The sequence below is a fragment of the Sinorhizobium psoraleae genome (genome assembly GCF_013283645.1).
Lineage (GTDB): Bacteria > Pseudomonadota > Alphaproteobacteria > Rhizobiales > Rhizobiaceae > Sinorhizobium > Sinorhizobium psoraleae.
On sequence record NZ_JABEKV010000003.1, the window covers coordinates 221,015 to 276,851 of the forward strand.

At 62.0% G+C, this 55,837-nt stretch carries 54 protein-coding genes (2 of these 54 cut by a window edge); 28 read left to right on the forward strand and 26 right to left on the reverse strand.

What is annotated here, in order from left to right; all coding sequences use genetic code 11:
- A protein-coding gene (locus ILFOPFJJ_RS16925) for an aldehyde dehydrogenase family protein (protein ID WP_173511733.1) crosses the window boundary here: on the reverse strand, positions 1-101 show its 5' end (the start). 1,336 nt of this gene lie to the left of the window's left edge; only the first 101 of its 1,437 coding nucleotides appear in the window; it begins with the start codon at positions 99-101; its stop codon lies off the left edge, out of view.
- Entirely contained in the window at positions 85-1,320 is a 1,236-nt protein-coding gene (gene lhgD, locus ILFOPFJJ_RS16930) for an L-2-hydroxyglutarate dehydrogenase (RefSeq protein WP_173511734.1), read from the reverse strand. The genes ILFOPFJJ_RS16925 and lhgD overlap by 17 nt, the downstream gene beginning before the upstream one ends.
- Positions 1,321-1,960: 640 nt before the next feature.
- Here lhgD and pcaQ point away from each other — a divergent pair.
- Positions 1,961-2,887 carry a pca operon transcription factor PcaQ gene (pcaQ, locus tag ILFOPFJJ_RS16935; protein ID WP_173511735.1) on the forward strand — a complete coding sequence of 309 codons (927 nt, stop codon included), beginning with the start codon at positions 1,961-1,963 and terminating at the stop codon, positions 2,885-2,887.
- A gap of 85 nt (positions 2,888-2,972) precedes the next feature.
- A complete protein-coding gene (locus ILFOPFJJ_RS16940) occupies positions 2,973-3,503 on the forward strand; it encodes a GNAT family N-acetyltransferase (RefSeq protein WP_173511736.1) in 531 nt (176 codons plus the stop codon).
- A 116-nt stretch (positions 3,504-3,619) separates the two neighbouring features.
- Here the strand turns inward: ILFOPFJJ_RS16940 and ggt are convergent, their stop codons facing one another.
- Positions 3,620-5,365 carry a gamma-glutamyltransferase gene (gene ggt, locus ILFOPFJJ_RS16945; RefSeq protein WP_173511737.1) on the reverse strand — a complete coding sequence of 582 codons (1,746 nt, stop codon included), beginning with the start codon at positions 5,363-5,365 and terminating at the stop codon, positions 3,620-3,622.
- Positions 5,366-5,566: 201 nt separating this feature from the next.
- The gene (locus tag ILFOPFJJ_RS16950; protein ID WP_173511738.1) at positions 5,567-6,229 is read right to left on the reverse strand and encodes a sulfite oxidase-like oxidoreductase; all 663 of its coding nucleotides are present in this window, start codon (positions 6,227-6,229) and stop codon (positions 5,567-5,569) included.
- Positions 6,230-6,665: 436 nt separating this feature from the next.
- Between ILFOPFJJ_RS16950 and ILFOPFJJ_RS16955 the strand changes: the two genes are divergently transcribed.
- The 3 genes from ILFOPFJJ_RS16955 to ILFOPFJJ_RS16965 are packed head-to-tail and all read left to right on the forward strand — an operon-like array spanning position 6,666 to position 10,403.
- On the forward strand, positions 6,666-7,751 hold the full coding sequence (locus tag ILFOPFJJ_RS16955; RefSeq protein ID WP_173511739.1) for a glycosyltransferase: 1,086 nt from the start codon (positions 6,666-6,668) through the stop codon (positions 7,749-7,751).
- 10 nt (positions 7,752-7,761) lie between these two features.
- The gene (locus tag ILFOPFJJ_RS16960) at positions 7,762-8,943 is read left to right on the forward strand and encodes a glycosyltransferase (RefSeq protein ID WP_173511740.1); all 1,182 of its coding nucleotides are present in this window, start codon (positions 7,762-7,764) and stop codon (positions 8,941-8,943) included.
- A complete protein-coding gene (locus ILFOPFJJ_RS16965; RefSeq protein ID WP_173511741.1) occupies positions 8,940-10,403 on the forward strand; it encodes a lipopolysaccharide biosynthesis protein in 1,464 nt (487 codons plus the stop codon). Before ILFOPFJJ_RS16960 ends, ILFOPFJJ_RS16965 begins: the two co-directional genes overlap by 4 nt.
- On the opposite strand, the gene ILFOPFJJ_RS16970 is transcribed toward ILFOPFJJ_RS16965, so the two are convergent.
- Complete coding sequence (locus ILFOPFJJ_RS16970; protein WP_173511742.1) at positions 10,338-11,681, reverse strand: polysaccharide pyruvyl transferase family protein; 1,344 nt, start codon at positions 11,679-11,681, stop codon at positions 10,338-10,340. The genes ILFOPFJJ_RS16965 and ILFOPFJJ_RS16970 overlap by 66 nt on opposite strands.
- Before the next feature lie 202 nt (positions 11,682-11,883).
- Here ILFOPFJJ_RS16970 and ILFOPFJJ_RS16975 point away from each other — a divergent pair, with 202 nt between their 5' ends.
- The 6 genes from ILFOPFJJ_RS16975 (at position 11,884) to ILFOPFJJ_RS17000 (ending at position 17,744) form a co-directional block, all read left to right on the forward strand.
- Entirely contained in the window at positions 11,884-12,885 is a 1,002-nt protein-coding gene (locus tag ILFOPFJJ_RS16975) for a LacI family DNA-binding transcriptional regulator (protein ID WP_173511743.1), read from the forward strand.
- Between the two features lie 179 nt (positions 12,886-13,064).
- The gene (locus ILFOPFJJ_RS16980) at positions 13,065-14,099 is read left to right on the forward strand and encodes a sterol desaturase family protein (RefSeq protein ID WP_173511744.1); all 1,035 of its coding nucleotides are present in this window, start codon (positions 13,065-13,067) and stop codon (positions 14,097-14,099) included.
- Complete coding sequence (locus ILFOPFJJ_RS16985; protein ID WP_173511745.1) at positions 14,096-14,407, forward strand: Rieske (2Fe-2S) protein; 312 nt, start codon at positions 14,096-14,098, stop codon at positions 14,405-14,407. Before ILFOPFJJ_RS16980 ends, ILFOPFJJ_RS16985 begins: the two co-directional genes overlap by 4 nt.
- Before the next feature lie 181 nt (positions 14,408-14,588).
- Positions 14,589-15,533, forward strand: a complete 945-nt coding sequence (locus tag ILFOPFJJ_RS16990) for a substrate-binding domain-containing protein (RefSeq protein WP_173511746.1) — start codon at positions 14,589-14,591, stop codon at positions 15,531-15,533.
- 160 nt (positions 15,534-15,693) lie between these two features.
- Positions 15,694-16,899, forward strand: a complete 1,206-nt coding sequence (locus ILFOPFJJ_RS16995) for an NAD(P)/FAD-dependent oxidoreductase (protein WP_173511747.1) — start codon at positions 15,694-15,696, stop codon at positions 16,897-16,899.
- Entirely contained in the window at positions 16,899-17,744 is an 846-nt protein-coding gene (locus ILFOPFJJ_RS17000; protein ID WP_173511748.1) for a sugar phosphate isomerase/epimerase family protein, read from the forward strand. Before ILFOPFJJ_RS16995 ends, ILFOPFJJ_RS17000 begins: the two co-directional genes overlap by 1 nt.
- A gap of 117 nt (positions 17,745-17,861) precedes the next feature.
- Here the strand turns inward: ILFOPFJJ_RS17000 and ILFOPFJJ_RS17005 are convergent, their stop codons facing one another.
- On the reverse strand, positions 17,862-18,617 hold the full coding sequence (locus tag ILFOPFJJ_RS17005; RefSeq protein ID WP_173511749.1) for an IclR family transcriptional regulator: 756 nt from the start codon (positions 18,615-18,617) through the stop codon (positions 17,862-17,864).
- 186 nt (positions 18,618-18,803) lie between these two features.
- Between ILFOPFJJ_RS17005 and ILFOPFJJ_RS17010 the strand changes: the two genes are divergently transcribed.
- Genes ILFOPFJJ_RS17010 through pcaF form a run of 3 tightly spaced genes read left to right on the forward strand, consistent with a single transcriptional unit; the run spans position 18,804 to position 21,665 of the window.
- Positions 18,804-19,661 (forward strand): CoA transferase subunit A, encoded by an 858-nt coding sequence (locus ILFOPFJJ_RS17010; protein ID WP_173511750.1) that lies wholly within the window; start codon positions 18,804-18,806, stop codon positions 19,659-19,661.
- 10 nt (positions 19,662-19,671) lie between these two features.
- Entirely contained in the window at positions 19,672-20,463 is a 792-nt protein-coding gene (locus ILFOPFJJ_RS17015; protein ID WP_173511751.1) for a CoA-transferase subunit beta, read from the forward strand.
- Positions 20,463-21,665 (forward strand): 3-oxoadipyl-CoA thiolase, encoded by a 1,203-nt coding sequence (pcaF, locus tag ILFOPFJJ_RS17020; RefSeq protein ID WP_173511752.1) that lies wholly within the window; start codon positions 20,463-20,465, stop codon positions 21,663-21,665. The genes ILFOPFJJ_RS17015 and pcaF overlap by 1 nt, the downstream gene beginning before the upstream one ends.
- Positions 21,666-21,705: 40 nt before the next feature.
- On the opposite strand, the gene ILFOPFJJ_RS17025 is transcribed toward pcaF, so the two are convergent.
- Positions 21,706-21,990 (reverse strand): acylphosphatase, encoded by a 285-nt coding sequence (locus ILFOPFJJ_RS17025; RefSeq protein ID WP_173511753.1) that lies wholly within the window; start codon positions 21,988-21,990, stop codon positions 21,706-21,708.
- A gap of 517 nt (positions 21,991-22,507) precedes the next feature.
- Between ILFOPFJJ_RS17025 and ILFOPFJJ_RS17030 the strand changes: the two genes are divergently transcribed.
- The 3 genes from ILFOPFJJ_RS17030 to ILFOPFJJ_RS17040 all read left to right on the forward strand — a co-directional run bounded on the left by ILFOPFJJ_RS17030 (position 22,508) and on the right by ILFOPFJJ_RS17040 (position 24,170).
- On the forward strand, positions 22,508-23,191 hold the full coding sequence (locus ILFOPFJJ_RS17030) for an RNA polymerase sigma factor (protein WP_173511754.1): 684 nt from the start codon (positions 22,508-22,510) through the stop codon (positions 23,189-23,191).
- A gap of 134 nt (positions 23,192-23,325) precedes the next feature.
- A complete protein-coding gene (locus tag ILFOPFJJ_RS17035) occupies positions 23,326-23,850 on the forward strand; it encodes a DUF4142 domain-containing protein (protein WP_173511755.1) in 525 nt (174 codons plus the stop codon).
- Positions 23,847-24,170, forward strand: coding sequence for a cupredoxin domain-containing protein (locus ILFOPFJJ_RS17040; RefSeq protein WP_173511756.1), 324 nt, complete (start codon positions 23,847-23,849; stop codon positions 24,168-24,170). Before ILFOPFJJ_RS17035 ends, ILFOPFJJ_RS17040 begins: the two co-directional genes overlap by 4 nt.
- A gap of 51 nt (positions 24,171-24,221) precedes the next feature.
- Here the strand turns inward: ILFOPFJJ_RS17040 and ILFOPFJJ_RS17045 are convergent, their stop codons facing one another.
- The 12 genes from ILFOPFJJ_RS17045 to ILFOPFJJ_RS17100 form a co-directional block, all read right to left on the reverse strand.
- Positions 24,222-24,947 carry an amino acid ABC transporter ATP-binding protein gene (locus ILFOPFJJ_RS17045; protein WP_173511757.1) on the reverse strand — a complete coding sequence of 242 codons (726 nt, stop codon included), beginning with the start codon at positions 24,945-24,947 and terminating at the stop codon, positions 24,222-24,224.
- Positions 24,925-25,584, reverse strand: coding sequence for an amino acid ABC transporter permease (locus ILFOPFJJ_RS17050; protein WP_173511758.1), 660 nt, complete (start codon positions 25,582-25,584; stop codon positions 24,925-24,927). The genes ILFOPFJJ_RS17045 and ILFOPFJJ_RS17050 overlap by 23 nt, the downstream gene beginning before the upstream one ends.
- A complete protein-coding gene (locus ILFOPFJJ_RS17055; protein WP_173511759.1) occupies positions 25,581-26,252 on the reverse strand; it encodes an amino acid ABC transporter permease in 672 nt (223 codons plus the stop codon). The genes ILFOPFJJ_RS17050 and ILFOPFJJ_RS17055 overlap by 4 nt, the downstream gene beginning before the upstream one ends.
- Positions 26,253-26,330: 78 nt before the next feature.
- Entirely contained in the window at positions 26,331-27,116 is a 786-nt protein-coding gene (locus ILFOPFJJ_RS17060; RefSeq protein WP_173511760.1) for a transporter substrate-binding domain-containing protein, read from the reverse strand.
- A 19-nt stretch (positions 27,117-27,135) separates the two neighbouring features.
- Positions 27,136-27,870 carry a GntR family transcriptional regulator gene (locus ILFOPFJJ_RS17065; RefSeq protein ID WP_173511761.1) on the reverse strand — a complete coding sequence of 245 codons (735 nt, stop codon included), beginning with the start codon at positions 27,868-27,870 and terminating at the stop codon, positions 27,136-27,138.
- Positions 27,871-28,068: 198 nt separating this feature from the next.
- Entirely contained in the window at positions 28,069-30,081 is a 2,013-nt protein-coding gene (locus tag ILFOPFJJ_RS17070; protein ID WP_173511762.1) for a beta-galactosidase, read from the reverse strand.
- Between the two features lie 204 nt (positions 30,082-30,285).
- Positions 30,286-31,320, reverse strand: a complete 1,035-nt coding sequence (locus tag ILFOPFJJ_RS17075) for a LacI family DNA-binding transcriptional regulator (protein ID WP_173511763.1) — start codon at positions 31,318-31,320, stop codon at positions 30,286-30,288.
- Between the two features lie 15 nt (positions 31,321-31,335).
- Entirely contained in the window at positions 31,336-33,039 is a 1,704-nt protein-coding gene (locus ILFOPFJJ_RS17080; RefSeq protein WP_173511764.1) for an amylo-alpha-1,6-glucosidase, read from the reverse strand.
- A 3-nt stretch (positions 33,040-33,042) separates the two neighbouring features.
- Positions 33,043-33,855, reverse strand: coding sequence for a carbohydrate ABC transporter permease (locus ILFOPFJJ_RS17085; protein ID WP_173511765.1), 813 nt, complete (start codon positions 33,853-33,855; stop codon positions 33,043-33,045).
- A complete protein-coding gene (locus tag ILFOPFJJ_RS17090; protein WP_173511766.1) occupies positions 33,848-34,804 on the reverse strand; it encodes a carbohydrate ABC transporter permease in 957 nt (318 codons plus the stop codon). The genes ILFOPFJJ_RS17085 and ILFOPFJJ_RS17090 overlap by 8 nt, the downstream gene beginning before the upstream one ends.
- 15 nt (positions 34,805-34,819) lie before the next feature.
- Positions 34,820-36,049: an ABC transporter substrate-binding protein gene (locus ILFOPFJJ_RS17095; RefSeq protein ID WP_210267475.1), complete on the reverse strand. Its 1,230-nt coding sequence runs from the start codon at positions 36,047-36,049 to the stop codon at positions 34,820-34,822.
- The gene (locus ILFOPFJJ_RS17100; protein ID WP_173511767.1) at positions 36,042-37,217 is read right to left on the reverse strand and encodes an ABC transporter ATP-binding protein; all 1,176 of its coding nucleotides are present in this window, start codon (positions 37,215-37,217) and stop codon (positions 36,042-36,044) included. The genes ILFOPFJJ_RS17095 and ILFOPFJJ_RS17100 overlap by 8 nt, the downstream gene beginning before the upstream one ends.
- Before the next feature lie 284 nt (positions 37,218-37,501).
- Between ILFOPFJJ_RS17100 and ILFOPFJJ_RS17105 the strand changes: the two genes are divergently transcribed.
- On the forward strand, positions 37,502-37,939 hold the full coding sequence (locus tag ILFOPFJJ_RS17105) for a VOC family protein (protein WP_173511768.1): 438 nt from the start codon (positions 37,502-37,504) through the stop codon (positions 37,937-37,939).
- Positions 37,940-38,103: 164 nt separating this feature from the next.
- Here ILFOPFJJ_RS17105 and ILFOPFJJ_RS17110 read toward each other — a convergent pair whose 3' ends face one another.
- The 6 genes from ILFOPFJJ_RS17110 to ILFOPFJJ_RS17135 form a co-directional block, all read right to left on the reverse strand.
- A complete protein-coding gene (locus ILFOPFJJ_RS17110; RefSeq protein WP_173511769.1) occupies positions 38,104-41,136 on the reverse strand; it encodes an aminotransferase class III-fold pyridoxal phosphate-dependent enzyme in 3,033 nt (1,010 codons plus the stop codon).
- A 16-nt stretch (positions 41,137-41,152) separates the two neighbouring features.
- On the reverse strand, positions 41,153-41,833 hold the full coding sequence (locus tag ILFOPFJJ_RS17115; protein ID WP_246299675.1) for an SDR family oxidoreductase: 681 nt from the start codon (positions 41,831-41,833) through the stop codon (positions 41,153-41,155).
- Between the two features lie 10 nt (positions 41,834-41,843).
- Positions 41,844-43,496 (reverse strand): amino acid ABC transporter permease, encoded by a 1,653-nt coding sequence (locus ILFOPFJJ_RS17120; protein WP_173511771.1) that lies wholly within the window; start codon positions 43,494-43,496, stop codon positions 41,844-41,846.
- Positions 43,497-43,585: 89 nt separating this feature from the next.
- Entirely contained in the window at positions 43,586-44,332 is a 747-nt protein-coding gene (locus tag ILFOPFJJ_RS17125) for a transporter substrate-binding domain-containing protein (RefSeq protein WP_173511772.1), read from the reverse strand.
- 32 nt (positions 44,333-44,364) lie between these two features.
- Positions 44,365-45,435: a LacI family DNA-binding transcriptional regulator gene (locus tag ILFOPFJJ_RS17130; RefSeq protein WP_173511773.1), complete on the reverse strand. Its 1,071-nt coding sequence runs from the start codon at positions 45,433-45,435 to the stop codon at positions 44,365-44,367.
- A gap of 309 nt (positions 45,436-45,744) precedes the next feature.
- Positions 45,745-46,500: an SDR family NAD(P)-dependent oxidoreductase gene (locus ILFOPFJJ_RS17135; protein WP_173511774.1), complete on the reverse strand. Its 756-nt coding sequence runs from the start codon at positions 46,498-46,500 to the stop codon at positions 45,745-45,747.
- 343 nt (positions 46,501-46,843) lie between these two features.
- On the opposite strand from ILFOPFJJ_RS17135, the gene ILFOPFJJ_RS17140 reads away from it, so the two are divergent.
- From ILFOPFJJ_RS17140 to ILFOPFJJ_RS17175, 8 genes are all read left to right on the forward strand, one after another.
- Positions 46,844-47,434: a L,D-transpeptidase gene (locus ILFOPFJJ_RS17140; RefSeq protein WP_173511775.1), complete on the forward strand. Its 591-nt coding sequence runs from the start codon at positions 46,844-46,846 to the stop codon at positions 47,432-47,434.
- A gap of 189 nt (positions 47,435-47,623) precedes the next feature.
- Positions 47,624-47,761, forward strand: a complete 138-nt coding sequence (locus tag ILFOPFJJ_RS17145; RefSeq protein ID WP_173511776.1) for a lipoprotein — start codon at positions 47,624-47,626, stop codon at positions 47,759-47,761.
- A gap of 154 nt (positions 47,762-47,915) precedes the next feature.
- Positions 47,916-48,506, forward strand: coding sequence for a hypothetical protein (locus ILFOPFJJ_RS17150; RefSeq protein WP_173511777.1), 591 nt, complete (start codon positions 47,916-47,918; stop codon positions 48,504-48,506).
- 149 nt (positions 48,507-48,655) lie between these two features.
- Positions 48,656-49,243, forward strand: coding sequence for a protein-S-isoprenylcysteine O-methyltransferase (locus ILFOPFJJ_RS17155; protein WP_173512477.1), 588 nt, complete (start codon positions 48,656-48,658; stop codon positions 49,241-49,243).
- A gap of 10 nt (positions 49,244-49,253) precedes the next feature.
- Positions 49,254-50,039 carry a hypothetical protein gene (locus ILFOPFJJ_RS17160; RefSeq protein ID WP_173512478.1) on the forward strand — a complete coding sequence of 262 codons (786 nt, stop codon included), beginning with the start codon at positions 49,254-49,256 and terminating at the stop codon, positions 50,037-50,039.
- A complete protein-coding gene (locus ILFOPFJJ_RS17165) occupies positions 50,036-50,938 on the forward strand; it encodes an SDR family NAD(P)-dependent oxidoreductase (protein ID WP_173511778.1) in 903 nt (300 codons plus the stop codon). Before ILFOPFJJ_RS17160 ends, ILFOPFJJ_RS17165 begins: the two co-directional genes overlap by 4 nt.
- A 226-nt stretch (positions 50,939-51,164) precedes the next feature.
- On the forward strand, positions 51,165-51,425 hold the full coding sequence (locus ILFOPFJJ_RS17170) for a CopG family ribbon-helix-helix protein (protein ID WP_173511779.1): 261 nt from the start codon (positions 51,165-51,167) through the stop codon (positions 51,423-51,425).
- The gene (locus tag ILFOPFJJ_RS17175; protein WP_173511780.1) at positions 51,425-51,700 is read left to right on the forward strand and encodes a type II toxin-antitoxin system RelE/ParE family toxin; all 276 of its coding nucleotides are present in this window, start codon (positions 51,425-51,427) and stop codon (positions 51,698-51,700) included. Before ILFOPFJJ_RS17170 ends, ILFOPFJJ_RS17175 begins: the two co-directional genes overlap by 1 nt.
- Before the next feature lie 157 nt (positions 51,701-51,857).
- Here ILFOPFJJ_RS17175 and ILFOPFJJ_RS17180 read toward each other — a convergent pair whose 3' ends face one another.
- Positions 51,858-54,632: a DNA translocase FtsK gene (locus ILFOPFJJ_RS17180; RefSeq protein ID WP_173511781.1), complete on the reverse strand. Its 2,775-nt coding sequence runs from the start codon at positions 54,630-54,632 to the stop codon at positions 51,858-51,860.
- 377 nt (positions 54,633-55,009) lie between these two features.
- Here ILFOPFJJ_RS17180 and ILFOPFJJ_RS17185 point away from each other — a divergent pair, with 377 nt between their 5' ends.
- Both ILFOPFJJ_RS17185 and ILFOPFJJ_RS17190 read left to right on the forward strand, forming a co-directional pair.
- The gene (locus ILFOPFJJ_RS17185) at positions 55,010-55,414 is read left to right on the forward strand and encodes a DoxX family protein (protein WP_173511782.1); all 405 of its coding nucleotides are present in this window, start codon (positions 55,010-55,012) and stop codon (positions 55,412-55,414) included.
- A 184-nt stretch (positions 55,415-55,598) separates the two neighbouring features.
- A protein-coding gene (locus tag ILFOPFJJ_RS17190; protein ID WP_173511783.1) for an acyltransferase family protein crosses the window boundary here: on the forward strand, positions 55,599-55,837 show its 5' portion. Its footprint extends 916 nt past the window's final position; only the first 239 of its 1,155 coding nucleotides appear in the window; it begins with the start codon at positions 55,599-55,601; the stop codon falls past the right edge of the window.

A 55,837-nucleotide genomic window follows, 5' to 3' on the forward strand; every position in this document is an offset into this window, starting at 1 on the left:
TAGAGCCCGATAACGTCGTTCGTGTCGCTCGGGTTGATGTTGCGGATCCTCGACGATCCTTCGGTCCATTCGTTGCCGATGAAGTTACGCATGAGTTCCATGAAATGTCTCCGATGGTTTCGTTGGGGAAGGGCCACCTTGCAGCAGGCGGTCCACGATCATTCGACCGATCGGAATTGCGGACGTCGCGGCCGGCGATGGCGCGTTGCAGACGTGGAGCATCCGTTCGGTCTGTTTGAAGAGAAAGTCATGGACAAGGCTGCCGTCGGCCATGACCGCCTGCGCACGAATGCCGACTTGCAGGGCAGTGAGGTCGTCGAGCGTCAACGACGGGCAGTATTTCCGGCACTCCTTGAGATAGCGAGACCGCGACGCCGAATTGGCAAATTCGCTGATGGCCGAACGCCAGTTCCGCGCCGCCATTTTCCAGAAGCCGGGAAATGCCGCCATAGTCCAGACATCGGTCAGGGCGAAGCTCCCTTTGGGATAGCCCTCGCGCGCAAAGCCCAGCACGGCATTGGGACCGACGGTCATGCCTCCATCGATTGTCCGCGTCAGATGAATTCCCAGGAACGGCAGGTCAGGGTCGGGAATCGGGTAAATGAGGCGCTGCGTTACGCCAGCCTTCGATGCCGGGAGCAGGTAATACTCCCCGCGGAACGGAACGATCCGGTGATCGATCCTGAGCCCGGCCATGAGGGCGACACGGTCCGACTGCAGGCCGGCGCAGACGATCAGCTTGCGGGCTTCGATGCGATGGGATGCGCTCTCGATCCGCACGCTCTGGTCCCGCTCGCGGATGGCGGTGACCTCGACCCCGCACCGAATTTCGCCGCTGCGGGCCTCGATGCGCCCTGCCATCGCCCGGCACACGGCCGAATAGTCGACGATCCCGGTCGCGTGGACGAGCAGGGCGCCCAGGCCGGCGATATTCGGCTCGTCCGATCGCAATTGCGATGTTGATAGACGAGTGTATTCGATGCGGTTCTGGCGCGCCCTTTCTTCCAGGGCGTCCATTCGCTGCATCTCGGCCTCGTTCGTCGCGACCAGCAATTTGCCGCAGGTTTCAAAGGGGATGCCGTTCTCGGTGCAGAATTGCTTGGTCGCCTCCGCTCCCTCGCGGCAGAGCTTCGCTTTCAGGGAGCCCGGCGCATAGTAAATCCCGGCGTGGATCACACCGCTGTTGTGACCCGTCTGGTGGCGCGCGAGTTCGCGTTCCTTTTCGAGGAGCACGATGCTGACGCCGGGCATCCCCTCCTGCAGCGCCATGGCGACCGCCAGGCCAACGATGCCGCCCCCGATGATGCAATAATCGTACATTCCGCAAACCCACCCGACCCTGCTGAACCGAAGGCGGCCAGCCCTGCCTCTGCTCATCGTCTTTCCGGCATTGAACACGTATGATGCATCATACGTCAAGATGAAAACCTGCCGGATGTGTCAAGCGGTTTGGATCAGTCCGTCTCGATTTTTTGTGCTGGATCCGGCCGTCTTCGGCACAGTGGAGGTCCACAATTCTCGCTGGAATGCTGTGCCAAAATTGTGATCCGCGCATGGTCGATGCCTCCGCGACCAACATCTCGCTCGCAGCCGCCGTACAACATTTCGTGCAAACTCCGTCCTTGTAAGTATGGCATCCCGATCTGGTTCTTCTACCGGCCCGCCAAGATTACCCCGGATTGCAATCGATGCGCTTAGCGGCCGCATAGCCGGCCTAGCCGTCGGTTGACCTGGAAAAAACCTGGATGCCACAAAGCCCCGATGAAAAACGACCGGTCTTTGTTGCCGATACAGAGGCGACCCAACCCACTTCGCGCATCTAGTCTTTGCCAAGTGAGCTATCGGGAACTAGATTGTCTGCAATAGTGCCAAAAATGAGAGAGCAAGCGACTCCGCCAATGTACGAACAGCCTATACACCTCGTTGAATTTATTGATCATTTCACGAGATCGCGTCATCGTTGAAAAACCATGCCATCAAGTTTCGCCATCTGCAGACATTTGTCGAGGTCGCGCGCCAGAAGAGCGTGATGAAAGCGGCCGGAATCTTGCATGTCAGTCAGCCGGCGGTTACCAAGACGATCCGCGAACTGGAGGAGGTGCTGGGCGTCGCCGTGTTCGAGCGCGAGGGGCGCGGCATCAGGATCACCCGCTATGGCGAGGTCTTTCTCCGCCATGCCGGTGCCGCGCTGACAGCGCTCAGGCAGGGGCTCGACTCGGTCTCGCAGGAACGGTCCGGCGAAGGTCCGCCGATCCGGATCGGGGCGCTGCCGACCGTTTCCACCCGCATCATGCCCCGCGCCATGGCGCTCTTTCTGAAGGAGGAAACCGGCACCCGCACCAAGATCGTCACCGGAGAAAACGCGGTGCTGCTTGAACAGTTGCGCGTCGGCGACCTGGACCTTGTCGTCGGCAGGCTCGCCGCACCCGAAAAGATGACCGGCTTTTCCTTCGAGCACCTCTATTCCGAACAGGTGGTCTTGGCTGTACGCCCAGGCCATCCGCTCATCGCTGGCAAGCAATCGATCTTCGCTCATCTCGGGGACTATCCCGTTCTGATGCCCACCCGTGCTTCGATCATTCGTCCCTTCGTCGAGCGGCTCCTGATTGCGAACGGCATTGCCAGCCTGCCGAACCAGATCGAGACCGTCTCCGATTCCTTCGGCCGCGCCTTCGTGCGCTCGAGCGACGCGATCTGGATCATCTCGGCCGGCGTCGTTGCGACGGATATCGACGACGGCCTGCTGGCGACTTTGCCGATCGACACCAGCGAGACCAAGGGGCCGGTCGGGCTCACCATGCGCACCGACGCGATCCCGTCCTTGCCGCTCGCCATCCTGATACAGACCATCCGCGAGGCGGCCGAAGAGGCGATGCCGACTGGCTGAACGCTGTGCCAGGAAGCGGCGCTTTACTTTCACCGACCGATCGCGAGAATTCCCGGCACCGGCGTTTTCATCCCTGTCGTCCGTCATGTCCGAAACAGAACTGCAGCTCGAAGATTTCGCGGAAGACCATGCCCGGGACCTGCCGAGCTGGTTCCCGACACTGCAATCGCTCATCCAGTGGGGCGGACCGGATGTCCGCTTTCCGCTCGACAAGCGACAGATCGAGGCGATGGTCGCCGAAACTGCCGGCTCGGAGCCGAAGCGCTGGATCTTTTCCTGCGTCGCGCGAGGCGCCGTTGCGGGCCATGCACAGGTCGCCCTCGACTGGCGGAACGGCGTCGCGCGCCTCGCCCGGATCGCGGTCAATCCGCTCTTTCGCGGCCAGGGGCTCGCCCGTCCCTTCCTGCGGCTCGTCGTTCAGCGTGTCTTTGCAGCTCCCGCATTCGAGCGGCTGGAACTCAACGTCTATACCTTCAACAGCGCGGCGATCCGCACCTATCTCAGCCTCGGTTTCATCGAGGAAGGCGTACGCCGCTCGTCGGTGAAGGTCGGCGACGAACGCTGGGACACCGCAATGTATGGCCTGCTGCGCAGCGATCTGGCCGACATTCAGTAGGACGACTCGACGGAGCAGTGATGCCGCCTGCAGCCTGTCGCGCACCTGGAGTATTTCCACCAGAGGGTAACTAGGGGGTGGCACCCCGGCAATGGCGGCATTGCGCCGCGTCTTTGCTAATACCCTCTCGCCGCGCCCGCCCCGATGCGGCTGTCGACGGCCCCGTTATAGCGGGCGCCGCCGCCGGCCTCGATCTCCGTCAGGTTTTCGCCGCCGACGAGGATGCCGGTCGCCTGTCCCCAGATCATCCAGTTTTCGTCGATCTCAACGTCATGGCCCATGGCGGCGAGAAGCTTGCGGGTATCCGGCGAGAGCGCATAGGGCTCCATGAACACCTTGTCCGGCAGCCATTGATGGTGGAGGCGCGGCGCGTCGACTGCTTCCTGAATGTTCATGCCGTGGTCGATAACGTTGATGATCGCCTCGAGCGTGATGGTGATGATACGCGCGCCGCCGGGGCTGCCGATCACCATGAAGGGCTTGCCGTCCTTGGAGATGATCGTCGGGCTCATCGACGAGAGCGGCGTCTTGCCCGGCGCGATCGCGTTCGCCTCGCCCTGGACGAGACCATAGAGATTGGGCGCGCCGGGCTTGGCGGTAAAATCGTCCATTTCGTTGTTGAGCAGGATCCCGGTTCCGGGTGCCACCACACCCGCACCGAAGGAGCCGTTCAGCGTATAGGTGACGGCGACCGCATTGCCCTCGTCGTCGATGATCGAATAGTGGGTCGTTTCCTTGCTTTCGGTGAAACCTGCCGGCATCAGCGCCTGTGAGACGCCGGCCCTGAAGGGTTCGATCTTCTCGCGGATCTCCTTGGCATAGGCCTTGTCGACGAGCTTGCTCACAGGGTTTTCGACAAAGTCCGGATCGCCGAGCGCCGTGTTGCGGTCCACATAGGCGTGCCGCATGGCCTCGATCATGGCATGGACCGTCTCCGCCGAACCGTAGCCGAGATAGGAGAGCGGATAGCCCTCGAGGATGTTGAGGATCTCGCAGATGATGACGCCGCCCGACGACGGCGGCGGCGAGGAAACGATGTCATAGCCGCGGTAGTTGCATTTCACCGGTTCCAGCTCGCGAACGGCATATTGCTCGAAGTCCTTCTTGGCGAGGATGCCGCCTTTTTCCACGCTCGCCTTGACGATCGCGTCGGCGATCGCACCCTTGTAGAAGGCGTCCGGCCCCTTCTCGGAAATGCTCAGAAGCGAGGCGGCGAGATCGGCCTGGATCAGCTTTTCGCCGACCGCGAAGGGCTTGCCGTCCGGTTTCAGAAAGATCGCCGCTGCCGCCGGGTCCTTTGCCAACCTCTCGGTTTTACCGTCGAAAGAGTCGACGTCGCCCTGCTCCAGAACGAAGCCTTCCTTGGCGAGCTTGATCGCCGGCGCAATCAGTTCCTCGAGCGGGCGCGTGCCATAGCGGCTGCGCGCGTACTCGAAACCCATCACCGGGCCGGGCACCCCGACGGCCAGATAGCCATTGGTGCTCAAGCCTTTGACGAGATTGCCCTTGTCGTCGAGATACATGGATTTGGTGGCGGCGAGTGGCGCACGTTCGCGAAAGTCGAGAAAGGTGGTCTTGCCGTCCTTGAAACGGATGGTCATGAAGCCGCCGCCGCCGATATTGCCGGCGGTCGGATAGACGACGGCGAGCGCATAGCCGACGGCAACCGCCGCGTCGACCGCGTTGCCGCCCCTTTTCAGGACTTCCACGCCGATGTCGGAGGCGAGATGCTGGGCGGTAACGACCATGCCGTGCTCGGCTTTGATCGGCTCCGGCGACGCCGCCCGGGCCCTCCACGGTGAAACCGCGATAAGCGCGAATATCAAAGCAAGGGACAGGCTCTTCAAGCTCAGATAGCGCATGCTTTCCTCCGGCGACTGGAATGATTGCCCGCTCTTGCATGATTCCTTAAATCCGAATCGATTTAAGGACAAAATCATGCAGCAATTCAAAGCGCTACAGCAACCTTTGCGCGTGATTGGACGCGCGGCGCTGTAGATGATGCCTTCAACCGATGACTGTAGCAGCAAAATTCACCGGTTGCACTCAGGAAGGGGCCCGCATCAATCGCCGGAATAGCGCTCCTCGCGCCAAGGATCCCCGCGCATGTGATAACCGTTCCGCTCCCAGAAGCCGGCCATGTCGGCAGCGCGAAAATCGATCCGCCTCAGCCACTTGGCACTTTTCCAGAGGTAGAGGTGCGGTACGATGAGGCGCAGCGGACCGCCATGGGCGCGGCTGATCGGAGCGCCTTCCCAACTTGTCGCGAGGATCGCGTCTTCTGCGGCAAAATCGACGAGCGGAAGATTGGTAGTATAGCCGTCATAGCTCGTCAGTACGACGTATTCTGCCTCGGCCTTTGGCATCACACGGTCGAGCAGGTCGCGGGTCAGCACGCCCTGCCAGCGATTGTCGTAACGCGACCAGGTCGTGACGCAATGTATGTCGGAGAGACTGTCGCTCCGCGGCAACGACTGAAACGCCGCCCAGTCGAGCGACAGCGGGTTCTCGATGAGGCCCGTCAGGTCAAGCCGCCACGTCTCCAGCACGATGTGCGGCTGCTGCCCGAGATCCAGAACCGGCCAGTCCTTGACGAGGTGCTGGCCGGGGGGCAGACGGTCGGTCTCCGGACGTGCGACGCGCCCGGTCAGGAACTTGCCATCCGCCGCCCAGCGCCGTTTGGTGGAGGTCAGTTTCGTCTCCAGTACCGGTTCGTCCTCGGCCATGATGCACCCGCCCGTCGATTTTTTTATTTCTGAGGCCGATTTGAGGCTCGAAAGGCCGCGGCGTCAAGCAAGCGGTTCGGGTGTCTGCCATACCCGTTCGAGCTAACTCGGCCGGGTGAGTTCATTGACTATCCACTTCCGCCATGACACTCTCTGCTGCAGTGCAGCAATGCTGCACACCTGTCTCGTACGGTCACCCTGCTCGGTGGAGGACTGTTTTCTTGCGGCCGGATGAACACCTCTTCGGAAACGCGCGCGCACTCGCGCCAGCCCGGTGGCCTTCGCCCACGCGCGGCCTGATATCGCAGGTTGCGCCCACCCAGGAGCGACCGACCCAACAATTGCCGTCATTCTGGGGTTGATGCCTTTCGCCTCGCCCGTTCGGGTGAGACGCCAGCGGTCACGGTGAAACGTCTCTATGAAGGAGAACAGTGGTATGAAAGTTCTGTTTGCCGGCGGAAACGGTTATTATCCGGAGTTCAGCGGCGGCGTTCAGTCGAGCACGCACCACCTCGTCCAGCAATTGCGCGACCGTGGTCACGAGGCCGGCGTATTGGCCGCATTATTCGGCGACGGCATGTTCGGCTTCAAGGCGCGCGTCAGGCTCAAGTTGTCCGGGGAGCGCGGCGTCATGGACAGCTTTCCGGGCTATCCCGTCGTTCGCGCCTGGCATCCCTGGGAGGCAGCAAGTTTCGCCGTCAACAAGCTCCGCCCCGACGTTGCGGTTGTGCAGTGCCACAAATCGGTCCCGATCGGAAAGGCGCTGCAGGTGCACAATGTGCCGCTGGTCATCTATCTTAGAAACGTCGAGTTTCACGAACTCGCGGGCGATCTCAGGGAACTGACCGGCGCCTACTACATCGCCAATTCGGAATTCACCGCCCGCACCTACAAGCAGAAATACGGCATCGATTCGGTGGTCATCCCGCCGACGATCAATCCCGAAACCTACAAAACGCCGACGACGCGAAACTACGTGACCTTCATCAACCCCTACAAGGAAAAGGGATTCGAGCTGGCGGTCCGCATCGCCGAACAATGCCCCGACATTCCTTTCCTGTTCGTCGAAAGCTGGAAGCTCGCCGACGACCATCGGGCAGAGATCGAGAAGATCATCGCGCCGTTGAAGAACGTGCGGCTCGAAAACCGCACCAGCGATATGAAGACCGTTTATGGGCGAACGAAGATCCTGCTTGCGCCGAGCAAATGGGAAGAGGCTTGGGGACGCGTGGCGTCCGAAGCCCATTGCAGCGGTATTCCGGTCGTCGGATCGACGCGCGGCGGATTGCCGGAGGCAATCGGCGAAGGCGGCATCCTTCTCGACCACGATGGACCGCTCGAAGAATGGACCGGAGCGATCCGCCGCCTCTGGAGCGACGATGCCGAATACGAACGGCTGTCGGCGGCCGCCTCGAAATTCGCCGCGCGCCCGCTCATGCAGCCTGAACGCCAGTTTGCGGCCTTTCTCGAGGTCCTGGATCGCGCTGCCGCGAGCCGCCTCTCTGCACTCAAGGCTTCTTGAGACCGGCAAAATGCGCGTCGGTTTCATAGTCGGTCAGTTTCCGTCGCTTTCGGAAACCTTCGTCGTCGGCCAGATGGCCGGCCTCTTGCGACGCGGCTTCACGGTCGATGTCGTCTGTAACGGGATCTCGGACTATAATTTCGCGGATCGCAAGCAGGAGCCGCTTGCGACGCTTCTCGCACGAACCCGCGACTGGTGGGGTGCGGCGGCGCGCACGCGTCCGACCGTCGGGCGCCTGCCGGCGAGACTTCGCGACAAGGTCTCCACCGCACTCGACCTGTCGTCGGTCGCTCGCCTGAACGAATGCGACGTCGTCGTCGCTCATTTCGGACATAACGGCGCCCGCGCCGCGCGGCTAAAGAAATGGAAGAGGCTGAAACCTCCGATCGTCACGATCTTCCACGGCTACGACGTCGGCGTCCCGCTGCGCGAGCGTGGCCTCAGCCGATACAATGACCTCTTCGAACACGGCACTCTCAACCTGACCGTGAACGACTATTTCCGCCGCGTTCTCGTGGACGCCGGGGCGCCGCAAGCCAAGGTCGCCGTGCACCATATGGGGATCGATCTGCGAAACATTTCCTATGGATGGAGATCCTGGCGCGGCGTGCCGCTGCAATTGATTTCCGTATGTCGCTTGGCCGAGAAAAAGGGTGTGGAATACGCGCTGCGCGCGCTCGCACGAGTTCGTGCCGACGCGCCGGAACTCGACTGGCACTACACGATCATCGGAGACGGCCCTTTGCGGCAAAAACTCGAGGCGCTGGCTTCCGAACTCGACATCGCCGGTCGCGTTTCCTTCCTCGGCAGCCTTGCCCACAAGGACGTCAAGCAATGGCTCCGGCGCTCCCACGCCTTCGTGCTGCCGAGCGTCACCGCCAAGAACGGCGATGTCGAAGGCATTCCCGTGGCGCTGATGGAGGCCATGGCAGCCGGTTTGACGGTGGTGAGTTCCAATCACTCCGGCATTCCGGAACTGGTCGAGGATCAGGTGACGGGCTTCCTCGCTGACGAAAAGGACGTCGGGACGCTCGCGCACCGGCTGCGCTTCGTCGCGGAGCATCCCGAGCAATGCGAGCGCATAGCGCTGCAAGCAAGAAAGAAGGTCGAGGCCGAATTCGACATGGAGGCACTCGACAACGATTTCGCCGAAATCGTCAGTCGGTTCGCCGGAGCGAGGCAAGTCGCTTGAACGCAGAAAACATCCAATTCGGTCGCCTCGCGCTTCGCGGCGGGCTGGTGACAGGTGGCGCCCAGGCCATTCGTATGGTCGTTCAGTTCGTCTCCGTCATCGTGCTCGCGCGTTTGCTCGCGCCGGAAGACTTCGGCCTCGTCGCATCGGTCAGCCCGATCGTCGCCTTCGTCGGGCTTTTTCAGAATCTTGGGCTTCAACAGGCGGTTATCCAGCGCAAGGAGATCGGAGAGAGAGAGCTCAATCAGGTCTTCTGGATAAGTACCCTCGTCGGCCTCGTCTGCACCCTGGTTGTCGTCGCCCTCTCGCCCGCGATCGCCTTTTTCTACGGCGACCAGCGCATGACGGCCATTGCGATTGCCGCCGCGCTGCCGCTGTTGCTCGGCAGCCTGGCTGCCCTTCCGCTCGCCTTGATGAACCGGCATCTCAAATTCGGACAATTGGCATTGAACGATGTCTACGCTGCGGTCGTGGGCCTTCTGGTCACCGCAACGGCCGCCTATCTCGGGATGGGCTACTGGTCGCTTGTCATCGGGCCGGCGGCGTCTGCCGCCATCGCGCTCCTGGCGGCGTGGTGGGCGACGCGCTGGATGCCCGGCCGGCCGGCATTTGCAATCGACCGCGACATCATCTCGTTCGGCGCCAATCTCACCGGCTTCAACCTCGTCAACTTCTTCTCGCGCAATCTCGACAACGTCCTGATCGGCAAGTTTTCCGGACCGATCGAGCTCGGCTATTACGACCGCGCCTACAAGCTTCTCCTGTTTCCGCTGCAGAACATCACGCAGCCGCTGTCGCGCGTGATGATCCCGCTGATGAGCCGCATCCAGGAAGACAAGCCCCGCTTTCGCGATATCTACCTGCGCACAAACTGGTTGCTCGCGGCAGTCACCATGCCCGGCATTGCGGCGGTGACCTCGGCCGCAGAGCCGACCGTCAGCATTCTTTTCGGTGAGCAGTGGCTGCCGGTCGCCCCGATCTTCGCATGGCTCGGCATCGCGAGCCTGATGCAGCCGGTTTCCAGCACCACCGGTTGGATCTTCATCTGCCAGGGCGAGACGAAGACGATGTTCCGCTGGGGCATATACTCGTCGCTGACGACGGTGCTCTCTTTCGTCGTCGGCCTGCAATGGGGGGCGATCGGCGTCGCGGCCGCCTATGCGATCAGCGGCTACCTCTTGCGCGTTCCAGTACTTGCCTGGCTCCTGCAGCGGGTGGGGCCAGTCTCGGCGATTGATTTCCTTTACGTCCAGGGCCTCTTTCTCGTGTCGGCCCTGGCCGCCTGGATCTGCTATCGGATGCTGCCGGAAGCGCTGGCGGGTTCATCGGACTTCCTCGCCCTCGCTTCCGCGATCGGCCTCAACTACGGGCTGGCGCTCGCCTTCGCACTTGCTCTACGCCAGCCGCGCAAAGTCCTGTTCGACGTCCTTTCGAAGGCCATCGGCGCCATTCGCCGATAGGCCTTCGATCAGGGGGCGGAGGAGATCCGCCGCCGACATCGCCGAGGCGTGCTCCTCGAGCACGGCCTTGAGGCTTACTTCGCGATAGTGATCGAGATTGCCGACGAAGCGGTCGAGCTTGCTGGTCGCCTCTTCCGGCGTGACCGTATCGATGTCGAGCAGGACATCGTCGACGCCGACGCGCTTGGCCACTTCCTTGGTCTTGAACTCATAGGCGATTGGCAGCACTGGCGTACCGGTGCAAAGCGACATGATCATCATGTGCATGCGCGTCGCCACGACGAAATCGAGGCCTTTGGCGATTGCCATCAATTGCTCCGGCGTGTGGAACGATGCGTCGACGTTCACGTGCTCGGCGATTTCGGGCGCCAGTCCCGAGACGATGAGGTTCGCCGTCTTCGAATCGTCGTGCGCATATTCCGGTACGCCCTGACAGGTCGAAATGAACGTGACCTTCTTGCCGTGATCGCGCACGAGCTTCGTCGCCATCTCACGGACGGAATCGATGTATCGGCCCATGCCGCCGTCGCCGCCCTTGACGTAATGCCAGTGCCGCACGGAGATGCCGACGCGGCCGCTCGGTGCGGGGCGGCCGATCATCAGCAGCGCCTTGATCCGCTCAACGTCTGCAAGCGCAAAGACGGAATCAGCGACCACATGGCACTTCGACGGATCGTCCACGAGACCGAGGATATGGTCGCGCGAACGAACGTCGCGCAGGAGGATCAGCGGACTGCGGGCAAAAATCGGCGGCAGCATCCGGAGATTGTAAGGCTTCTCGAACGGGCCGAGCGACTGGGTGAAGAAGATCGTCCTCTTGCCAAGCATCTCGCCGAGCTTGAACTGGTTGATGCGCCGCTCGAGCGAATAGTTTTCGACGAGATAGGTGCCGCCCGTGGTGATCACCAGATCGGCATCCTTGTAGAGCGCAAGACTCTTCCGGTCCTCGTCGCTGAAGAAGCGCCTGTCGAGATAGTTGCCGCTGCCGAGATGGCGGAGCGCGTGGAAGGCAGCCTGGTTATAGACCTGCTTCAGCGCAATTTTGACAGTGTTGTCGTCGTATTTGTACTTGAAGATCGATTCCGACGGGAGTTTCCGTAGCTCGATGTCGGGATATTGCTCTTTCGGATACAGTCGCGCCGCGACGTCCGGCTGGCTGTCGAGCACCAGCAATTCCACTTTCTCGCCGAGTATCGATTTCAGGATATGCCTGATCGCGAAAAGAATGGCCGCGTCGCCCGTGTTCAAGCAGACGGTATTTTCGACTACAACTTTCATGTTCCGTCATCCCCGTGTGAAAGTCTCGCCAGACATGGGAGGGTAGTGCCGGCCGACTTGCCGCTTGCGAGAGGTATTCCGTGCCCGACGGACAACCCGCAATAGCGTTCTGTCGCGAAGTTTTGGTGAATTCATGGCCGATGGAGCGATATTTGCCGCAATGCAGCATACGATGCCCAACCCCATTCGAGGGATCCGAAACGTGAGCAAGCCGAATTATCGGGACATAGCCCGCCATGCAGGAGTGGGAACAGCAACGGTCGAGCGGGTCCTGAACGGACGTGGAGGCGTCCGCCCGGCATTGGTCGAGAAGGTGGTCGTTGCCGCGCGCAGCTTAAACTACCCGCGCAAGCTTCCCGATGCCCATCGGGGATTGCTGCGCATTGAAGTGCTGATGGTTCGCCCCGAAACGACCTTTTATCGGCGGCTCTCCAAGGCGTTTGAGAGGATTGCCGCCACCCTCGATCCGCTGGTGGTGGTACACCGTAGCTTCACCGACGAGATGAAGCCGGAAGAGATTGCGCGCCGCATTCGCTCTGCTGATCCTTCATGTGCCGGTCTGATACTTGCGGTGCCCAGCAATCCGGTGATCAGTGCTGCGGTGGAAAAGGTAAATGCGCAAAGTTTGCCGGTAGTTCACGTCGTCACTCGCGCTTCCGATCGCGCTGGAGAATTCGTAGGGATTGACAACTATGCCGCCGGCCGGACCGCGGCGCTGTTTCTCTGCCGAATGGCTCGTCCGAGCGGACCGGTCGTTGCAATTTGCCATCCCATTTATCAGGTGCATCGCGATCGTATCCGCGGGTTCTCGGACTATTTTCTTGAATCTCCCGAATCCTCCATTTTCGAATGGATTGGGTTCGGTCGCGACGAGGAACGCTTTACCGCCGATCTGCTGTGGTCGGCGCTGGAGATGTATCCGGATCTTGCCGGCCTCTACAATGCCGGGGGCGCGAACTCCGCCCTGATCGAGGTGCTTCGCCGGCATCCGCACGGTCGCAATGTGTTCTTCGTTGGGCACGAACTCACCGATTACACACGCATCGCCTTGCAGGACGGCACGATGGATGTGGTGCTGGACCAGGCGCCGGAGGCTCAGGCGCGGCGTGCGCTCGATTTGATTCTACGCCGTATCGGTTTGACCGAGATCGAGCCGGACCGAGCTCCCATTCGCTTCATCACCATAACCAAGGAATCGCTTTGATCTAATTAGATCAAGAATGGCTTCGGCGTTCAGAGTGCCTCCTGTTAGTTTCGAGGCATGGAGGAGAGCCGAAGTTTCGAAAGGAACGACCGGATAAAGGCGCTCAAAGCGCGCGCTCTCCTCAACTCAGAAACTTGTGCGGGCGCGAGGCTCTCGCCCCGCCCGAAGGAGAGAGCGCAATGGATGACCTGAGATATGGAACGCGCAACAAGCGGGGCGACTGGGCGCCGAACCAGCCGGTTGAAACCGCGCCACTGTTCGCTTTTCCGCCCCGGCTGATGGCAATCCTGAAGTGGCTGCCGCACTACTTCTTTCCCTGGAACGTGATCTTTGCGGCATCGGCGGTGGCCTACTGGGCATGGGCGGTTCCGCCGATCGAAACGATGCAGACTTTCGCCATCGGCTGGATCGCCTGGCTTTACGCTGTCAATGCGGTTTGCGTGTTTTTCTTCTACGGCGCTTTCGAGCTCCACCTCTATGTCCTGAAGCGGCAGGAGAACCGCTTCAAGTACAACGGAAAGTTCCCGGCCGAGCAGAAGAGCAAGGCATTCTGGTTCGAGAGCCAGAACGTCGACAATATTCTACGCACGTTCCTATCGGGTGTGACCATCTGGACCGCGGTCGAGGTCGCCATGCTGTGGGCCTATGCCAACGGCTACGCGCCCTGGCTGAGCTTCACGGAAAATCCGCGGACCCTTGCTGTTGTCGCGCTGGTGGTGCCGATCATTCACGAGTTCCACTTCTTCTGCATTCACCGGCTCATCCACACGCCCCTCCTCTACAAGTGGGTGCATTCGGTCCACCACAATTCGGTGAACCCCTCCCCCTGGTCCTCGCTGTCGATGCATCCGGTCGAGCACCTGCTTTATTTCGGGACGGCGTTCTATCACCTGATCCTCCCCTCCAACCCGATCCTCATGCTCTATCAGCTCCACTATGCGGGCTTCGGGGCGATCCCCGGCCATGTCGGCTTCGACAAGGTCGAGATCGGCGAGGACAAGCTGGTCGATAGCCATGCCTATGCTCACTACCTGCACCACAAGTATTTCGAGGTGAACTACGGCGACGCCCTGATTCCGCTCGATAAGTGGTTCGGCACCTGGCACGACGGCTCTCCGGAAGGCGAGGCCCGCATGCAGGAGCGCTATCGCAAGCGCAAGGAAAAACTCGCAGCCCGCAAGGCTCGCGTCGAAGTCGGGAGGGCCGCCCAATGAGCTGGATCTCAGCCTGCAAGCTTGACGACATCGAACAGGAAGGGGCCATCCGCTTCGACCATGGCGGGCGGACCTACGCGATCTACCGCGGGCCAGACGACAGCGTCTACTGCACCGCCGGCCTCTGCACACACGAGGCGATCCATCTCGCCGACGGTTTAGTCATGGATTTCGAGGTGGAATGTCCGAAGCACTCCGGCGCCTTCGACTATCGCACCGGCGAAGCGGTCAGGCTTCCCGCCTGCGAGAACCTGAAAACCTATCCGGCCGAGGTGATCGATGGAGAAGTTCGCGTAGCCCTCGGCTAGAAGCATCCCGCTTTCAAGTAGAATTACCGAAAGCGGATAAGATCCTGTTGAATCAAAGGGTTGGAGCTTCATTCGGGCGTTCATTCGAACGCGCGGCGCTTTAAAGCTGCGCGACATTAGCTGGGCCCGGTGGGCCTCCGGGATGCAACTGGGTGGTCCGGCACCCCGAAGGGAGGATGACATGAAATCGAATTTTGCGGTGGCCGTTCTGGCTGCCTTGATGGCGGGTACCGCATCGGCCGAGACGATCGGCGTTTCGATGCAGAGCTTCGACAACAACTTCCAGACCCTGCTGCGCCAGGGGCTCGATGCAAGGGCGTCCGAGGTGGATGGGGTCACTCTGCAGATCGAGGATGCGCAGGCCGACATCTCCAAACAGATCAATCAGGTGAACAACTTCATCGCCGCGGGGGTGGATGCGATCATCATGACACTGACCGATACCTCCGCCGCCCCCGGCATCAGCGAGGCGGCCCGCAAGGCAGGAATTCCCCTCGTCTACGTCAATCTCGAACCGGAAAACATCGATCAGCTGCCAGAAAGCCAAGCCTATGTCGGTTCGAAGGAAATCGATTCCGGAAGGCTCGGTGCCGAGGCGGCCTGTGAGTTGCTGAAGCAAAAAGGAAAGGCAAGCGATGCACAGGCCTACATATTGATGGGCGACCTGGCCCACCAGGCCTCGCGTGACCGTACGTCGTCGGTCAAGGAAACGCTGGCGGCAGGTGATTGCAAGGGCGTGACCATCGCCGACGAGCAGTCCGCCGCCTGGACGCGCACCAACGCTATGGATCTGACCACGAACTGGGTCACCGCCGGACAGCCGATCGACGTGATCTTTGCCAACAACGACGAGATGGCGATCGGCGCGATCCAGGCGCTCAAGGCCGCGGGCCTGTCGATGGACGATGTGATCGTCGTCGGCATCGATGCGACACAGGATGGCCTTGCCGCCATGGCCGCCGGTGATCTCGACGTGACGGTGTTCCAGAATGCCAAGGGACAGTCGGCGAGCGCCGTGGACGCAGCCGTCGCGCTGGCTCGCGGCAAGAGCGTCGACAAGGAGGTCTGGGTGCCCTTCGAGCTGGTCACGCCCAGGAACATGGCCGAATACGCCAAACAGAACTGATCCCCCTACAGCGCCGCGCGTCTTATCAGACGCGCAAAGGTCGCTGTAGCACTTTGAATTGCTGCATATCTTTGTCCTTAAATCGAGCTCGATTTAAGGAGACATGCAGTAGCCGGCGCTCCCCTCTGGTTGCGCCGGTCTTCTCACGATTGGAGAGCACATGGACAGTATCGTCATCATCGGTGCCGGGGAATGCGGCACCCGAGCAGCATTCGCCCTGCGCGAAGCGGGCTATTCCGGATCCGTCACGCTGGTCGGAGCCGAGCCCCACCTGCCCTACGAACGGCCACCGCTATCGAAGCCCATGAACGGCGCGGTTCAGATGAAGCTGACCTGCGCGACAGAAGCGCTGGAGGCGGCCGGCATCGACTACCTTCCCGGATTGTCGGCCTCGAAGCTCGATGCCGACGCCGGAACCGTGACCTTAAGCGACGGGCGGGTATTGAGCTATGAAAAGCTGCTTCTCGCCACCGGCGCACGTCCGAGGCGGCTCACCTGCGCGGGTGCAGAGCGCGCGCTCGACTTCCGTACCCATGCCGATGCCGAGGCGATGTTCTCCAGTGTTGCGGCAGGCCAAAGCGTTGCTGTTGTCGGCGGTGGCTTGATCGGCATGGAACTTGCCTCGGTGCTTCGAGCAAAAGGTGTCGCGGTCACAGTGATCGAAGCCGCACCGAAACCTCTCGGCCGCGCCGTCCCTCCGCGCTTTGCCGAAAAGCTGCATGCGAGACACGTTGCCGAAGGTGTGCGCTTCCATCTGGAGCGCGGCGTTGTGGCAATCAGCGACGAGGGAGTGACCCTGACCGATGGCAGCATGGTGCCCGCTGATCTCGTCGTCAGCGCCATCGGCGTCTTGCCGGAAACTACTCTGGCCGAAGCGGCCGGACTTGCCACGTGCAACGGAATTCTGACGGATACCTGCCTTCGCACCAGTGCACCAAACGTTTTCGCGGCAGGCGATTGCGCGGCAGTGGCGCAACCCGGCGGCCGGCCTGTTCGGTCCGAGAGCTGGCGCAACGCACGCAGCCAGGCCGAAACCGCGGCGCGGAACATGGCCGGCGCAGCCGAGACCTTCACCGCCATCCACTGGTTCTGGTCCGATCAGTACGATCTTGGCCTGCAGGTAGTGGGGCTGCCGCAGCCGGCGCATCAGCGCGTCTTGCGCTCAACCGCAGGGGGTGAACTCGAATTCTATCTGGACGATGGACGCCTCGTGGCTGCGGCGGGTCTCGGCCTCGGCAATAGCCTGGCGAAGGACATCAAACTGGCTGAGATGCTGATTGCCGCCAACATCAGCCCCGACCCCGCGGCATTGGCCGACCCCGGCTTGAACCTCAAGACGCTTCTGAAAAGCGCGCGGGCCGCCTAATGCAGGAGCTGCTTGTCTTCCAGTCGCTCTGGGCGATGGAGCGCCGGCACACGGACGGCCACGAGCGCAGCCCCGACGAGAACATCGCCATGATCCTGGAAGCGGGATTCGATGGTATCAGCGCGCACTACACGAACCGCCAGGATGTTCTCCGCCTGAACGAAACCATCCGGGGCACCGGCTTGAAGGTCGAAGGGGTCTGCTTTCCTCGCAGCGTCGAGGACTTGCGCCTGCCGCTGGAACTTGCCGCGGAATTTCCTGTCAGCCATATCAATCTGCAGCCCGATGTCCGTCCACGCCGGATCGAGGATTGCCTGCCGCTTCTCGATGGATGGATGCGGCTTGCCGAGGCCGCAGGCGTTCCCGTGTTCATCGAAACACATCGCGACCGAATGACCACGGACCTGTTCTTCACGCTGGATTTGCTGGAGCACCGTCCCGGACTGCCGCTGCTGGCCGACCTCTCGCATTTTCTGGTCGGCCGCGAGTTCGCCTTTCCGGTCGATGAGGAAAACCACACCATGATCCGCCGCGTGATGGGCAACGCCTGGGCCTTTCACGGCCGTGTCGCTTCGCGCGAGCAGGTGCAGATCGAGATCTCTTTTCCGCACCATCGACCCTGGGTCGAACTCTTTCTCGAGTGGTGGAAGTACGGCTTCCGCAACTGGCGATCACGCGCCGCCGATGATGCGGAGCTCATCTTCACCTGCGAGTTGGGTCCCAAACCCTATGCGATCACGGGGCGAGACGGCAACGACTCGACCGACCGATGGGCCGAGGCTCTGCTGCTTCGGCAGATGGTACGCGAGCTGTGGACCGCCACTGCCGAACAGCAGAGGCCATAATGAAATCACGCGCAGCTGTTGCATTCGCACGCGGCGAGCCGCTGGAATTGTCGCGCGCTGCGATACTTGCGGCTCGTCAGCCGAGTCTCGGCGCTCTCCGTCGGAGTGTTTTGACAATTACTGCACCAGCGGCCGCAGTGCCCCTTGCGTCTCCTTGAGCAGGGGCAGGTAGCGCTCCGCGAGTTCGGAGGCTGCGACATGGGCGGCTGGAGCACCGATATTGAGCGCGGCAACCACCTGCCCGCGGGCGTTCATCAACGGCACCGCGATCGAGCAAAGCCCAAGCTCAAGCTCCTGGTCGATCACCGCATAGCCCTGCTCGCGGACCTGGCGCAGTTCCTTGATCAACTCTTCCGGGTCGGTCTTCGTCAGCGGCGTATTCGCCCTGAGCTCGGTGCGTTTCAGGATTTCGCGCGCTTCTGCTTCAGGAAGTGCGGCGAGCAGGACACGGCCCATCGAGGCGCAATAGGCGGGAAGGCGCGATCCCGGCATCAGGTTGATCGACATGACCCGCCGCTGCGAGGCGCGCGCCACATAGACGACCTCCGTGCCGTCGAGCACCGACGCCGAGGCGCTCTGGCCGGCCTTTTCCGACAGCTGGTCGAGATAGGGCTGGACGAGCGCCGGCAAAGGTGTCGCCGACAGATAGGCGTGGCCGAGCCGCAGGATTTTCGGCGTCAGCGTGAAGAACTTGCCGTCGTAGTCGGCATAACCGAGCTCGGAAAGCGTGAGCAGGGAGCGCCGCACCGTGGCACGGTCAAGTTCGGTGATCTTCGCAGCCTCGGCAATCGTCAGGCGCGGCTGCGCCTCCCCGAAGGCCTCGATGACTTTTAGGCCCCGCGCGAAGCCACTGACGAAATCCGTTTCCCGCATGATTCACTCACCTCGATTATTCGGTCGAATTTGTGCGATATATGAACAAATGTCAAATATCGCACAAAATGTTTGACGAGTGGCTGAAACGAGCGCTTATTTTCCGCCATCGCCGATGACGAAAGCCAGCCGGGACCGCGGGTCCCCTGCTCGGAAATTCGGCAACATCAATGGAGGAGGGCCAGGATGGCTCGCATATTGTCGCTCGCCGAGGCGGTCGCCGAAAACGTGAAGGATGGCGACACCGTTGCCATGGAGGGATTCACCCATCTCATTCCCTATGCCGCCGGCCATGAGGTGATCCGCCAGGGCAGGAAGGATCTGTTCCTCGTCCGCATGACCCCGGACATCCTCTATGACCAGCTGATCGGCGTCGGCGCCGCACGCGGCATGAAGTTCTCCTGGGGCGGCAACCCCGGCGTCGGCTCGCTGCACCGCTTCCGCGATGCGGTCGAAAATCAATGGCCGCTACCGCTGGATATCGAGGAACATTCCCACGCGGCCATGGCGAACGCCTATGAAGCAGGCGCCGCAAACCTGCCCTTCGCAATGCTCAGGGGCTATATCGGCGCCGACCTTCCGAAGGTGAACCCGAACATCAGACAAGTTACCTGCCCCTTCACCGGCGAAGTGCTTGCCGCCGTGCCGGCGATCCGTCCGGACGTGACGATCATCCACGCACAGCGTGCCGATCGGAAGGGCAATGTGCTCCTCGAAGGCATCGTCGGCGTGCAGAAAGAAGCGGTGCTTGCCGCCAAGCGCTCGATCGTGACCGTCGAGGAGATCGTTAACGAACTTGACCCACCCTCTCCGAATTCGGTCGTGCTGCCAACCTGGGCGGTGACGGCAGTCGTCCACGTGCCCGGCGGCGCATTCCCCTCCTATGCCCATGGCTATTACCCGCGCTCCAACGCCTTCTACATCGCCTGGGACGAGATCGCCCGTGACCGCGAAGCGTTTTCCGCCTGGATCAAGGAGAACGTGCTCGACGCAAAGCCCGAGGATTTCGCCAGACACGCCGTAAAGTCGACAAAGGCCGCGTGAGGAGGACACGATGACGGATTTCACGCCCACCGAAATGATGACGATCGCCGCGTCGCGCGAACTTTCCAATGACGACGTCTGCTTCGTCGGCATCGGCGCGCCCTCGGCTGCCTGCAACATCGCCCGGCTGACGCATGCGCCGGACATTACGCTGATATACGAGAGCGGCACCGTCGGCACCAAGCCGGACGTCCTGCCGCTGTCGATCGGCGACGGCGAGCTTTGCGACACCGCCCTCTTCACCGTCTCCGTCCCGGAAATGTTCCGCTACTGGCTGCAGGGCGGGCGCATCACCACCGGCTTTCTCGGCGGCGCGCAGATCGACCGCTTCGCCAACCTCAACACCACCGTCGTCGGCCCCTACGACCACCCGAAGGTCCGCCTGCCGGGTGGCGGCGGCGCGCCGGAGATCGCCTCCAATTGCGGCCGCATCTTCATCACTATGGCTCTCTCGAAGCGCGGCTTCGTCGAGAAACTGCCCTTCATCACCTCGATGGGTCACGGCGAAGGCGGCGACCACCGCGAACGGCTCGGCATGAAGACGAAGGGGCCGACCCGCGTCATCACCGATCTTTGCATCCTAGAGCCCGATCCCGAGACGAAGGAACTGACCGTCGTCTCCATCCATCACGGCGTCACGCGCGGGCAGATCGTCGAGAACTGCGGCTGGGCGATCAAGTTCGCCGATACCGTCATCGAGACGCCGGTGCCGACCGAAACGGAACTTGCGGTGCTGCGCGACATCAATGCCCGCACCAAGAAGGCCCATCAGGGCGCGGACAAGGGCAAGGAGGCCGCCTGATGCGCGACGTTTTCATCTGCGACTATATCCGCACGCCGATCGGCCGCTTCGGCGGCTCGCTATCCTCGGTGCGCGCGGACGATCTCGGCGCGATCCCGCTCAAAAGTCTCCTGGAGCGCAACGCATCGGTCGACTGGGAAGCGGTCGACGACGTGATCTTCGGCTGTGCCAATCAGGCGGGCGAGGACAACCGCAACGTCGCGCGTATGTCGCTGCTGCTCGCCGGATTTCCGCTTTCCGTTCCCGGCACGACGATCAATCGGCTTTGCGGCTCGGGCATGGACGCCGTGATCACTGCGGCACGTGCCGTCAAGTCCGGCGAAGCCGAACTGATGATCGCCGGCGGGGTCGAATCCATGTCACGCGCGCCCTTCGTTTTGCCGAAGGCCGAAGGCGCTTTCTCGCGGCATGCCGAGATCCACGATACCACCATCGGCTGGCGCTTCGTGAACCCCTTGATGAAGAGGCAATACGGCGTCGACTCCATGCCGGAGACCGGCGAGAACGTCGCCGAGGACTATCGCGTTTCCCGTGAAGACCAGGATGCCTTTGCCGTCCGCAGCCAGGCCAAGGCCGCCGCGGCACAGGCAAACGGCCGCCTTGCCAAGGAGATCGTCTCCGTCACAATTCCGCAGAGGAAGGGCGAGCCCGTCGTTGTCGATAAGGACGAGCATCCCAGGGCAACGACGATGGAAGCGCTCGCCAAGCTCAAGGCACCGTTCCGCGAAGGCGGCACAGTCACCGCCGGCAATGCCTCCGGCGTCAACGACGGCGCGGCGGCGCTCATCATTGCCTCGGAGGAAGCGGTCAGGAAGCATGGATTGACGCCGATTGCGCGCATCCTCGGCGGCGCCTCCGCGGCCGTGCCGCCGCGGGTAATGGGCATCGGCCCGGTCCCCGCCTCCCGCAAGCTCATGGCGCGGCTCGGCATGAGGCAGGAGCAGTTCGACGTGATCGAACTTAATGAGGCCTTCGCAAGCCAGGGACTGGCCGTGCTGCGCGAACTCGGCATCGCCGACGATGACGCCCGCGTCAACCGCAACGGCGGCGCGATCGCGCTCGGCCATCCGCTCGGCATGTCGGGCGCGCGCATCACCGGCACGGCGGCATTGGAACTCGCAGAGACCGGCGGGCGCTATTCGCTCTCGACCATGTGCATCGGCGTCGGCCAAGGCATCGCGGTGGCGCTGGAGCGGGTATGACCCCGCGCCGGCGCGACACGCGTGCTTAGCGACCGTCGTGTCAATCGGTGATGTGAAATCCCACGGGCGCGTGCACGGAGGAGGCATCTTCGCTCTCGACGCTCGAGACCCGTGCTGCCGGCGGGCCTTTCCAGAACCGGCTTAACATCGTCGAGATCGCCGTCTCGGGTCCGGCAATCAGAGCGGTGACTGAGCCGTCGCGTTCGTTGCGGACCCAGCCCGCCAGGCCGAGCCGTACCGCTTCGTCGCGGGTCCAGACGCGGAAGGCGACGCCCTGCACCCTTCCGGTGATCCGCACCAGAGCCGCCTTGCGATCCTCCGCCATGGCTGCCTCCTTCGTCTTGGGGGTCCTCTAAATCTGGCGCAGACAGCGGCGAATGCAAGCGCATCGTTAGCGAGCGGTTGCGCGCACCAGGCATCCCGCGCACCATCAGCCGATACTGTTGTAAATTCCACGCCATCTCTCGATTGCGTAGAAATTTACCCACGTCGGGCTTGAAGATGTTGCATCGCAGCATTATTGTATGACTTATCGATAGAGCCTTCCTCCTCCCGGCTCCATCGTGGGATCGGCAACCCTCCTCCTCCCAGTTGCCGATCAGGATCGAAAGCCCGGCGCAACTCCTCCCGCGCCGGGCTTTCTCTTTTGAAGGCTGATGCAGCCGATTTAAGGACACAACATGCAGCGGTTCGAAGTGCTGCAGCGTCCTTTGGGCGTCTGATAAGACGCGCGGCGCTGTAGGGTCGAAGCGTTGAGGCTATCGCGATAGAATGGCGGTCACCTGCACATTTGGGAACGTTTGAGCGGGTCCGGCATCCAATGTGCGACAAGGAGCCACGCCATGCCCATCGCCGAAACAGTCCCTTCCCGAAAACGAGAGATGCCGTCGCGCGACATCGACGCCTTTCGCGCGATCATGCAGACGCACAACCGCAAGCTCTATCGCATCGCGCGAAGCATCGTGCAGAACAACAGCGATGCGGAGGACGTTCTCCAGGAGGCCTATGTCCGCGCCTTCACGCATTTTTCCGAGTTCCGCGGGGAGTCAGCGATTACCACATGGCTGTCGCGCATCGTGATCAACGAGGCCTTGAGCCGGCTGCGCCAAAGTCGGCGCAGGAAACGGCTCACCGAAGACATGTCGCAAGCCCATCAGGCGGAGATCATTGCCTTCCCACTCAACGCAAACGCCGACGACCCGGAAAAGACGATGGCACAGAGACAAATTCTCGACCTGGTCGAAAAGGCGACCGACCAGCTCCCGGACATCTTTCGAACGGTCTTCGTCATGCGCGTGATCGAGGGCCTGAGCAATGAGGAGACCGCCGATCTGCTGGCGCTCCGACCCGAGACCGTCCGGACGCGGCTGCATCGGGCCCGACACCTGCTGAAGGAACAGTTGGAGCGCCAGATCGGCCCCGTCCTGATGGACGCCTTTCCCTTCGCGGGCAAACGCTGCGAGCGTCTGACGGAGGCCGTCCTCGCTCGCATCTCGCGCCCTGAGCCCGGGACCGGAAGCGGATAATCGGGAACGTTTCGACCCGCGAAGCATCCAAAGCACGTCAATTGGACATCACGCTTTAATCTTCTACAGCGCCGCGTCTTATCAGACGCGCAAAGGACGCTGTAGCACTCTGACTTGCTGGAAAGGAACATCCGATGACCATACGCTTAGCCACCGCAGCCGCTGCAATCGCCCTGCTGCTCGGGGGTAATTGGGCGCTCGCTGCCGACAAGCCGACCGATCCACAGATCGCGCATATCGCCTATACCGCAGGTGTGATCGACATCGAAGCGGCGAAACAGGCCATTGCAACGTCGAAGAACAAGACCGTCGTCGAATTCGCCGAAAGCATGGTGCGCGACCACGAATCTGTAAACAAACAGGCGCTCGATCTCGTCAAGAAGCTCAATGTAACTCCCGAAGACAACGACACCAGCAAAGCTCTGGCGCAGGCAGCTGAAACCAAGCGGGCGGAACTGGCGAAACTGACGGGCGACGACTTCGACAAGGCCTATGTCGAGAACGAGGCCGCCTATCACAAACAGGTCAACGGCGCACTGGAAACCCTGCTGATCCCTTCTGCGCAAAATACCGAGCTCAAGTCTCTCCTCGAGACCGGGCTGAAGCTGTTCCAGGGCCATCAGCAGCACGCCGAACACGTCGCGACGGAACTGAAATGAGCGCGAACCCGGCGAGACGCGCCTTTCTGGCGCTGTTCTTGGGAGCGGCGGCCATCGCCGTTCCCGCACAGGCAGAAACCATTCAGGTCACGATCGACCGCCTAGTCTACGCGCCCCCGGAGATCCAGGCGAAGGTGGGCGATGAAATCGAATGGATCAACAAAGATGCGCTCGTTCACACCGCCACGGTGCAGGGAGGCGCGGAAGTGCTCCTCCCTCCGAAAAAATCGGGTCGCCTCCCACTGCAGGAGCCGGGCAGCTTCGACTATATCTGCCGCTACCACCCGAACATGAAAGGGCACATCACCGTGCGCCCTTGACCCTACGGGGCGATAGCGACCGGCCGGTGTCCACCCCGACCGGTCGCCTGCTCAGTGCAGGCCGAGGAACTGCTTCAGCTCCGGCGTCTGCGGATTGGCAAAGACATCGTCCGGCCGTCCGATCTCGTGCACGCGACCCTGATGCATGAAGACGACACGCGAGCAGACATCGCGGGCGAACTTCATTTCGTGCGTCACCATGAGCAGCGTCATTCCTTCGGCGGCAAGCTCGCGCACGACCGCCAGCACTTCGGCGACCAGTTCCGGATCGAGCGCGGAGGTAATCTCGTCGCAGAGCAGCGCCATCGGTTGCATCGCAAGCGCGCGAGCGATCGCCACGCGCTGTTGCTGTCCGCCGGAGAGCTCGTCCGGATAGGCGTCGAATTTTTGCTCCAGGCCGACGCGCTCCAGCATCCTGCGCGCCATCTTGTCCGCCTCCGGTTTCGCCGTCTTCTTGACCACCATCTGCGACAGCATGACGTTGCCGCCCACCGTCAGATGCGGGAAAAGATTGAACTGCTGGAAGATCATGCCGATCTTCAGGCGCAGCGCCTTCAGGTGCACTTCATCGTCGTGAAGCTGAGCGCCCGCAACGGAGATTGAGCCCTTGCTGATCGTCTCAAGGCCGTTGATGCAGCGTAAGAGCGTCGACTTGCCCGAACCGCTCTTGCCGATGATAGCGATCACCTCGCCTGGCTCGACATCGAGATTGATGCCCTTCAGCACCTCGTTCTCGCCGTAGCTTTTGCGGACTTCAGTGATTTCTATGAGCGACATTGAGCTTCCTTTCGAGGATCTGGCTGCTCCAGGAGAGCGGCCAGCAAAGCGCGAAATAGATGAGGGCGACGAGGCCGTAGACGGTGAAGGGCTGGAAGGTGGCGTTGGTGACGACGGTGCCGGCCTTCGACAGTTCGACGAAACCGATGATCGAGGTCAGCGCCGTGCCTTTAATGACCTGAACGGAGAACCCGACTGTCGGTGGGACCGCGATTTTCATGGCCTGGGGCAGGATGACGTAGCGCATCTGCTGCAGCCGGCCCATGCCGAGGCTGGCGGCGGCTTCCCATTGACCCCTGGCGATCGCCTCGACGCAGCCGCGCCAGATTTCCCCGAGAAAGGCGGCGGACCAGAGGATCAGCGCCAGTCCGGCGGCAAGCCAGGCCGGCACGTCGATGCCGAAAAGGCCGAGCCCGAAAAAGGCGATGAAGAGTTGCATCAGCAGCGGCGTGCCCTGGAACAGCTCGATGTAGTATTTCGCGAGCAATCGCGACCACTTGCGCTTGCTGATGCGCAGGAAAAGCAGGACCAGCCCGACGATGCCGCCGCCGATGAACGAGACGATCGACAGAACGATCGTCCAGCGGGTGGCAAGCAGCAGGTTCCGCAAAATGTCCCAGATCGTGAACTCGATCATCGCGCCGCCCTCCTCGGAAAGATGAGCCGGCCGGTCATCGCCAGCACCTGACGAAGCAGGACCGCGAGCGCCAGATAGACGGCAGTCGAGACGATATAGGCTTCGAAGGCGCGGAAGGTTCTCGACTGGATGAAGTTCGCGGCAAACGTCAGGTCTTCCGCGGCGATCTGCGAAACGACGGCGGAGCCGAGCATGACGATGACGACCTGCGAGGAGAGCGCCGGCCAGATCCGCTGAAGCGACGGTACGAGAACCACGTGCCGAAAGGTCTCGAAACGCGTCATGGCGAGGCTGGCGCCCGCCTCGAACTGGCCCTTCGGCGTCGCCTGGATACCGGCCCTGATGATTTCGCAGCTATAGGCGCCGAGGTTGACGACCATGGCGATATTGGCCGCCTGCAGTTCACTGAGCTTAAGGCCAAGCGACGGGAGCCCGAAGAAGATGAAGAAGAGCTGGATGAGGAACGGCGTGTTGCGGATCAGTTCGACGTAAAGCGCGACGATCGGCTTCAGCCAGGCAGGGCCGAGCGCCCTCACCCAGGCGCAGAAGATGCCAAGCGAAATGCCGGCAACGGCGCCGACCGCGATCAGTTCGATCGTGATCCCGATCCCCTTGACGATCTGCGGATAGTATTCGGCGAGCCAGCCGAATTCGAATTGATAATTCAAAGGCGCACCCCTGTTTGGCAAAACATCGGCGATGCCATCCCGCCCAGTAACCCCCCGCGCGGGATGGCGGCCGGCTGATCAGAGATCGGTGGGCAAATCGGTTCCGAGCCATTTCTGTGAAATGGCGTTCAACGAGCCATCGGCCTTGGCGGCGGCAATAATGCCGTTGACCTTTTCGAGCAGCGCCGGCTGCTCCTTGCTGAGCCCGATGTAGCAGGGCGAATTCTTGATGAGGAATTTGAGCTCCGGCCGCTTCGGCGGGTTCTTGGCGAGAATGGCTGCGGCAACGACGTTACCGGTCGCAACCGCTTCGACCTGCCCGGAAAGGAAGGCGGAAATCGTCCCGTTGTTGTCCTCATAGCGCTTGATGACCGTGTCGGTCGGCGCGATCTTCGTCAGTTCCAGATCCTCGACTGCGCCGCGAGTGACGCCGACCACCTTGCCGGCGAGTTCCTCTGGTTTCGCAGCGGCGAATTCGGTTGGCCCGAAAACGCCATTGAAGAACGGCGCGTAGGCGCTCGAGAAATCGATAACCTTTTCGCGCTCGGGGTTCTTGCCGAGGCTGGAAATCACCAGATCGACCTTGTTGGTCTGCAGATAGGGAATGCGGTTGGCGCTCGTGACCGGTACGAGCTCGACCTCCACGCCCAATTTCTCGGCAATCAGATTGGCCATATCGATGTCGTAGCCGACCGGCGCCATGTCCGGTCCCACGCTGCCGAAGGGCGGAAAGTCTTGGGGAACGGCGACGCGCAGCGCGCCGCGTTCGGTGATGTCGCCGAGTGCATCGGCGTGGGAAACGGAAGCGAAGCCGACGGCGGCCGACAGCACCGCCATGGCAACGAAGTGTCTTCTTTTCAGCATCGAGGTCATTCTCCTTTGTTTACGGTTTGGCTTTGCGCGACGCCTTCGAAGACGGAGCGACGGTCTGGGGAGGAAGCGAAAGGGAGTGTCTGAGATCGGCAAGCGGGTCGGGGCGTCTTGTAAGGTCCAGCCCGGTCTCGACCTCGTCCAGATGCTCGACGGAAAGTGCTGCCGCCTTCTGGAAGTCGCCTTCCTCCATCGCGGCGACGATACTGCAATGGCCGAGATGGGACTGCATGGCGTGAAAATCGGACTGGTAGAGCATCGAAATCAGGATCGTGCGTGCAGTCAGATCGCGCAGGATATCGACGAGAATGGCGTTGCCGGCAAGTTCCGCGATGCGGATGTGGAAATCGCCCATCAGGCAGGTCAGGCGCTGCCGGTCACCGGCGGCAATTGCCGCCTTCTCGTCTGCGAGATGGGTATTGAGGACTGTGCGGCCGGTTTCCGTCAGGCGGCTCATGGTGCGCAGGAGCCCGGCCTCGATAACGCGGCGGGCGTCATAGACGGTCATCGCCTCCTCGGCGGAGGGCTCCACCACGAACCAGCCGCGCCGCGGGCTGACATTGACGATGCCGCGCGCCTCCAGTCGCATCATGGCCTCGCGCACGCGGGTGCGCGAAACATCGAAGAGCGCTGCGAGCTGGTTTTCGCTCAGCCGCGTACCGGGGCGGATTCGGGCGGAGAGAATGGAAGAGACGACGGCCTCGTCGATGCCATTCTGTGCTGTCTGTTGTGGCGACAAATCTTGCATACAAGGCGAGCAAGCAAGCGTCGTGCCAATTTCAGATTGTTATATTTTCAGCAACTTGCGGCCCAGTCCTGCACGTTTGGTAACCAGCCATGCATTTCGCGTGTTTATTTGAGCGCCTCTTCGTCAGTAGCCGATGGGCGACTTAGCGGTGCGAACGTCGAGAAGAGGCGGGGCGGATCAGACCGCCGCGCACGGCACTCATTCCGTCCAGATAGCCACATCGACCGGCGCGAGCCGTCGGCCGCCGACATGGAACGTCGCCGTCTCTGCCGCCGGAACCTCTGCCGTCGCCTTGCCGAAATTGAAGGCAAAGAGAAGCCGTCCGCGGCGTGTTACCCGCAGATCGCCGAGCTCGGTCAGGCTTTCCACCCCGGCCCAGCCGAGCGCGTCGCCAATCACCTTCTGGAGGAAGTCGCCGCGCGCGACGGTCGCGAGGTAGCGCGCCTTTTCGTTGCCGACGAGCGCCGGTGCGCCGTTGCGGTATTCGCCATCGAAAGTGGCGAGCACCGTCTCGCCGGTTCTGATGCTTTCGCGCCAGACGCCGGCCTCAAAGATCTCGTTGCCGTAGAGAACGGTTTCCTTGTGGAAGTCCGGCAGCGACTCGACCCGGGCGACGCTGACATCGATCAGCGTCGAAAGCGGTCCCGGCGGCAGGCCTTCGGGAATGTGCATGTCCTCGGTCTTGCTTCCGCTGCGCGCGCCGAAAAGGACCTTGGCGCCCGACCTTGCCAACCGTTCGACAAAGGCTGCGTCGGCAATCGTCAGATCGGGCGCCAGCACCAACTGATAGCCGTCGACGTCGGAATGCGGGCCGATGAAATCGATGTCGACGCCGAGCCGTGACACCGTCGCGTACCAATCGAGCGCCGTGGCTGCGGCGGAATAGCTGCGGCCCTGCGGCAGTGCGCGTGTCGCCCAGCGGGAGCTGTAGTCGAGCACGATCGCGACCTTCGCCTTGCCGCGCGTCTCGCCCTTCGGCAGCCGTTTCATCTCGTTGGCCACCTGCGCGACTTCCAGATAGCCCTGGTCCGCTTCGCTGTTCGGCAGCAGCAGGCCCGCATGGAACTGCTCCTGTGCAAAGGGCACTTGCCGCCAGCGAAAATAGGACACCATGTCGACCCCGTGGGCATAGGCGAGCCAAGTCCAGAGCCGCACCATGCCGTCGGCCGGCGACTGGTTGTGCGCCGCCCAGTTTACCGGCCCCGGCTGCTGCTCCATCACCCAGACGCGGCCGCGGCCGACCGCCCGATAGAGGTCGTGGTTGAACGCCGGCTGGTCGGGGTCGCCAACGCGCAGGTAGTGCGCCTTGTCTTCCGCCGCCAGCCGACCGTTCAAGAGCCCGCCCATCGGGTAGACATCCCAGGAGGCAATGTCGATGTCCTCGCCGACCTTGTAATGGTCGAAGTCTGTATTCTGCGACATGAAGTTATGCGTCACCGGACGGCCTGGCGAATGCGCACGGATGATATCGACCTGCGCCCTGTTGAAGCTCTTCACCTGACCTGAGGAGAAGCGGATGAAGTCGACGATATGGGTTGGGCTCGGCTCCTCGACGAGATTGTTCGGCAGTTCCACCTCGTCGAAACTGTTGTAGTGCATCGCCCAGAACGACGTACCCCAGGCGCGGTTCAGCTCCTCGACGGTTCGATAACGCTCAGCGAGCCATAGCCGGAAGGCGCGCAGCGCCTCGTCCGAATAGCTGTAGATCGTGTCGTGGTCGCCGTATTCGTTGTCCGTCTGCCAGGCATGCACATAGGCGCTTTCGCCATAGCGTGTAGCCATTGCCTCCGTGATGCGGGCGGCCTCCTGGCGGTACCGGCGGCTTGAGAAGCAGTAGTGGCGGCGCGCGCCGAACTTGCGCACGACACCGCGGGCGTCGACCGGCAGGATGTCCGGATGACGGTCGACCAGCCACTTCGGCGGCGCAGCCGTCGGCGTGCCGAGAATGACCTTGAGCCCGGCACCGCCAAGCACGTCGATCGCCTCGTCCAGCCATTCCCAGTGGAACTCGCCGGACCTCGGCTCGATCCGGCCCCAGGCGAACTCGCCGATGCGAACCCAGGCAAGCCCGAGCTCCACCATGCGGCTTGCATCCTCGTCCCATTTCTCGCGCGGCCATTGCTCCGGATAGTAGCAGACGCCGAGTTCGAGCATATCGGAGCGCTGGAGGTCGGGATTGAAGCGGTTAGGTCTGGTCAGCGGCAGATGCAAGGTGGGTTCCTTTGTCACTTTAAATTGGCGACTGCAGGCGAAGCCTTCGTCGCAGCAACGAGCCGGCGGGCGCCGGGATAAAAACGTTTATATTTTTGGTCCGTTCGTTAGAACTTTTCGCGGTTCATTGCAGCCGTGGAATTGCTCTACCTCTTTTGAATTCACGCAGTCCCGGACGGAAACTTGTTACACGCTTTTCCTGGCTTAGCGCTCCGGCCTGAGGCGATCGTCGCATCGCTCGATAAGGTCGGGCATCAGCAGAATTTGCAGCGCCTCCGGTTGTTCGCCCTCCATGCGGCGCAGGATGAATTTGCCAAGCAGCGCGCTTGGTTCGCCGATCGGCAAGTAATAGGTCGTGATCGGCGGCGCGAAATACTGGCTGACGTTCAAGTCGTCGGTGGCATTGATGACCGCGTCGCGACCATGGACGAGGCCCCGCGCATGGAAGCCGGAGAAGGCACCAAGCGCGGTGGCCTCGTTGGCGCAGATATAGGCGGTCGGCGGATCCGCAAGTTGAGACATGGCGATCACGTTTTCCCGGCCGAAGGCTGGGGTCAGCCGCCCATGGGCGACCAAGGCCGGATCATAGGGAAGGCCCGCTGTGTCGAGCGCTTGCCGGTAACTGTTAAGCCGAACAATGCCGTAGGTCAGCTGCTCCACCGGATTGAGCAGGGCGATGCGCCTGTGCCCGCGCGCGACCAAGCGCGCCATCGACACGCGGATCATTTGCTGGTTGTCGGCGTCCACATAGGCGTGCGGCTCGTTCTCGATGCTCATGCCATAGGTGACGAAGGGAAAATCCGCCTCCTGCATCACACGGATGCGCGGATCGTCGGCGCGCGTACCGGAAATGATGATGCCGTCCGCCTTTTTCAGCGAGACGATCTGCTTGATCGTCGCGAGGCTTTCCTTAAAATCGCGCACGGCAAAGAGGGCGACGCGGTAAGGGCTTTCCTCCAGCGCCCAGGAAATACCGCTCAGGAGTTGGGCGTATTCGACGCCTTCCCATTCGTCCTGCTTCGGCCCCGGCGCCGTCATGATCGCGGCGACCTGAAAGGTCTTGCCGGTACGCAACTGCACGCCGTGAAGGTTAAGCTCGTAGCCGATCCGCTCGGCGGCATCGAAGACGATCGCGCGCGTTTCCGGACGAACCTGCGGTGAGTGTTTCAACGCCTTGGACACGGTGGCGATCGACAGCCCCGTCTCCTGCGCAATGGTCTTGATCGTCGGTCGCTGCATCGCCCGTTCAACTCTTTACCGGTTTTCGTCGCAGAGGGATTGCGCCAGCAGCAGATAGACCGCCGACGTCCAGGCGAACGCCCGGTCGTGCAAGCCCCTCCCCGACCGTGCGTCGAAGTTTTCGGCCATACCGCTTTTGTTGGCAAGTGCACAGAACTTTTGCGCGATTTCTCGCGCCAACGCGCCCTCGCCCTGCCGACGCAGGCCGTCCCAAAGGAGGTAGGTCGTCGGCGCCCAGATCGGCCCTCGCCAGTAGCCGTCGTCTTCGTAGAAGCGGCTCTGCGGGCTCTCGGTCGCCGGCCCCCATTCGGTAATGAAGCCGCCCGCCTTGAGCCTGGCGACAAGCGTTTTACTGATCGCCGCCGGAAGGCGCTTACCGAGAAGCAACGGCATGAATTGGATCAGGCTTTCCCCGTCGACAACGCGGTCAGGATCGCTTGCGAGCCTCGCGCCAAATGTCTCGCCGGTCCACAGCCGGTCGATCAGCAGCGCCTGCAGCCTGTCGGCCGTCTCGGACCAGACGGCGGCGCGGCTGGCTTTGTCCGCGAGCAGCGTGGCAAGGGCGTCGCAGGCAAGGATCAGGAACACCGGCAGGTCGGGAGAAAGAACCGGGCCGCCCTTGGCAAAGAAACTCGCATTGTCCCAGCCGCTGTCGTTGCCATGAAAATAGCTCGGCAGTTCGTGTTCGCCGGCTCGCGCACAGGTGAGCCAATAGGCAATCTGCCGGCCGATCGCAGTGCAAAGATAGGCTTTGCGCTCGGGCGTCAGGAAATCCGGCTGCGCCGTGGCGATCAAGGACACCGCCCAGCCGTGCACCGGCGGCTTGGTAAAGGCGAAGAGCACGTCGCGGTCGTTCACATAGTCGGGCAAGAGGCCGGAGGGGTGCTGATGATCGAAGATCGCGGCAAACTGGTCGAAGGCGAGCTTTTCATCGAAAGCCGCCACACCCAGCGCCGAGAAAGCGTTATCCCAGCTCCAGATGTTGATCATGTGATTTTTCGACATGTAGATCGCCGGCCGCGTCAGCGCGCCGCCGGCGGGCACGGCATTCGCCCAGAGCAGGTAGGCGGCAAGCCGGTGCGCTTCCTCTCCGCCCGCCACGCCTGCGGGTACCGATCGATACCAGGCGGAAAACTCCGCCGCCACGCCGGCATGCGCCTCGTCGAAGCCGCTTGCCTTTTCCAGCGGCGGCAGCGCGCGGAAGAAATCCACGTTGCCTTCGAAGCCGTCTTCACCGGAGAAGACGAAAGAGACCTCGGTCGAACGATCGCGCTGCCATTCACCGGAGACGGCAAGATCTCCTGAAACAACTCTTGGAATGAACTTGACGTTTTCGGCGGCCGCGACGAGGCAATCCTCGCCGGCGGGCGTGCGGTAGACATAGTCGTAGCGCGAGCCTTCGAGATGGAAGCGAACGCCCCCGCGCTCGCCTTTCAGATGCAACCGCTCGCCCTCGCCGATCACGAAACGCACGCAACCCTCGCCGATCCGCGCGACCAACTGGTCCGGCGACAACTCGAAGCGAGCCTGGGCGATTTCTCCTGTCCGATCCAGGAATTCGACGCGGCAGAGTCGACCAAGCGAGGGACGCTCGTCACCGCCGCTGACGTGTCTCAGATAGAGGGCGCGCTCGCTCTCACGGCCCGGCACGCGCATCATCGAAAGCGTCAGGAACCGTCCCCTTCGGCTGAAGGGAACATGCTCGATATCGAACAGCATGGCCTAACCTTTCACCGATGAGCCGACCGCGCCATCCATGATGTAGCGCTGCGCTAGGAAAAAGAGCACGAGCGGCGGCAGGCAGAGGATCACGGTAATCGCCGCGATCGAGGTCACGTCGACCTCATGCAGGCCCTTGAACATCGAAAGCCCGAGCGTCAGCGTGTATTTCGACTGGTCGTTGAGGAAGATCAGCGGGCCGAGATAATCGTTCCAGGCATTCATGAAATGGAAGGTCCCGACGAGCACCAGCGCCGGCATCATCAGGGGCATATGGATGCGCCAATAGATGTCGAAGCTATTCGCCCCGTCCATCCGCGCCGCCTCGTCGATCTCCATCGGCACCGTCATGATGTATTGCCGGAGCAGGAAGACGAAGAACGCATCGGCGAAATAGGCAGGCACGATCAATGGTTTGAGCGTGTTGATCCAGCCCAGCATGTTGAACTCCATGTAGAGCGGAATCATCTTCACGTCCCACGGAATCATCATCGTTGCGAGCAACAGGATGAAGAGCGCATCGCGCCCGGGAAATCGAAAGCGGCCAAAGCCGAAGGCGACGAGCGAACTCGAGAGTAGTTGCCCCACCGTCGAGAAGACGACGACGATCAGCGAGTTCGTGAGATAGGTGCCGAACGGCTGCTTGCTCCAGGCGGCGGCAAAGTTCTCCCAGTGCCATTCGGACGGCCAGAAGACCGGCGGGAACTGATAGAGTTCGGCCGAGCTTTTGATCGCCGTCATGAAGGTCCAGTAGAAGGGCGGGATGAAGAGCGCGGAGGCAAGGATCAGCGCCGAATAGAGGAAGGTCTTACGCATTGCGCTCTCCGTCGGCCTGGCGGATCTCGCCTTCGTAGTAGACCCAGGCGGCAGACCAGCGCATCACCATGAGGCTCAAGGCAAGCACGATGACGAACATCACCCAGGAGCCGGCTGCGGCATAACCCATGTCGAAATATTTGAAGGCGTTGTCGTAGACATACATGGCGAAGAAATAGGTTGAACCGAGCGGACCACCCCTCGTCAAAAGCAGCGCGATCGTCAGTTGCTGGAAGGCGGAGATGATCGAGGTGACGAAGGTGAAGACGAGCATCGGCCCGAGCATCGGCAGCGTGATGAACAGCATCTGGGCCCAGCCCGGCACGCCAGAGATGGTCGCGGCCTCGTAAAGCTCCTTCGGGATCGCCTTGAGGCCTGTGAGCAGAATCAGCATCGTGCCGCCGAGCCCCCAGAGGCTGGCGATGATGATCGCGACGATCGCGAGATTGGGATCGCCGAGCCAGTTCGGGCCCTCGATGCCGACGAGCGACAGCATGAAGTTCAAGAGCCCGTATTCCCTGCTGTAGATCCAGTTCCAGATCGTCACCAGCGCGACGCCGGAAATGACGCTTGGCAGATAGAAGGCGGTGCGGAAGAAGCCGCTGGCAAAGGTCACGTGGTGCAGCATCAGCGCCAGGAAGAACGACATGACGATGTTGAACGGCACGTAGATCGCCGCGAACTTCACGGTGATCCAGAGGCTCTCCCAGAACTGCGGGTCCTCGGTGAACATCGAACGGTAGTTGTCGAGGCCGACGAAGGTGCGCTCGCCGACCACCGGCCAGTCGAAGAAACTCATCGTCAGCGAGAACAGGAGCGGCCCGAGCGTGAAGAACAGGAAACCGAGGATCCACGGGGAAATGAACAGATAGGGCGCAATGTGACACATTGCGCTCGCACGCTTGCGGCGCGCCGCTCCTGTCTGCGTTCCGGCATAGGCCATATCCATTTCCCCGTTCCTCGCTTATTTCAACAGTCGCTTCGAGCGAGCCACGGCATCGTCCAGATGCGCCTTGGCGTTGCCCTGATCGATCATCGTCGCCTCGATGGCGCGCGCCAGGTTGTCCTGGATCTTGCCCCAGTTCTCGTTCTTCAAATACGCGTGGATTTCGGTGTCAGAGGTGGCGAGAATGTCGAAGAACGGCTTGTAGACCGGGTCCGTGGTCATCCCCTTCTCTTCGGCGACGCTGGTGCGGACCGGCAGGTCGTTGGTGCGCATGGCAACCGCTTCCGGCGAAGAGAAGAACTTTACGAATTCCCAGGCGAGATCCGGATGGGCGGCGTCCTTGGCGATCGAAATCGCCGATACACCGAGCGCTGAATGGGCGACATGGTCGCCGAACTTCGGCAGCGGCGCCACGCCATAGTTGAAGCCGGCAGCATCGATGCCCGCCTTCGACCACATGGCGCTCTGGAACATGGCGATCTTGCTGCCCTTGAAGAGCGTCGCGCCCGACGTATCGTCGCCGAGATTGAGGGTCACCGCCTCCTGCGTCTTGGCCATATCGGCGAACATGTCGAGCACCTCGGCGGCCGCATCGCTGTTCATGTAGCCATCGATCTCCTTGCCGTCGTCGGAGATGTATTTGGTGCCGTTCGACCACAGGAACTGCTCGAAGTCATAGGGGTCCGGTTTGGCGTCGACGGCGAAGCCATAGACCTTGTTCGCCTCATCGCGGAACTTCGCGGCCTTGGCGCGCAGGTCCTCCCAGGTCCAGCCGTCCTTCGGCTGCTCAACGCCGGCCTTGGCGAACATGTCCTTGTTGTAGAAGACGACCTGGGTGGTAAAGCCCGAGGGCATGCCGTAGGTCTTGCCCTCGACGCGCGTCGTGTTCATCAATCCTTGAGGAAAATCGTCCGGCTTGATCTCGGCGGCATCGCGCGCTATCAGCTCGTCGAGCGGCATCAACGACGTGTAATATTGCGGAAAATTCCACATATACATGACGTCCGGCGGATTGCCGGCGCCGAAGGCGGCGACGAGCTTCTGGTCGTAACCGTCCGCATAGGGTTCGACCTGGACCTTCACGCCCGGATGCTTTTCCTCGAATTTCTTTGCGATCGCCTGCTGGATTGCAAGGCTTTCATCCGTGTCCCAGGTCGCGAAACGCAAGGTCTCTTCCGCCCGTGTGGTCGCTCCCGTCAGCGCGAGCGCCAAAAGCGAGCCGACGATCGACTTCGTCATCTTATGCATGTCTCTCCTCCAAAACCGGGCCGCGCGGGCCCCTTCCCTTTTCTTGTTTGATGAGCGCCCGCGTCTCGGCATCGAGCGGCCGTTCGATCGCCTTCCCGTCGGCATCGAAGAGATGGCAATGCTCGGAAGGAATGCGGATATGGACGCGCTCGCGGGTTGAGACGGGATGCGTGCCGCGCACGACGGCGGTCAGATCACCGCCGCCTTCGAGGCTGATATGGACGTGGCTTTCGGTGCCGAGGCGTTCGACGAGCCTGACATTGCCGGCAAGATGTGCTTCATCGGGCGATGTCAACGCCAACTTGTCCGGGCGAATTCCTAGCGTCACGGGGCAGTCGCGGCCGATCGGCGCGGGCGAAAGCGTGTCGAGCGAAAGCTCCCGCGCGAGCCCGCCGCCGGCAAGCCTCAGGCCCGTCTCGCTCTCGTCCGCCACGTTGGCGCTGAGGAAATTCATGCGGGGAGAGCCGATGAACCCTGCGACGAAGAGGTTTGCCGGCCGATAGAACAGTTCCAGCGGCGTGCCGAACTGGCTGACCTTGCCCTTGTCGAGCACGACGACGCGATCGGAGAGCGTCATCGCCTCCACCTGATCATGCGTCACATAGATCATCGTCACGGCGAGACGCTCGTGCAGGGCCGCGAGCTCGACACGCATCGTCACGCGTAGCCCCGCATCGAGATTGGAGAGCGGCTCGTCGAGCAGGAACAGCTTCGGCTCGCGCACAATCGCCCGGCCGATCGCCACGCGCTGGCGCTGGCCACCGGAAAGCTGGCGCGGCTTGCGGTTCAGAAGCTCGGTGATGCGCAACACCTCCGCCGCGTTCGTGACGCGTCGTTCGATCTCGTCGCGCTTCATGCCGTTCAGCGCCAGGCCGAAGGAGAGGTTCTTGCGGACGTTCATGTGCGGGTAGAGCGCGTAGTTTTGGAACACCATCGCAATGTCGCGCTTCGCCGACGGCAAGTCGGTGATGTCACGTTCGCCCAGGCGGATCGAGCCGCCATCGAGATTTTCGAGCCCGGCGATCGAGCGCAGCAACGTGCTCTTGCCGCAGCCCGATGGGCCGAGGAAGCAGACGAACTCGCCGTCTGCGATGTCGAGGTCGATGCCCTTCAACACTTCCAGCGAGCCGAAGCCCTTGCGAAGATTTTCGATGCGGATCGCTGCCAAAAAATCTCTCCCCAAAGCGCATAAGGCGATCACTCCCGCCGATTCAGCGTATAGTTAAACGTTTTTATTAACGATAAAAACGTTTAACTTTTTTGTAAAGCGAAAACTGCATCTCAGAGACCGTTTGAATGGCGCGGCCGTTTGAGGCGGCCATGATTCAAGTTTCTCATGTCGACGCAGCGACTCAGACCCGGATGGCCGCCGCTGTTGGGGCACCGCAAGCGTCCCGTTGTTGGACTAGGCGACACCTTGTAGATTGGAACGACACCTTGGAGATTGGGAACATGGCGCTCAAGCGGATGGACAACGTAGGAATCGTCGTCGAAGACCTCGGAGGCACGATTGATTTCTTTCGCGAACTCGGCCTCGAGCTCGAAGGACAGGCCACGATCGAAGGAGAATGGGCCGGACGTGTCACTGGACTGGGCGATCAGCGTGTCGAGATTGCCATGATGCGCACACCGGACGGCCACAACCGGGTCGAGCTCTCCCGCTTCCTCACGCCGCCTGTCGTCGCAGATCACCGGAACGCTCCGGTCAACGCTCTCGGCTACCTCCGCGTCATGTTCACCGTGGACGACATCGACGAGACGCTTGAAAGGCTTCGCACGCATGGCGCGCAGCTCGCAGGCGAGGTAGTCCAGTATAAAGACGCGTATCGGCTCTGCTACATCCGTGGGCCTGAAGGGCTTCTCATCGGACTCGCCCAAGAACTCAGCTGAGCGCAATACGAAGACAAATGGCGAAGAGTGACCAACCAGCGCGTCCGAGGCCGACCCGCCTGGTCGAGATCCATCCCTCCACGGTCGGCCCGGCAGGGCAGAGGGGGTGTTGACACCACTGCAGCCGGATTCGACTCTGGCCGGCTCCGCCCGCGACCGGTTGATCAACGCCTCGCAACCCTTGCCAGCACCTCGTCGAGCGCATCGAGGAAATAGTCGCAGTTCTCTGCGCTGAAGGGTGCCGGCGGCTTTATCTTCAGCACGTTGTGATGCGGTCCTTCGCTTGAAAGCAGGATCCGGTGCTTCCTCTTCATCTCGGCGATGACGAAGTCGAGTTCGGTCGCGGCCGGCTCCAGAGTATCGCGATCGCGCACGAGTTCGATGCCGTTGAAGAGGCCGTGGCCGCGCACGTCGCCGATGGTCGGGTGCCGCTCCGCAAGCCGGCGCGCGCCATCCATCAAACGTTTGCCGACGACCCCGCAATGGTGAACCAGCCGCTCGTCGCGAATGACGTCGAGTACGGCAAGTCCGATCTCGGCCGAAACCGGATTGCCGCCGAAGGTGTTGAAGTATTCCATGCCGTTGGCAAAGGTCGCCGCGATCGCCTCGGTGGTGACAACGGCCGCCATCGGATGACCGTTGCCGATCGGCTTTCCCATGGTGACGATATCGGGTACGACGCCTTGGGTCTCGTGCGCCCACATGTGAGTGCCGACACGGCCGAAGCCCACCTGCACCTCGTCCGCCAGGCACAATCCGCCGGCAGCGCGCACATGGGAGTAAGCCTGCTCCAGATATCCTTCCGGCAGGACCAATTGGCCGCCGGTCCCCAAAATGCCCTCGCTGAAGAACAGCGCCGGCTTGCGGCCTTCCGCCGCCAGCGCTTCGACCTGACGTTTGACGTCTTCGGCATATTTCGCCCCCGCATCGGCATCGCCGTAGCGGTAGCGGCCACGGTAGAGATCCGGCATCTCGGCGACGCGCACATGCGCCGGCCTGCCCTCCCCGCCTTTGCCGGCGAATTTATAGGGACTGACGTCGATCAAGCTCGAGAGATGGCCGTGATAGGCGTGATCGACGGTGATGATGTCGCGGTTGCCGGTATAGGCACGGGCGAGCCGGATCGCGAGATCATTCGCCTCGCTGCCGGAATTGACGAAGAAGCAGACGTTCAGGGGGTCGGGGAAGAGTGCGGTCAGCCGCCGCGAATATTCGACCAGGCTGTCGTGCAGATAGCGCGAATTGGTATTGAGCCGCGCCATTTGCGTCCCGGCCGCCTTGACCACCCGCGGATGGCAGTGGCCGACATGGCAGACATTGTTGACCATGTCGAGCCAGCGTTTTCCCTCCTCGTCGATAAGGTGAGCGCCTTCACCGCTGACGATCTTCAGGGGTGCCGCGCTATAGGCGATGCTCAACGACCGGCCGATGCGGCGATGGCGTTCGCGCACCAGAAATTCCTTGTCGCGCGCAACGGTGACCGATGCCGGCACCGAAAGCCCGAGCACGACGCTCGGATCAGGGCTCACCTCGCGCCAGATCTGCCATTGGTCGCGCACGCCGACGCCATGCATCCGCGCTTCGAGACCGAGGTGATCGGTAACGATCTGGAAATGCAGATGCGGCACCCAACCGCCGTTTTCATCGCGGGCGCCTAGGGCCGCGAAAGCCTCTCCCTTGGCGATCGGCTGACCGATCGCAAGTTTTTCCGCGCTCTCGCGCGACAGGTGACCGTAAAGCGTCCAGAACACGTCACCCTCGGCGGTCACGTGCTCAATGAGCACCGTCGGACCGAAACCGTGCGCCACGGCGTCGTCATGGTAGAAGGCGACCTTGCCCGCAAACGGTGCATGAACGGATTCGCCGGCCGGCGCAAAAATATCAACGCCGAGATGGACGGTGCGCCGCTGGCTCGCGACCGTCGTGCGATAGGCATCCCCCTTGTAGACCGCGCGGTCCTCGCCATAGAGGCCAAGGCCGAAGTCCGCGCCCTCGTTGCGGATAAGTGCCTCGATCCGGGCTTCCGCCTCCGCCTTGTCAAGTGTCGCCCAGTCGTTCGCAGCGAGCCCGCTTGCCGAAAAATCGAAGACCGCTGCCTTCGGCTTCGAGACTGCCGGCCTTATGATTCTCGAAAAATCATGGGCGTTCTGCTCGAGCCAGCGCAAGATGCGCGCCGCCGTGGGAACCGGTTCGAAGCCACAGGCGTCGCGAAGGCGGGCAACGGCAATTGCCCGGTTTTCGCGCTCGATTCGCTGCAGTTCGCGCCAGACATCCTCCTGGCTGACGAGCAGATAGGTGTTCTCAGGATTGTCGCGGATCTGTTTTGCTGCCATGCAGATGCTGACGGCGTAGCGGGTGCGCACGAGGTCGAAGATCAGCTCGACTTCGGTTTCCGTAAGCGAGTTGGCGCCGTGATAAGCGCCGGCAAGGCGGGCGATGGTGCCGACCGCATCCTCCGCGCCGATCAAAGCATAGGCGGAGGCCACCGCGATCTCGATGACGCGAAAAGTCTCGACCATGTCACCGAAGTCGAGCAGACCGCTGACGCGTCCATCAGCGTCGAGAAGCACATTGTAGTCGTTGGCGTCGTTGTGGATCACCTGCCGCGGGCAAGCCTTCAGGCGCGGCAGCACGGCGGAAACGAAATGATCGAGAATGGCGCGAAGCACGTTGCGCTTTTCCTCGTCCGCGATCAGATCGACATGGGTGCGATGCATCTCGGCCTGGGCGAGATCCCAGCCGTAAACGCGCCCTGCACCCGGATGATCGAAGTCCGTCAGGGCGCGGTCGAGCGCGCCGAGCAAGGCTCCCAATGTCTCGACGCTTACGGCGCTGCGGTTCGAAGCCCCCGCCCAGGTTTCGCCGGGCAGCCAGGTGAGGAGCCGGGCAAGGCGCACGCCCTTGAAGTCGACGGAACTGAGCAGCGCCCCGGAACGATCCGGCAGGGCGCGGGAGACGGGCAATCCCGGCGCTGCCAGGGCCAGGTGCTCGAGAACGGCGACCTGCATGTCGAGCTCTTCCGAAGCACCCGCCGCGTGCAGCTTCAGCAGGAAAGAACTGCCGTCGCTCGCGCGAACACGGAAATTGAGATCGTGCTCGCCCGGCAGCGCGGAGATCTCTCCCTCCATGCCATAGGTCTCGGTGAGCAGCTTTTTGATCGCCGCCATCTCCTGTCCGCCCAATTCCTTCGTCGCCATGATCCCGCTCACATTTTCACCATGAAACCCGTTTGCCGTCGAAAGCGAGGAAGCTGCCGCTATTGGCGACCCCCGCTTTGTCGATGACCGCTTTGAGCCCGGCTGCGCTCTCGGTGATCGGAACTGTCGCCGCCTCGCCGCCCATGTCGGTCTTCACCCAGCCTGGATGCAGCGACAGAACCACAACTCCGCGCTTACGCAGATCCTGAGCGAGCTTCACCGTCGCCATGTTCAGCGCCGCCTTGGAGCAGCGATAGGCATAGTCACCCTCATCGTCGTCGAGCGTACCCTCGGCCAGCGATCCGGCACGGCTGCTGATATTGGCGACAATCCGGCGCTCGCCGGCGAGAATGTTGGGCAGAAGCGCCCGCACCAGAAGAAGCGGCGCCAATGCGTTGACGCGCATGACCTCGAGGAACTCCTCCGGATCGAGCGTCCCCAAGCCGCCCGTGTCGCCGCGAATTCCGGCATTGTTGATTAGGAGGTCGATCGGCAGGCCGTCGAGTTCGCGCGCCAATGTGGCGATCGAATTGCTATCCGCGACATCCAGCCTTCGCCGGGCGAGCCCGGGGTCAATCGAAGCCGAGACGGAACGCCCGCAGGCAATCACCTGCCAGCCGGAACCGGCATAGACCCGTGCGAGCTCCAGGCCGAGACCGCGGGAAGCGCCGGTGATCAGGACCGTGGGGCCGGTCATGGTGCTCCTCCTATCGATGCTTGATGTCATATTTTCGCTCAATCATGCTGACGAGGCTCGCCGCCGCAAGCGTCAGGAAGATGTAGAAGATCGCTGCCGAGTTATAGGGTGCAAAGGGCAGGAAGCTTGCTGACTGGAACTCGCGCATGCGCTGGGTGATGTCGCGGATCGACAGGATCGACAGCAGCGACGTGTCCTTGAGAATGGCGATCAACTCGTTGCCGAGCGGCGGGATGATGATCCGGAAGGCCTGCGGCAGCACGACGAGCCGCGCCGTTTGCCAGCGGTTGAGACCGATGCTGCGCGCCGCCTCGATTTGGCCGACGGGAATGGCATTGATGCCGGAGCGAAAGATTTCGGCGAGATAGGCGGAATAGGCAAGCGCCATCGCGACGATGCCGCGCATCAGGTTAGGCGGGTCGAAGACGCCTTGGGTCGCATCCTTCAAGGCGCCGCTCAGGGGCAGGCCGACATAGAGCACGATCACCAGCATCGGTATGCCGCGGATGGTATCGACCACGAACTCCGAGCCGATCGCCAGCGGATGGCGCCTATGCAGGTAGCCGCCGAAGGTGAGCAGGCCGAGGATGATAGCGAGCACCGCGAAGGTGATGCCAGCCGACCGGTCCCGGTCGTTCAGCGTTTCGGTTTCCCAGAGTACCGGCCAACCTGCGGGAACTGCCGCCTTAGGCAAAAGCGCAGCCGTCACGTCCTTCTTCTCCGCGGCCGTGACCGCTTCGGTTGGTCCAAGGAAGGTCCTGACGGCGGACTCTTTTTCGGGCGCACCCGGATATTGGCCGAAGCGCACGGCACCGATCAGGCCGGACGGCGTGTTGCTGACGATCGCCACCTTGCCTTCGAGCGAGCCTGCAAGCACATAGGCCTCGCGTGGCTGCAGCAGGAACCAGGTGGCCACGAGGGCAAATGCGAGGGTCGCCAGCGCGAAAAGCAGGCTCGTGCGTGCAGTGTAGTGCAGTTGCAGCAGGCCGACCCAGATGAGCCCCATGACCGCCGCGAGAATATAGGCGGCGATGGCGGCGCGGATCGTCGTCGCTAACCCGGCGGCAAAGGCGATGTGTGCGAAGAAAAAGATGAAGATCAAACCCGCGCCATTGACGAGACCGAGGACCCAGCCACCGACGCTGCGGAGCCGGCTGTCCGCCGCGTCGGTGTTGCGCGTGCCGGCGAAGAAAAGGCCAAGTCCCAGCAGGGTCATCCCGAAATAGGCCGGGTAGAGTACGGATTCGACACCGTGCACCGCGAGGTCGGCCGCTTCCGTCAACTGACGGGGCGTCACGCCCTTGACCACGAGAGAAGACGTGAAGGGGTCGACGGCATTGGCGACGACGGAGGCAACGAAGGGATGAATGGTGCCGCTTGAGAGAAGGACGGCGGCGGCCACAAGATTGAGTATGGCGGCGGCCGTCGACAGCCGCGGGCGGTATGCCTTCGTCCGCGAAAGGAGCAGAACGGCGATGCCGGACGCGAACGCGATCGTCAAGGCCAGAAAGCCCGGTACGAAGGCGGAGGAACCGTTCTCCACGCCGAGTATCGCCCGCAGCGAGCGCTGGTAGTCCCCGGAGGAAGCAAAGAGATAGACGATGAATGGCAGCGCGGTCAGGATGATCAGATTGCTGGGCCGCACGCTTCTCAGAAACGACATTCATTTCTCCGAGGAGTATGTTCCGGAAAGTTCCTGGTCCCGGAACGGACAACGCGCTCCGGGACAGTCGGGTCAAGTCGGCGGTCGGCCTATTTGAGGCCCCAATATTTGTCGACGAGTTGATCCAGCGTGCCGTCGTCCTTGATCATCTTCAGCCCTTCGTTGAAGGCCGCGACATTGGCGTCGCCCTTGCGGAAGACGAGGCCGAGCGGATCGGATTCGAGGTCCTTAATCCCAACAACGAGCTCGCCGGCGAATTCGCGTTCGTAGGCCGCGGCATTGGCGCCGTTGATGACGACGCCGTCCACATCCTTGTTCTTGAGCGCTATGATCGCCGCGCTGAAACTGTCATAGGCAACGACGTTCTCCTTGCCGACGACACCCTCGGCGACCTGCGCGTCGGTGGTGTTGGCCTGGGCGGAAAGCTTTTTGCCCTTGGTCTTGAAATCATCGAGGGACGCACCCTGATCCTCGACGCGCACCAGCACGGCCTGGCTGTTGACGATATAGGCGTCGGAGAAGTCCATGGCCTTCTTGCGCTCCTCGGTGATCGAGACGCCAGAGGCGACGAGGTCGAAGTTGCCCTGATCGAGCGCGGTGAAAATGCCGTCCCAGCCGGTGGTCACGAATTCCGCCTGGCAATTGATCTTGGCACAGATGGCATTGACCACGTCGACGTCGAATCCGATGACCTGCCCGGTCGCCGGATCGACACTTTCCATCGGCGGCGACGTCGTGTCCGAGCCGACTTTCAGGAGCTGGCCGCCGAGATCGACGGCGTGGGCGGCGCCGGATGCCAGGGCCGACAGCGCAAGGGCAATCACAAATGTCTTCACGTTTTCTCCTCCGTTGTGAATTGTGGATCTCTCTACCCGACGAGACGCCCGCCGAGGCTGTCCGGCTGCCGCTCGATCAGCTTCGGCCGGAAGATCTGGCGCAGTTCCTTTGGCTCCTCGCCCGCCATGCGCCGCAACAGGAACTCACCGAGCGTGCGCCCGAGAACTTCGATCGGCTGGTAGAAGGTGGTAATCGGCGGCGTGAAATAGGCGCTGACATTGATGTCGTCATAGGCGATGACATCGACGTCGACGCCCACCTGCCGTCCGAGACTGCCGAGCGCCGAAAGCACACCGAGGGTCGTCGATTCGTTGATGCAGACAAAGGCCGTCGGTGGTTCCGCCGCCTGCAGGAGGCGAGTGGCGCTTTCCCTGCCGAACTGCGTTGAAAGATCGCCCTCGGCGACAAGATCATGAGAGGCTGGCAGTCCCGCTTCGCGGAAGGCGCGCGTAAAACCGTCGATCCTGTCGAGCGCATAAGAAAGGCGCCGCTCCGGGTTGACGAGGGCGATGCGGCGGTGACCGCCAGCAATCAGCCTTGCCGTCGCCGCATGCGCCGCCCACTCGTTGTCGATGTCGACATGGGCATAGTCGAGCGGTTGGCGGCAGCGGCCAAGCGATACGAACGGAAACCGGCTCTCCACCAGAAGATCGATGCGCGGATCGTCGTCGAGGATGCCCGAAAAGATCAACCCATCGGCCAGCCCCTGATCGATGACCCGGCGTGCGACGTCACAGCCCTCCGCCGCATCCCGAACGACATGCACCGACATGCGATAATCGCTGCCGTCCAGCGCCTGGCTGATGCCGCTCAGGATCTGAGTATATTCGACGCCGTCCCACTCGTAGTTTTGCGCGGCGGTCACCGGCATCAACACGGCTGCCTGGCAGGTCCGGCCGGTTCTAAGGGCCATGCCGCGTGCATTGGCCCGATAGCCGGCCTCGCGCGCCGCATTGAAGATCACCTCCCGGGTCGCGGGCGCGACCACCGGTGAACCGCGGAGCGCCTTCGAAATCGTGGCGATCGAATAGCCGGTGATGTCCGCCAGAGTTTTGATCGTTGGCGGTGCGCTACGGCGCGCTATGCGACTCTCGGCGGCCATGCTTCCTCCCGACCTTGGCAACCTCGCGTTCCCTAGCAGGCAATAAAAACGATTTCAATCGAAATATAAACGTTTTTATTGTCGATGACGTTGTTGTTGAAATCACGCCTCTCCTTCCTCGGCGGAAGCACACGGTCAGGTAGCGTCGCAGGCACAGTCGACAACAGGAATGGCAATCGCAGTCAGCGCGCAGCGGTCCGCCGTCTCACGGCCCGGCAAAACCAATCAAAACAGGGGCGAGCAGTTCCGCTGCTTTCCACAGGGCCGTTAGCGAGAGAAGATCGGAGGAATCGCCGGAATGCGTGCCCCTCAATGGGCAGTGTAGGCGCCGTCCACCAGGTGGACGCTTCCGGTGATGAAGCTCGCCTGCTCGGAGAGGAGGAAGCACACGAGGGAGGCGACCTCTTCCGGCGTGCCGCGCCTTCCCATCGGCTGCAGCGACATCATGCGCCGGGTGCTCGCGATGTCGGCATGCTCCGACAACAGCGGCGTCTCGATCCAGCCGGGACCGACGGCATTGATGCGGACGCCGATTCGCGCATATTCCATGGCGGCGACCTTCGTTAGCCCGACCAGGCCGTGCTTTGCTGCGGTATAGGCGGCCGCAGTCGGCAGACCAACCGAACCAAGAATGGAAGACATGTTGACGATCGCGCCGCCGCCCTGCGCCAGCATCGCGGCGATCTCGTACTTCATACAGTAGAAAACGCCGTTCAGGTTGACGTTCATCACCTTGTGCCATTCGTCGAGCGGATAGTCGGCCGTCGGCTTGCGGATGCCGTCGATCCCGGCATTGTTGACCGCCAGATGCAGGCCACCGCATTCCTCGACGGCGAACTTTACCAACTTTTCGACAGCTTCGGCGTCGGCTACATCGACGGCGAAATCAAGGGCCTTGCCTCCGGCCGAGCGAATCTCGGCGGCGATTCGGCGCGCGGCGTCAGCATCCAGATCGGCAACAACGACCTCGGCTCCCTCGCCACCGAGCTGCCGGGAAACAGCCGCGCCAATTCCGGAACCCGCGCCGGTCACGACCGCAACCTTTCCCTCGAAGCCAAGTTTCATTTTGTCTATCCTTATTGCCGTCGTTCGACCTAATCGAGCGGGCGCGAGCCCGCAAGACGTTTCACAAGCTACCCGGAGCGGCGACCGATTCGCCGGGCCGAGAATCCTCGCAAGCTCACGAGAAAACGCCTGTTGATCCCGCTCCTATTCACTCGCCTGATCTACGCGCCATCACAGATATACCACGCTTATCCCGCAGATGCTTTCGACAACGAACGAAGATGTTCACCGTTCGCGCTTTCTACCCTCGCCAGCCATCTTAATCGGCGTGCAACACTTGGCCGCCACGCGCTGCAGTGTTAAAGACGAATCGGGGGCGCATCAATTTGCTCAGCAGGTAAAGATGGACAATGACCAAATTACGCGCCGGATGCTCGTTTTGGGCAGTCTGGCTCTGTTGACCTCTGGATGTAGTGCAACCTGGCAAGGCGTGGGAATCCCATCGCTGCTCCCAAGTACCTCCGGCGTGGATCGTCGCTACCGAAGGCGGCATGTGCGCTATGACGGACCCGAGCCGGCCGGAACCATCGTCGTCGACACGACGGAACGTTACCTCTACTCGGTCGAAGAGGGTGGCTGGGCGACCCGCTACGGAATCGGCGTCGGCGAAGAGGGGCTGACGATGAAAGGCAGGGCGGTCGTTGGCCGCAAGGCGGAATGGCCGTCCTGGACGCCAACCGCCAGCATGATTCGGCGCAAACCGCACCTGGCGCAGTATGCGGGCGGTGTCTCCGGCGGACCACATAATCCCCTTGGCGCGTCGGCGCTTTACCTCTATCGTGGCGGCCAGGACACCATGTTCCGCCTGCACGGGACGAACGAACCCTGGACGATAGGCCAGGCGGTTTCGAACGGTTGCATTCGCTTGACGAACGAGGATATCGTCGATCTCTACAGCCGCACGCCCGTGGGAACGCCGGTATTGATCATCTGATGGTGTTTCCCCTAAATTTTCGGTATAAATAATCAACCTGTGTGTTTTTGGGACACCGTCGAAAGTTCGGCAGCGACAAACCGGATGGCAACTGTGTCCTTTCTGCACTAGGCCGAGTCGCAAATCGCCACTATTACTTCAAATGTTGCCTTCGATAACCCATTCCGAGTATTGAGGAAAGGACTTCTGATGAGCAGATTTCTAATCGTGATGATTGCGTTGTTTTCGGTCGCCAGCCTGAGCGCTTGCGGGACGATTGGCAAAGGCAAGGGGAAGGCCCCGCCACCGGCAGAAGCGCCGGTTGAACAGGCACCAGTCTACAAGTAAATTTGAACTTTGCGCGGGGAGGGTCTCGCGACCCTTCCCACGTTTTTTTATTCATGGCCACACCGGCTTAGGATCTACAGCGCGGAAGCCACAAGCTCACAGAAGCTGGCTTTCAACATGGCGCTCATCAGAGCTCGGGAGATAGAGCGTAGTAATGACGCTTAAACGAGGTCGTATATCGCTCGTGGTGCTGCTTGCAATGGCGACCACGGCATGCCAGACGGAAGACAAGGCTCCCCAACCACGTTTTGTTTCGAGTATCGACGCCACCGGGGCAAAAATTGCCGGAAAGTCTCAGCAGAGAGACTACGGCTACTTTATCGAATTCCGCTCCCGCTACGCGCTCAGCTATGGTCACTCCTACGTGATTTTCGGGCGTACGAACAAGTCCGGAGCAATGATCAACCCAGAAGTTGCGGGACTTGCCCCGGCTACGAACGATACCGCACCGTACGTCATGGGCCACTTCCTGCCGGTTCCGGCCGAGACAGGGGCGAGCGACGGCGATCTGCAAGAAGAATACAGGTCGGCAAGCTGGCGCGTTCTGCTGACGGAAGCGGAGTACCAGAAAACCGTTGCGAAGATCCGAAAGCTGAAGGCCGAGGCGCGCTTCTGGCACGCGTCGCTCTACAACTGCAACGCCTTCGTGGCGGACATCGCTCGTTCCATGGGATATAAGACGCCCGGCATCTGGCTCAGGCCGCAAGAATTCATTACAAGGCTTCGGGAGATGAACGGCGGGTGAGTGCAATCGGTGCTCCCCCCGCTCATCCGGCGGTCGGATCATTCCGCCGCAGCACTTTTGTCGGTCGGAGCGGAGCGTAATGGCCACATCCTTGACAGCCGTTGCGATGGCCGCCGATCGCAGCGAAGCTTTGGTGGGCTAGAGTGAACATAACAGTCGCTTCCGTCGGCGAAATCATCTGGGTCCTCGGCATCGTCGCGTGGTACTTCATTCGGCGTCCTTATGAGCGCCGCGCCAAGCGCGTGCGGGTTGTCAGCGACCGCCGCTCGGGCTCCGAGAAGGTCGGGCTTGCAGCGGCCCTGCTCGGCCTTGCGATCGTTCCGGGCTTTTACGTCGCCACCGGCATTCCGGAAACCGCCGACTATCCGGCGCAGCCGTGGGCTGTCGCTCTCGGCGCGTTGATCTTTGCCACGGCGATGTGGGTCTTCCGCAGAACCCACAAGGAACTCGGCCGCAACTGGTCCATTTCGCTGGAGATTCGCGACAAGCACGAACTGATCTCCCGCGGGCCATATGCCCTCGTCCGGCATCCGATGTACACCTCCTTCCTGCTTATGGGCCTTGGCCAAGCCTTTCTGCTGTCGAACTGGGTGATCGGCCTCGCCGGCCTGGTCGGCTTTGCCGTCCTGTTTTTCCTCAGGGTGGACAAGGAGGAGCGTATGATGTTGGAGATCTTCGGCGCGCAGTACCGCACCTATATGGCCAGGACCAAGCGAATTATCCCCTATCTTTACTAGAGGTGGCATGATGCGAGGCCGAGCCATCAAGCTTTCGCCGGCACGACGCCTTGTCGGAGATCTGATGAGGTTTTCGATCGGCGTGCCACGGGTCACGGTGCAGCGCCAGATGAACCTTGGCGTGCTGCAAAAAGCCAGGATGGCGCAGCAAAGCAAGCCCTCCTGGACGGCGCTTTTCCTGAAAGGATACGCGCTTCTCTCCAAGGAGACGCCGGAGTTCCGCCGCGCCTACGTCAAGTTCCCGAGACCCCAGCTTTACGAATATCCCGGAAGCGTCGCCTCGGTCGCACATGAGCGCGAACATGACGGTGAGCGGGTCGTGCTGCTGAGCACCATCAAGACCCCCGAGCGCCGCTCGATCACCGAACTAGGAGAGCTGATCCAGGCCGCGCGATCACGCCCCGTGCAGGAGATCAAGGAGTTCCGCCGCGCATTGAAGCTCGCCCGCGCACCGGCGCCGATCCGGTGGCTGCTCATGTGGCTCGGCCTCAATATCGGGCGGCAGCGGGCACGCCATTTCGGTACGTTTCAGCTGTCGGTCTATTCCGGCCTCGGCGCCGAGTCCCTCAATCCTCTGACCCCGCTCACCACGATTTTCAACTACGGTCCGATCAGCGAGGACGGATCGGTAATCGTCCGCATCCATTATGATCATCGGGTCATGGACGGCGCCAATGTCGCGCGCGCGCTAGAGCGGTTCGAAAAGATCCTGAACGGCGAAATCGCAGATGAAGTGGCAGGCTTTTTCGGGAGCGAAACCATTCCGGCCGCCGCGGCATCGGGACCGGCGGCATGACGCTGAAGCAAGAGTTCCGGCCAGCGGTCGTTGTCGTCGGCGCGTCGCGAGGCATTGGCAAGGCAATCGCCGAGGTGGCCGCAAGGGATGGCGCCACCGTAGTCCTGGTCGCGCGCTCGCCGGAGGAGCTTCAAGCCGTGGCGGTCGCAATTCAGAAGGCGGGAGGCGAGGCATTCACGCTTGCGCTGGACCTGACGGCCGGTGACGCGGCGGCGCGTCTCGAAGACTTCCTGTCCGAAAAGCGTCTGATATGCGACGTTCTCGTCAACAGCGCCGGCTACGGCCTGCGCGGCGGAGCAGCGACACTACCGCTCGAAGAGCAGCTCGGGTTGATCGACCTCAATATCCGCGTCGTGACCGAGCTCACCCTTCGCTTCCTGCCGGCAATGGTGGCGCGTGGCCGGGGCGGCGTGATCAATCTTGGCTCTGTGGCAAGCTTTACCCCCGGACCTTTTATGGCGCTGTATTATGCGAGCAAGGGCTTCGTGCGTTCCTTTTCGGAGGCGCTGCATCAGGAAGTGCGCCGCGCCGGTGTGACCGTCACCTGCGTGGCTCCAGGGCCGGTGTCGACGGAGTTTCTCGAAAAGTCGGGTGCCAACAGGGCAGCGCTGTTCAAGGTCCTGCCCAAGCTTGATGCGAAATACGTGGCCGAACGCGCCTGGCGGGGATTCAAGGCACGCCGGCGCCTCGTGATCCCGGGCATCTCCGCCAAGCTGGCGATCCTGGTCGCCGGACTTTTGCCTTCCGCAGCTCTCCTGCCCCTGATCGGCCGGTTGCAACTGCGCGGCAACGATCCCTGCCCTTGCGGTTCAGGCAAAACGTTCAGGGACTGCTGCCGCGCCGGCCGATCGCAACGGCACGCTCCATCCGAAACGAGGGCCCGATCTTTGCCGCTGTGACGGCCGGTGGCTCCCTCCCCCGGACATGATTCGCTTCGGCTTACGCGGACGGAGCGATCAATGTCAGCGACGGGAAATAGGTTCGGTAGCGCCAATAGCTGGCTGGCGGCGGATTGCGCCCAGCTCGGCGCACCGGCGGATTTTCGGGGTGCAGTCAGGAAAGCTGCGACAGGCTCTGGATGCAATCGGATTTAATCGTTATGATTGAATTGACTGGAGTAGAGCCATGGAAACGAAGGTGCTGACGGCGCATGTGCCACTACCGCTCGCTGAGAAGGTCGACCAGATTGCCGCACGGCTCGAACGTTCGCGCGGCTGGATCGTAAAGCAAGCGCTGACAGCCTGGATCGCTCAGGAAGAGGAACGCCGCCGCTTGACGCTGGAAGCGCTCGCCGATGTCGACGGGGGTCATCTCATCAGCCACCAATCCGTGCAGGCTTGGGCCGACAGGCTGGAGAGTGACAACCCTCTGCCTCTGCCACTTTGATGAACATCCAGTGGACAACAAAGGCGGTTTCTGAGCTCGGGCGCCTTCATGATTTTCTCGCACCGGTCTATCGGAGAGCTGCAGCCCGCACCGTGCAAGCGTTGGCAAGCGCTCCAAACCGCCTGCTGGAACAGCCACGTATGGGCGAACGGCTGGAGGAGTTCGATCCCCGTGAGGTCCGCCGTCTTCTCGTCGGCCATTACGAAATGCGCTATGAGATCACGCCGTCAACAATCTACGTCCTGACTCTTTGGCATACACGTGAGAGTCGCTAGAGCGGAATGCGCTCACGTGCGTTCGCGCCACCGCTCTACCTGTTTGTTTTTGCCGCATTTGTGCGACGTCAGGTGATTCCACCTGACTGCAAAATCTCTAGACGCCAGTAATCGCCGCGGCCAGGCACGCGCATTGACGGAAGTGTGACGCTTCGAATCAGTCCATATCGTCGTTTTCGGGCACGCCGGAATGGTCGCGTTGGCCGTAGACGATTTCGCGTTTGCCGACATGGTTGGCAGGACCGACAAGGCCCTCCTTCTCCATGCGCTCGACGAGCGAGGCGGCACGGTTGTAGCCGATCCCGAGGCGGCGCTGGATGTAGGACGTCGAGCACTTCTTGTCGCGCAGCACCACCTTGACCGCCTGGTCGTAGAGCTCGTTGCCGTCCTCGGACGCCATCGCGCTCTTGTCGAATACGCCGCCCTGGTCCTCTTCGGCCTCTTCTTCCTCTTCGTCCGCGGTCACCGTCTCAAGATATTCGGGGCGGCCTTGCGTCTTCAGGTGCGCCACGACGTGCTCCACCTCCTGGTCGGATACGAAGGGACCATGGACGCGAGCGATGCGGCCGCCGCCGGCCATGTGCAGCATGTCGCCCTGACCCAGGAGCTGTTCGGCCCCCTGCTCGCCGAGGATCGTGCGGCTGTCGATCTTCGAGGTGACCTGGAACGAGATGCGCGTCGGGAAGTTCGCCTTGATCGTGCCGGTGATGACATCGACCGACGGCCGCTGCGTCGCCATGATCAGGTGGATGCCCGCCGCACGCGCCATCTGCGCCAGGCGCTGGATCGCGCCTTCGATTTCTTTGCCCGCCACCATCATCAGGTCAGCCATCTCGTCGACGATGACGACGATGTAGGGCATCGGCGCGAGGTCCATTTCCTGCTGTTCGAAGAGCGGCTCGCCCGTACCCTTCTCGAAACCGGTCTGGACTGTCGCGAGGATCGGTTCTCCCTTCTCGCGCGCCGCCGCCGCACGCTGGTTGTAGCCGTCGATGTTGCGCACGCCAAGGCGCGACATCTTGCGATAACGGTCCTCCATCTCGCGGACCGCCCATTTGAGCGCCATCACGGCTTTCTTCGGGTCGGTCACGACCGGCGTCAGAAGGTGCGGGATGCCGTCATAAACGGAGAGCTCGAGCATCTTCGGATCGACCATGATCAGCCGGCATTCCTCCGGCTTCAGCCGGTAGAGCAGCGACAGGATCATGGTGTTGATCGCCACCGACTTGCCCGAACCGGTGGTGCCGGCGACGAGCAGGTGCGGCATCTTGGCGAGCTCGGCAATCACCGGTTCGCCGCCGATGGTCTTGCCGAGGCAGAGCGCCAGCTTGTAGCCGGTCTTGCGGAAGTCGGCGGACTCGATCAGCTCGCGGAAATAGACGGTCTCGCGGGTGGCGTTCGGCAGCTCGATGCCGATGACGTTGCGGCCGGGCACGACCGCGACGCGTGCCGAGAGCGCCGACATCGACCGGGCGATATCGTCGGCGAGGTTGATCACGCGGGATGATTTGACACCCGGCGCCGGCTCGAATTCGTAGAGCGTGACGACGGGGCCCGGCCGCACATGGATGATCTCACCCTTGACGCCGAAATCTTCGAGCACGCTTTCGAGGAGCCCCGCATTCTGCTCGAGCTGTTCCTGCGTCATGAAAAAGCCCCGGCCCTGCGGTGGCTCCTGCAGGAGTTCTTCGGACGGAAACTCGTAGGCGTCAGCGGCCTGGACCCGTTCCGTGACTCCGATCGGCGGCAGCGACGGGGGCGCGCGCTTGACCTGGACCGGCATGGTAATCGCTGCCTTCGTAACGGCCGGCTGAAGGAGCGCATCATTTGCGGGCGTGGCGGCAAGAGCAGGTGCTTCTGACTGCGGTGAACCGGCCGTAACCAGTTCCACAGCGGGGTCCGTCACGATATCAGCAGCGGCGCAAGCGTCGATCTCCGGCGACGGGGCTGCGACGGAATCCAGGGCGACGGGTTCGGGGCGCCGGCATTCGACGACGCGGAAAAGCGAGGTGATCGCCGTCGGCGGCAACCTGCGGATCTCCACCGGTTTTGCAACGACGGCTTTCGGGTCCGCCGGCTGGGTCACCGCGATCGTTCTTGCTGGCTCAGCCTCGGCCATGACGGGCAAACCATCCTCGAGCGGCATGAACTCGAAAAAGGCGTGATCGGAGAGATAGGAGAGACGAGTGCCCGACGGCGCGGCGGCGTCGGATACTGCCGGTATCGCCGGTGCTGCTTCCGCGACGGCGGCAGTTGCGGCCGACTGGGGCGATTCTTCGACGGGCGCTGGCATCTCGGTAACCGCCGCCGGTTCATCAGCGCGCTCCTCGCTCGGCTGCGGCCGACCGGGCCAGGACGGAAGCTGCTGCATCAGCACCCGCAAAAGTTCCGACGGGCTGTAGGACGACGCCTCAGTCGCGACCGCCGCTGCGGTTTCCTCCGCAGCCGCTTCCAATGCCACTTCCGGCTCGGGAGCCTGCTGGTCTGCTGGCGCGTCTTCCTCCGCTTCGCCCGCGCTCTCGTCCATCGACGGCGCGCGGCGCTTCATGAATTCGCGCTCAGGGGTACGCGTGAAGCGAACATTGGGCGACAGGAAGAAATGGCTCTCCCAGGTCGTATCGCCGTCATGACCGGTGATTTCGGCAAGCGTCGGCAGCGGATCTCGCGTGGAGGCCGTGACCTGGGCCGGAGCGTAGGCCGAGCCTTGGCCATAGAGCCGCATCGCGCGCCCGGCATAGCCTGCGTCGTCGGCTTCATGGCTGGAGGCCCGACGCGGCGCTTCCGGCGCCTCGAACAGGTGATCGTGTTCGGCGGAGGCCACCGACTCGGGGTGGGCGCTGCTCGGCGCACCCGGACGCGGAGCCTCGAAATCGTCCGCCTGGTTTGCATCATACAAAGCTGCCGTCGAGAAATTTGTCCGGGGAATACGCATGGCCTGAAAACTCGAAATTCATTATCGAAGGGGCTGTCTCAACCGAATAGGAAATGAAGGTTAACAACTCCCTTCCAGGTAGATCGCTGGAAAGGTCGCGTGCCCTTCGAAGAGCTTCGCCGAGGCCTCTTTTGGCCTACCGCATCCAAGGCTTTCCAGGGCTTCGGGGACGGTTTTTTGCCACCGTTCAAATTCTGTTTCAGACCGGGAAGATTTCCGAAGCGCGAGCGTTATGTTTACAAACATAGATTGCTATCGCTATCCCGCCTCCTGCCAAGGATCGGCGGAAGGCTTAATAGTGCTGGTGATGCGCGGCGGTTGCAAATCCTCTCATGCCATGACCCGCTTCGCCCACCCCGCTAAGAAAGGCGCCTGACATGAGCGACAACCTTGCACTTCAGAGCGTTCTGGCCTTCATCGGCCGTCTGCTTCTCGCCGGTATTTTCCTCTCGTCCGGCTTCGAAAAGCTGGCGGATCCCTCCGGAACGATCGGCTATATAGCGGCGGCAAATCTGCCCCTGCCCTCGGTCGCCTATGCCATCGCTCTCGTGGTGGAACTCGGTGGCGGCATCCTTCTCGTCCTCGGCTATCAAGCGCGTTTGGTGGCACTCGCCCTGGCGGTCTTCACCCTGGTATCGGCTCTCGGATTTCACACCAATTTTGCGGACCAAAACCAGATGATCCACTTCATGAAGAATCTCGCCATCACAGGCGGATTCCTGCAGATCGTCGCTTTCGGTGCGGGTCCCTTCAGCCTGGATGCGCGGGCCAGCCGGGTCTGAGCAACGTTCTCCGCAACCAAGGCAATCCTTTGCCGCCGAAGCAGGGGCCAGACCGCTTGCCCGCTCTCCTAACGCTCGGCCATTACTTACTATCGCCTTAGTCGGTCTCTAGGCAGTCCCTTGTGCGTCGCAACATAGCACGCACCCAGTAACCTTTAGTTGCTAACAAGGACGAAGATTGCTGATGGCTGACCATGCTTCCCGCAAGATCCGAATCGATTGCCTGGATGGGCTTCGAGGCCTCGCGTCTCTCTGGGTGATGGTTGGCCATGCGCTATTGCTGACGGGTTGGCGCCTGCCCGTTCTGTCGGAGCCTGATCTCGGCGTCGATCTCTTCATCATGCTTTCCGGTTTCCTGATGGTGTTTCACTATCAGCTGCGTGCCGGCAAGGAGCCATGGGATCTGAGCTCGACCTGGATACG

Excerpts from the sequence above, each read along its gene's own strand:
- ILFOPFJJ_RS17180 (WP_173511781.1), bottom strand. The coding sequence starts at position 54,632 with ATGCGTATTCCCCGGACAAATTTCTCGACGGCAGCTTTGTATGATGCA.
- ILFOPFJJ_RS16985 (WP_173511745.1), top strand. The coding sequence starts at position 14,096 with ATGAGCTGGATCTCAGCCTGCAAGCTTGACGACATCGAACAGGAAGGG.
- ILFOPFJJ_RS16980 (WP_173511744.1), top strand. The coding sequence starts at position 13,065 with ATGGATGACCTGAGATATGGAACGCGCAACAAGCGGGGCGACTGGGCG.
- ILFOPFJJ_RS17035 (WP_173511755.1), top strand. The coding sequence starts at position 23,326 with ATGACCATACGCTTAGCCACCGCAGCCGCTGCAATCGCCCTGCTGCTC.
- ILFOPFJJ_RS17160 (WP_173512478.1), top strand. The coding sequence starts at position 49,254 with ATGCGAGGCCGAGCCATCAAGCTTTCGCCGGCACGACGCCTTGTCGGA.
- ILFOPFJJ_RS16995 (WP_173511747.1), top strand. The coding sequence starts at position 15,694 with ATGGACAGTATCGTCATCATCGGTGCCGGGGAATGCGGCACCCGAGCA.
- ILFOPFJJ_RS17130 (WP_173511773.1), bottom strand. The coding sequence starts at position 45,435 with ATGGCCGCCGAGAGTCGCATAGCGCGCCGTAGCGCACCGCCAACGATC.
- ILFOPFJJ_RS17095 (WP_210267475.1), bottom strand. The coding sequence starts at position 36,049 with ATGCATAAGATGACGAAGTCGATCGTCGGCTCGCTTTTGGCGCTCGCG.
- ILFOPFJJ_RS17030 (WP_173511754.1), top strand. The coding sequence starts at position 22,508 with ATGCCCATCGCCGAAACAGTCCCTTCCCGAAAACGAGAGATGCCGTCG.
- ILFOPFJJ_RS17005 (WP_173511749.1), bottom strand. The coding sequence starts at position 18,617 with ATGCGGGAAACGGATTTCGTCAGTGGCTTCGCGCGGGGCCTAAAAGTC.
- ILFOPFJJ_RS17065 (WP_173511761.1), bottom strand. The coding sequence starts at position 27,870 with ATGCAAGATTTGTCGCCACAACAGACAGCACAGAATGGCATCGACGAG.
- ILFOPFJJ_RS16960 (WP_173511740.1), top strand. The coding sequence starts at position 7,762 with ATGCGCGTCGGTTTCATAGTCGGTCAGTTTCCGTCGCTTTCGGAAACC.
- ILFOPFJJ_RS17090 (WP_173511766.1), bottom strand. The coding sequence starts at position 34,804 with ATGGATATGGCCTATGCCGGAACGCAGACAGGAGCGGCGCGCCGCAAG.
- ILFOPFJJ_RS17110 (WP_173511769.1), bottom strand. The coding sequence starts at position 41,136 with ATGGCGACGAAGGAATTGGGCGGACAGGAGATGGCGGCGATCAAAAAG.
- ILFOPFJJ_RS16970 (WP_173511742.1), bottom strand. The coding sequence starts at position 11,681 with ATGAAAGTTGTAGTCGAAAATACCGTCTGCTTGAACACGGGCGACGCG.
- ILFOPFJJ_RS17175 (WP_173511780.1), top strand. The coding sequence starts at position 51,425 with ATGAACATCCAGTGGACAACAAAGGCGGTTTCTGAGCTCGGGCGCCTT.
- pcaF (WP_173511752.1), top strand. The coding sequence starts at position 20,463 with ATGCGCGACGTTTTCATCTGCGACTATATCCGCACGCCGATCGGCCGC.
- ILFOPFJJ_RS17120 (WP_173511771.1), bottom strand. The coding sequence starts at position 43,496 with ATGTCGTTTCTGAGAAGCGTGCGGCCCAGCAATCTGATCATCCTGACC.
- ILFOPFJJ_RS17185 (WP_173511782.1), top strand. The coding sequence starts at position 55,010 with ATGAGCGACAACCTTGCACTTCAGAGCGTTCTGGCCTTCATCGGCCGT.
- ILFOPFJJ_RS17170 (WP_173511779.1), top strand. The coding sequence starts at position 51,165 with ATGGAAACGAAGGTGCTGACGGCGCATGTGCCACTACCGCTCGCTGAG.
- lhgD (WP_173511734.1), bottom strand. The coding sequence starts at position 1,320 with ATGTACGATTATTGCATCATCGGGGGCGGCATCGTTGGCCTGGCGGTC.
- ILFOPFJJ_RS17050 (WP_173511758.1), bottom strand. The coding sequence starts at position 25,584 with ATGATCGAGTTCACGATCTGGGACATTTTGCGGAACCTGCTGCTTGCC.
- ILFOPFJJ_RS17115 (WP_246299675.1), bottom strand. The coding sequence starts at position 41,833 with ATGACCGGCCCCACGGTCCTGATCACCGGCGCTTCCCGCGGTCTCGGC.
- ILFOPFJJ_RS17165 (WP_173511778.1), top strand. The coding sequence starts at position 50,036 with ATGACGCTGAAGCAAGAGTTCCGGCCAGCGGTCGTTGTCGTCGGCGCG.
- ILFOPFJJ_RS17060 (WP_173511760.1), bottom strand. The coding sequence starts at position 27,116 with ATGCTGAAAAGAAGACACTTCGTTGCCATGGCGGTGCTGTCGGCCGCC.
- ILFOPFJJ_RS16990 (WP_173511746.1), top strand. The coding sequence starts at position 14,589 with ATGAAATCGAATTTTGCGGTGGCCGTTCTGGCTGCCTTGATGGCGGGT.
- ILFOPFJJ_RS17105 (WP_173511768.1), top strand. The coding sequence starts at position 37,502 with ATGGCGCTCAAGCGGATGGACAACGTAGGAATCGTCGTCGAAGACCTC.
- ILFOPFJJ_RS17010 (WP_173511750.1), top strand. The coding sequence starts at position 18,804 with ATGGCTCGCATATTGTCGCTCGCCGAGGCGGTCGCCGAAAACGTGAAG.
- ILFOPFJJ_RS17150 (WP_173511777.1), top strand. The coding sequence starts at position 47,916 with ATGACGCTTAAACGAGGTCGTATATCGCTCGTGGTGCTGCTTGCAATG.
- ILFOPFJJ_RS17080 (WP_173511764.1), bottom strand. The coding sequence starts at position 33,039 with ATGCTGTTCGATATCGAGCATGTTCCCTTCAGCCGAAGGGGACGGTTC.
- ILFOPFJJ_RS16955 (WP_173511739.1), top strand. The coding sequence starts at position 6,666 with ATGAAAGTTCTGTTTGCCGGCGGAAACGGTTATTATCCGGAGTTCAGC.
- ILFOPFJJ_RS16940 (WP_173511736.1), top strand. The coding sequence starts at position 2,973 with ATGTCCGAAACAGAACTGCAGCTCGAAGATTTCGCGGAAGACCATGCC.
- ILFOPFJJ_RS17040 (WP_173511756.1), top strand. The coding sequence starts at position 23,847 with ATGAGCGCGAACCCGGCGAGACGCGCCTTTCTGGCGCTGTTCTTGGGA.
- ILFOPFJJ_RS17045 (WP_173511757.1), bottom strand. The coding sequence starts at position 24,947 with ATGTCGCTCATAGAAATCACTGAAGTCCGCAAAAGCTACGGCGAGAAC.
- ILFOPFJJ_RS17135 (WP_173511774.1), bottom strand. The coding sequence starts at position 46,500 with ATGAAACTTGGCTTCGAGGGAAAGGTTGCGGTCGTGACCGGCGCGGGT.
- ggt (WP_173511737.1), bottom strand. The coding sequence starts at position 5,365 with ATGCGCTATCTGAGCTTGAAGAGCCTGTCCCTTGCTTTGATATTCGCG.
- ILFOPFJJ_RS17085 (WP_173511765.1), bottom strand. The coding sequence starts at position 33,855 with ATGCGTAAGACCTTCCTCTATTCGGCGCTGATCCTTGCCTCCGCGCTC.
- ILFOPFJJ_RS17000 (WP_173511748.1), top strand. The coding sequence starts at position 16,899 with ATGCAGGAGCTGCTTGTCTTCCAGTCGCTCTGGGCGATGGAGCGCCGG.
- ILFOPFJJ_RS17025 (WP_173511753.1), bottom strand. The coding sequence starts at position 21,990 with ATGGCGGAGGATCGCAAGGCGGCTCTGGTGCGGATCACCGGAAGGGTG.
- ILFOPFJJ_RS17140 (WP_173511775.1), top strand. The coding sequence starts at position 46,844 with ATGGACAATGACCAAATTACGCGCCGGATGCTCGTTTTGGGCAGTCTG.
- ILFOPFJJ_RS17075 (WP_173511763.1), bottom strand. The coding sequence starts at position 31,320 with ATGCAGCGACCGACGATCAAGACCATTGCGCAGGAGACGGGGCTGTCG.
- ILFOPFJJ_RS17015 (WP_173511751.1), top strand. The coding sequence starts at position 19,672 with ATGACGGATTTCACGCCCACCGAAATGATGACGATCGCCGCGTCGCGC.
- ILFOPFJJ_RS16950 (WP_173511738.1), bottom strand. The coding sequence starts at position 6,229 with ATGGCCGAGGACGAACCGGTACTGGAGACGAAACTGACCTCCACCAAA.
- ILFOPFJJ_RS17145 (WP_173511776.1), top strand. The coding sequence starts at position 47,624 with ATGAGCAGATTTCTAATCGTGATGATTGCGTTGTTTTCGGTCGCCAGC.